General features: G+C 68.2%; 50 protein-coding genes (2 of these 50 only partly in view). 28 read left to right on the top strand and 22 right to left on the bottom strand.

Going from position 1 to position 57,005, the window contains the following annotated elements; translation table 11 throughout:
* The 4 genes from AC07U4_RS09760 to xseA form a co-directional block, all read right to left on the bottom strand.
* Nucleotides 1–2,350 carry the 5' portion of a TonB-dependent receptor plug domain-containing protein gene (locus tag AC07U4_RS09760; RefSeq protein WP_495195306.1) on the bottom strand. It extends 557 nt beyond the left edge of the window, so 2,350 of the gene's 2,907 nt are visible here — the first part of the coding sequence; its start codon is at nt 2,348–2,350; the stop codon falls past the left edge of the window.
* Nucleotides 2,351–2,597: 247 nt separating this feature from the next.
* Nucleotides 2,598–3,437: a M23 family metallopeptidase gene (locus AC07U4_RS09755; protein WP_495195305.1), complete on the bottom strand. Its 840-nt coding sequence runs from the start codon at nt 3,435–3,437 to the stop codon at nt 2,598–2,600.
* Entirely contained in the window at nt 3,434–3,634 is a 201-nt protein-coding gene (locus AC07U4_RS09750; RefSeq protein WP_038664415.1) for a DUF2093 domain-containing protein, read from the bottom strand. The genes AC07U4_RS09755 and AC07U4_RS09750 overlap by 4 nt, the downstream gene beginning before the upstream one ends.
* Before the next feature lie 14 nt (nt 3,635–3,648).
* On the bottom strand, nt 3,649–5,076 hold the full coding sequence (xseA, locus tag AC07U4_RS09745) for an exodeoxyribonuclease VII large subunit (protein ID WP_495195304.1): 1,428 nt from the start codon (nt 5,074–5,076) through the stop codon (nt 3,649–3,651).
* Here xseA and purD point away from each other — a divergent pair.
* Nucleotides 5,075–6,334 carry a phosphoribosylamine--glycine ligase gene (gene purD / locus AC07U4_RS09740; RefSeq protein ID WP_495195303.1) on the top strand — a complete coding sequence of 420 codons (1,260 nt, stop codon included), beginning with the start codon at nt 5,075–5,077 and terminating at the stop codon, nt 6,332–6,334. The two genes, xseA and purD, sit on opposite strands and share 2 nt — an antisense overlap.
* Nucleotides 6,335–6,406: 72 nt before the next feature.
* Here the strand turns inward: purD and AC07U4_RS09735 are convergent, their stop codons facing one another.
* From AC07U4_RS09735 to tsaD, 3 genes are all read right to left on the bottom strand, one after another.
* Entirely contained in the window at nt 6,407–9,457 is a 3,051-nt protein-coding gene (locus tag AC07U4_RS09735; protein ID WP_495195302.1) for a TonB-dependent receptor domain-containing protein, read from the bottom strand.
* A gap of 158 nt (nt 9,458–9,615) precedes the next feature.
* Nucleotides 9,616–10,593: an NAD(P)H-dependent glycerol-3-phosphate dehydrogenase gene (locus AC07U4_RS09730; RefSeq protein ID WP_495195848.1), complete on the bottom strand. Its 978-nt coding sequence runs from the start codon at nt 10,591–10,593 to the stop codon at nt 9,616–9,618.
* A 29-nt stretch (nt 10,594–10,622) separates the two neighbouring features.
* Nucleotides 10,623–11,651 carry a tRNA (adenosine(37)-N6)-threonylcarbamoyltransferase complex transferase subunit TsaD gene (gene tsaD, locus AC07U4_RS09725; protein ID WP_495195301.1) on the bottom strand — a complete coding sequence of 343 codons (1,029 nt, stop codon included), beginning with the start codon at nt 11,649–11,651 and terminating at the stop codon, nt 10,623–10,625.
* A gap of 142 nt (nt 11,652–11,793) precedes the next feature.
* Between tsaD and hemC the strand changes: the two genes are divergently transcribed.
* Genes hemC through AC07U4_RS09710 form a run of 3 tightly spaced genes read left to right on the top strand, consistent with a single transcriptional unit; the run spans nt 11,794 to nt 14,353 of the window.
* Nucleotides 11,794–12,708 carry a hydroxymethylbilane synthase gene (gene hemC, locus AC07U4_RS09720; RefSeq protein ID WP_495195300.1) on the top strand — a complete coding sequence of 305 codons (915 nt, stop codon included), beginning with the start codon at nt 11,794–11,796 and terminating at the stop codon, nt 12,706–12,708.
* The gene (locus AC07U4_RS09715) at nt 12,705–13,394 is read left to right on the top strand and encodes a uroporphyrinogen-III synthase (protein ID WP_495195299.1); all 690 of its coding nucleotides are present in this window, start codon (nt 12,705–12,707) and stop codon (nt 13,392–13,394) included. The genes hemC and AC07U4_RS09715 overlap by 4 nt, the downstream gene beginning before the upstream one ends.
* Nucleotides 13,391–14,353: a hypothetical protein gene (locus tag AC07U4_RS09710; protein ID WP_038664431.1), complete on the top strand. Its 963-nt coding sequence runs from the start codon at nt 13,391–13,393 to the stop codon at nt 14,351–14,353. Before AC07U4_RS09715 ends, AC07U4_RS09710 begins: the two co-directional genes overlap by 4 nt.
* Before the next feature lie 12 nt (nt 14,354–14,365).
* Here AC07U4_RS09710 and AC07U4_RS09705 read toward each other — a convergent pair whose 3' ends face one another.
* The 4 genes from AC07U4_RS09705 to AC07U4_RS09690 form a co-directional block, all read right to left on the bottom strand.
* Nucleotides 14,366–15,373, bottom strand: coding sequence for an alpha/beta hydrolase (locus AC07U4_RS09705; protein ID WP_495195298.1), 1,008 nt, complete (start codon nt 15,371–15,373; stop codon nt 14,366–14,368).
* A gap of 114 nt (nt 15,374–15,487) precedes the next feature.
* Nucleotides 15,488–16,279: a DUF72 domain-containing protein gene (locus tag AC07U4_RS09700; protein WP_495195297.1), complete on the bottom strand. Its 792-nt coding sequence runs from the start codon at nt 16,277–16,279 to the stop codon at nt 15,488–15,490.
* A complete protein-coding gene (locus tag AC07U4_RS09695; RefSeq protein WP_495195296.1) occupies nt 16,276–17,511 on the bottom strand; it encodes an NAD(P)/FAD-dependent oxidoreductase in 1,236 nt (411 codons plus the stop codon). Before AC07U4_RS09695 ends, AC07U4_RS09700 begins: the two co-directional genes overlap by 4 nt.
* 166 nt (nt 17,512–17,677) lie before the next feature.
* Entirely contained in the window at nt 17,678–19,084 is a 1,407-nt protein-coding gene (locus AC07U4_RS09690) for a helix-turn-helix domain-containing protein (RefSeq protein WP_495195295.1), read from the bottom strand.
* A gap of 95 nt (nt 19,085–19,179) precedes the next feature.
* On the opposite strand from AC07U4_RS09690, the gene AC07U4_RS09685 reads away from it, so the two are divergent.
* From AC07U4_RS09685 to AC07U4_RS09655, 7 genes are all read left to right on the top strand, one after another.
* Complete coding sequence (locus AC07U4_RS09685; protein ID WP_038664446.1) at nt 19,180–20,706, top strand: acyl-CoA carboxylase subunit beta; 1,527 nt, start codon at nt 19,180–19,182, stop codon at nt 20,704–20,706.
* A gap of 44 nt (nt 20,707–20,750) precedes the next feature.
* Nucleotides 20,751–21,041 carry a hypothetical protein gene (locus AC07U4_RS09680; RefSeq protein ID WP_212742907.1) on the top strand — a complete coding sequence of 97 codons (291 nt, stop codon included), beginning with the start codon at nt 20,751–20,753 and terminating at the stop codon, nt 21,039–21,041.
* Nucleotides 21,038–21,250, top strand: coding sequence for a hypothetical protein (locus tag AC07U4_RS09675; RefSeq protein ID WP_137897629.1), 213 nt, complete (start codon nt 21,038–21,040; stop codon nt 21,248–21,250). Before AC07U4_RS09680 ends, AC07U4_RS09675 begins: the two co-directional genes overlap by 4 nt.
* Nucleotides 21,247–21,678, top strand: a complete 432-nt coding sequence (mce, locus tag AC07U4_RS09670) for a methylmalonyl-CoA epimerase (RefSeq protein WP_495195294.1) — start codon at nt 21,247–21,249, stop codon at nt 21,676–21,678. Before AC07U4_RS09675 ends, mce begins: the two co-directional genes overlap by 4 nt.
* Before the next feature lie 37 nt (nt 21,679–21,715).
* Nucleotides 21,716–23,947 (top strand): methylmalonyl-CoA mutase, encoded by a 2,232-nt coding sequence (scpA, locus tag AC07U4_RS09665; protein WP_495195847.1) that lies wholly within the window; start codon nt 21,716–21,718, stop codon nt 23,945–23,947.
* Nucleotides 23,944–24,933: a biotin synthase BioB gene (gene bioB / locus AC07U4_RS09660; RefSeq protein WP_495195293.1), complete on the top strand. Its 990-nt coding sequence runs from the start codon at nt 23,944–23,946 to the stop codon at nt 24,931–24,933. Before scpA ends, bioB begins: the two co-directional genes overlap by 4 nt.
* Before the next feature lie 93 nt (nt 24,934–25,026).
* The gene (locus tag AC07U4_RS09655) at nt 25,027–27,024 is read left to right on the top strand and encodes an ATP-binding protein (protein WP_495195292.1); all 1,998 of its coding nucleotides are present in this window, start codon (nt 25,027–25,029) and stop codon (nt 27,022–27,024) included.
* 107 nt (nt 27,025–27,131) lie between these two features.
* On the opposite strand, the gene AC07U4_RS09650 is transcribed toward AC07U4_RS09655, so the two are convergent.
* The 3 genes from AC07U4_RS09650 to AC07U4_RS09640 are packed head-to-tail and all read right to left on the bottom strand — an operon-like array spanning nt 27,132 to nt 28,818.
* Entirely contained in the window at nt 27,132–27,305 is a 174-nt protein-coding gene (locus tag AC07U4_RS09650) for a Trm112 family protein (protein WP_081974448.1), read from the bottom strand.
* Nucleotides 27,302–27,928, bottom strand: a complete 627-nt coding sequence (locus AC07U4_RS09645; RefSeq protein ID WP_495195291.1) for an LON peptidase substrate-binding domain-containing protein — start codon at nt 27,926–27,928, stop codon at nt 27,302–27,304. Before AC07U4_RS09645 ends, AC07U4_RS09650 begins: the two co-directional genes overlap by 4 nt.
* Complete coding sequence (locus AC07U4_RS09640; protein WP_038664466.1) at nt 27,925–28,818, bottom strand: tetratricopeptide repeat protein; 894 nt, start codon at nt 28,816–28,818, stop codon at nt 27,925–27,927. The genes AC07U4_RS09645 and AC07U4_RS09640 overlap by 4 nt, the downstream gene beginning before the upstream one ends.
* 381 nt (nt 28,819–29,199) lie before the next feature.
* Between AC07U4_RS09640 and AC07U4_RS09635 the strand changes: the two genes are divergently transcribed.
* Both AC07U4_RS09635 and AC07U4_RS09630 read left to right on the top strand, forming a co-directional pair.
* A complete protein-coding gene (locus AC07U4_RS09635) occupies nt 29,200–30,489 on the top strand; it encodes a pentapeptide repeat-containing protein (RefSeq protein ID WP_495195290.1) in 1,290 nt (429 codons plus the stop codon).
* 23 nt (nt 30,490–30,512) lie between these two features.
* Nucleotides 30,513–31,049, top strand: coding sequence for a hypothetical protein (locus AC07U4_RS09630; RefSeq protein ID WP_495195289.1), 537 nt, complete (start codon nt 30,513–30,515; stop codon nt 31,047–31,049).
* Between the two features lie 34 nt (nt 31,050–31,083).
* Here AC07U4_RS09630 and AC07U4_RS09625 read toward each other — a convergent pair whose 3' ends face one another.
* The gene (locus AC07U4_RS09625) at nt 31,084–33,186 is read right to left on the bottom strand and encodes a RelA/SpoT family protein (RefSeq protein WP_495195288.1); all 2,103 of its coding nucleotides are present in this window, start codon (nt 33,184–33,186) and stop codon (nt 31,084–31,086) included.
* Between the two features lie 184 nt (nt 33,187–33,370).
* On the opposite strand from AC07U4_RS09625, the gene AC07U4_RS09620 reads away from it, so the two are divergent.
* The 3 genes from AC07U4_RS09620 to AC07U4_RS09610 are packed head-to-tail and all read left to right on the top strand — an operon-like array spanning nt 33,371 to nt 35,421.
* Nucleotides 33,371–33,856: a winged helix-turn-helix transcriptional regulator gene (locus AC07U4_RS09620; protein ID WP_495195287.1), complete on the top strand. Its 486-nt coding sequence runs from the start codon at nt 33,371–33,373 to the stop codon at nt 33,854–33,856.
* A gap of 43 nt (nt 33,857–33,899) precedes the next feature.
* Nucleotides 33,900–34,481: an LOG family protein gene (locus AC07U4_RS09615; protein ID WP_495195286.1), complete on the top strand. Its 582-nt coding sequence runs from the start codon at nt 33,900–33,902 to the stop codon at nt 34,479–34,481.
* Nucleotides 34,471–35,421 carry a phytoene/squalene synthase family protein gene (locus AC07U4_RS09610; protein WP_495195846.1) on the top strand — a complete coding sequence of 317 codons (951 nt, stop codon included), beginning with the start codon at nt 34,471–34,473 and terminating at the stop codon, nt 35,419–35,421. Before AC07U4_RS09615 ends, AC07U4_RS09610 begins: the two co-directional genes overlap by 11 nt.
* A gap of 144 nt (nt 35,422–35,565) precedes the next feature.
* On the opposite strand, the gene AC07U4_RS09605 is transcribed toward AC07U4_RS09610, so the two are convergent.
* Entirely contained in the window at nt 35,566–35,796 is a 231-nt protein-coding gene (locus AC07U4_RS09605; RefSeq protein ID WP_495195285.1) for a hypothetical protein, read from the bottom strand.
* Between the two features lie 96 nt (nt 35,797–35,892).
* Here AC07U4_RS09605 and AC07U4_RS09600 point away from each other — a divergent pair, with 96 nt between their 5' ends.
* From AC07U4_RS09600 to AC07U4_RS09585, 4 genes are all read left to right on the top strand, one after another.
* A complete protein-coding gene (locus AC07U4_RS09600; protein WP_495195284.1) occupies nt 35,893–37,737 on the top strand; it encodes an ABCB family ABC transporter ATP-binding protein/permease in 1,845 nt (614 codons plus the stop codon).
* 49 nt (nt 37,738–37,786) lie between these two features.
* Nucleotides 37,787–39,559, top strand: a complete 1,773-nt coding sequence (recQ, locus tag AC07U4_RS09595; protein ID WP_495195283.1) for a DNA helicase RecQ — start codon at nt 37,787–37,789, stop codon at nt 39,557–39,559.
* Between the two features lie 90 nt (nt 39,560–39,649).
* Complete coding sequence (locus AC07U4_RS09590; protein WP_038664491.1) at nt 39,650–40,084, top strand: protein tyrosine phosphatase family protein; 435 nt, start codon at nt 39,650–39,652, stop codon at nt 40,082–40,084.
* 5 nt (nt 40,085–40,089) lie between these two features.
* Nucleotides 40,090–40,515, top strand: a complete 426-nt coding sequence (locus AC07U4_RS09585; RefSeq protein WP_038667484.1) for a hypothetical protein — start codon at nt 40,090–40,092, stop codon at nt 40,513–40,515.
* Nucleotides 40,516–40,669: 154 nt separating this feature from the next.
* Here the strand turns inward: AC07U4_RS09585 and AC07U4_RS09580 are convergent, their stop codons facing one another.
* On the bottom strand, nt 40,670–41,743 hold the full coding sequence (locus AC07U4_RS09580) for an alkene reductase (protein WP_495195282.1): 1,074 nt from the start codon (nt 41,741–41,743) through the stop codon (nt 40,670–40,672).
* A 51-nt stretch (nt 41,744–41,794) separates the two neighbouring features.
* On the opposite strand from AC07U4_RS09580, the gene AC07U4_RS09575 reads away from it, so the two are divergent.
* The 6 genes from AC07U4_RS09575 (at nt 41,795) to AC07U4_RS09550 (ending at nt 47,937) form a co-directional block, all read left to right on the top strand.
* Complete coding sequence (locus AC07U4_RS09575; RefSeq protein WP_495195281.1) at nt 41,795–42,745, top strand: DMT family transporter; 951 nt, start codon at nt 41,795–41,797, stop codon at nt 42,743–42,745.
* A complete protein-coding gene (locus AC07U4_RS09570) occupies nt 42,742–43,395 on the top strand; it encodes a COQ9 family protein (RefSeq protein ID WP_495195280.1) in 654 nt (217 codons plus the stop codon). The genes AC07U4_RS09575 and AC07U4_RS09570 overlap by 4 nt, the downstream gene beginning before the upstream one ends.
* A gap of 209 nt (nt 43,396–43,604) precedes the next feature.
* Nucleotides 43,605–43,880, top strand: a complete 276-nt coding sequence (locus AC07U4_RS09565) for a FeoA family protein (protein ID WP_038664500.1) — start codon at nt 43,605–43,607, stop codon at nt 43,878–43,880.
* A 2-nt stretch (nt 43,881–43,882) separates the two neighbouring features.
* Nucleotides 43,883–45,745, top strand: coding sequence for a ferrous iron transporter B (gene feoB / locus AC07U4_RS09560; protein WP_137897615.1), 1,863 nt, complete (start codon nt 43,883–43,885; stop codon nt 45,743–45,745).
* An 18-nt stretch (nt 45,746–45,763) separates the two neighbouring features.
* Nucleotides 45,764–46,348 (top strand): single-stranded DNA-binding protein, encoded by a 585-nt coding sequence (gene ssb / locus AC07U4_RS09555; RefSeq protein ID WP_495195279.1) that lies wholly within the window; start codon nt 45,764–45,766, stop codon nt 46,346–46,348.
* A 116-nt stretch (nt 46,349–46,464) separates the two neighbouring features.
* Nucleotides 46,465–47,937, top strand: coding sequence for a sensor histidine kinase (locus tag AC07U4_RS09550; protein WP_495195845.1), 1,473 nt, complete (start codon nt 46,465–46,467; stop codon nt 47,935–47,937).
* Here the strand turns inward: AC07U4_RS09550 and AC07U4_RS09545 are convergent, their stop codons facing one another.
* From AC07U4_RS09545 to metX, 3 genes are all read right to left on the bottom strand, one after another.
* On the bottom strand, nt 47,938–48,339 hold the full coding sequence (locus AC07U4_RS09545; RefSeq protein ID WP_052075827.1) for a response regulator: 402 nt from the start codon (nt 48,337–48,339) through the stop codon (nt 47,938–47,940).
* Nucleotides 48,340–48,426: 87 nt separating this feature from the next.
* Nucleotides 48,427–49,014 carry a methionine biosynthesis protein MetW gene (gene metW, locus AC07U4_RS09540; RefSeq protein ID WP_038664513.1) on the bottom strand — a complete coding sequence of 196 codons (588 nt, stop codon included), beginning with the start codon at nt 49,012–49,014 and terminating at the stop codon, nt 48,427–48,429.
* Nucleotides 49,011–50,126, bottom strand: a complete 1,116-nt coding sequence (gene metX / locus AC07U4_RS09535) for a homoserine O-acetyltransferase MetX (protein ID WP_495195278.1) — start codon at nt 50,124–50,126, stop codon at nt 49,011–49,013. Before metX ends, metW begins: the two co-directional genes overlap by 4 nt.
* Nucleotides 50,127–50,186: 60 nt before the next feature.
* On the opposite strand from metX, the gene hisC reads away from it, so the two are divergent.
* Together hisC and AC07U4_RS09525 are read left to right on the top strand one after the other, a co-directional pair.
* The gene (gene hisC, locus AC07U4_RS09530; protein ID WP_495195277.1) at nt 50,187–51,281 is read left to right on the top strand and encodes a histidinol-phosphate transaminase; all 1,095 of its coding nucleotides are present in this window, start codon (nt 50,187–50,189) and stop codon (nt 51,279–51,281) included.
* Nucleotides 51,281–52,186: a prephenate/arogenate dehydrogenase family protein gene (locus AC07U4_RS09525; RefSeq protein ID WP_495195276.1), complete on the top strand. Its 906-nt coding sequence runs from the start codon at nt 51,281–51,283 to the stop codon at nt 52,184–52,186. The genes hisC and AC07U4_RS09525 overlap by 1 nt, the downstream gene beginning before the upstream one ends.
* A gap of 111 nt (nt 52,187–52,297) precedes the next feature.
* Here AC07U4_RS09525 and AC07U4_RS09520 read toward each other — a convergent pair whose 3' ends face one another.
* Nucleotides 52,298–55,627 (bottom strand): error-prone DNA polymerase, encoded by a 3,330-nt coding sequence (locus AC07U4_RS09520; protein ID WP_495195275.1) that lies wholly within the window; start codon nt 55,625–55,627, stop codon nt 52,298–52,300.
* A 22-nt stretch (nt 55,628–55,649) separates the two neighbouring features.
* Nucleotides 55,650–57,005, bottom strand: the 3' portion of a protein-coding gene (locus tag AC07U4_RS09515) for a Y-family DNA polymerase (protein WP_495195274.1). It continues 198 nt past the right edge of the window; only the last 1,356 of its 1,554 coding nucleotides appear in the window; its start codon lies beyond the right edge, outside the window; its stop codon occupies nt 55,650–55,652.

The following is a 57,005-nucleotide window of genomic DNA, read 5'->3' as shown; positions in this document are numbered from 1 at the left end:
CCTGCAGCTGCGCGTCGATACCCGAGGTATTGAGAACGTTGCCGTTCGAATACAGGAAGTTGACCGAGTAAGGCGTGGGGCGCAGGCCCGGATTGGCAGGGTCGACGGGGTTCGGCGTGATCGTGACCCCGGCCGGGATGGTACCCGTGCGCAGATATTCGTCGGCAATCGACGCCGGATTGCCCGCCGCCGACAGGATCAGGTTACGCTTGCGGATATTGTAGTAATCGACCGTCAGGCTCAGCCACGACTGCGGCTGGAACACCACGCCGCCGGTGAACGAGCGCGACTTTTCCGGCTTGAGGTTGGGGTTGCCGGTCGAGTTGTTGCCGAGGCTGTACTGGCTCGTGATGTACGAGTTGTTCCCATACGCACCCGCGACGTCGTTGGTCGGCGTATAGTTGGTGAAGCCGATCACCGCACCCGAGGTCTCCGGGATCGAAGGCGCACGGAAGCCCTGCGAATAGGTGCCGCGGATCGCCAACTCGCGGATCGGGGTGAACTTGGCGCCGATCTTGGGCGAGAAGCGGCCGAAGCCGGTCGAGTAATGATCGTAACGACCCGATGCGTTCACCTCGAGCTGGTCGAGGATCGGCGCGTTCAGCTCGAAGAAGGCAGCCTGCACGTTGCGGTTGCCGATCGCCTGGAACGGGTTGATCCCCAGCGTCGCATTGTTCGTGTCGGGATTGGGATCGTACACCGCCTCATAGCGGATCTGGCCGCCGACACCCAATTGCAGCGGACCACCCGGCAGATCGAACAGATCCTTGGTGACCGTCGCCTGCACCTGCCACAATTCGGAATCGGCGCGGCTCTGCTGCAGCGGCGAGATGCTGTCGCGAACGGTCTGGCTGTTCGCCGACGGATTGACGAAATTGTAGGTGCCGTTGTTGATCGCGGTCGTCAGCCCCGCCAGGTTCAGGAACCCGCGGCGGGTCTGCTCGAGATCGGTGCGCATATAGGTCGCCGCGACCGAATAGCCGAAGCCGTCACCGAACTTGCCGTCGATGCCTGCCGCGACGCGATAGCTGCGCGCCAGATTCTCGGTGCTGGTCGCGATGTCGCCGAACCGATAATAGATCAGCGCGCTCTGGCCGAGGGCAGAATAGGGATTCTGCAAGTTGCGGCTGCCGTCAGCGAGCAACGCCGGCAGCACGATGCCACGCGTCTCGAGCGGATTGGTCGAACGGATCGACTGGGGCGTCCCCGCGATCGTCACCTTGCTCTGATAGAAGGTAGCGACGAAATAGGCCTGCGCGTTGCTGCCGATATTGGCGGTCAGATGCGCGGTGCCACCGAAACGCGTCTGTTCCGGCTGGAGCAAGCCATATTGATTGACCAGATCCTGCTCGCAATAGGTGCCCGCCGTGGTCGTATGCGGCGTCAGACCGTTGCCGCATCCGCCGCTGTTGAGGATCTGCAACAGGCCACCGGTGACCGGAACGCCGGACAGAATGTCGCCCGGTCGCGACTGGGTGGCCGGCCGCACCACTGCCGCGGTGGCGCCGCTCGAACTTGCGGTCGAGGGGGCGACGAAACCAAAATTGCCGTTGGCGCCGCCGACCGAACGCAGATCCTTGGTGTTGAACGGGAAGCCCCGATCCTTCGTCGCCAGCGAGTCGAGATGCTGATACTCGCCGCTGATATAGAAGTTGTAGCCGTCTTCCGACAGCTTGCCGTGGCCGGCGGTCAGCTGCACCCGCTGACCGGCGGAATCGCCACGCTGCGAAATACCGCCTTCGACGCGGCCCTCGACGCCCGTGATCTCCTTCTTGAGGATGACGTTCACGACGCCGGCGATCGCGTCCGCGCCATAGGTCGCCGAGGCGCCGTCACGAAGAACCTCGATCCGATCGACGATCGCCGACGGGATGGTGTTCAGATCGACGATGCTGCGCTGGCCGTCGTCGGCGAGCGGATAGTAAGACGGCCGCAGGCCGTCGAACAGCGTCAGCGTGGAGTTGGTCGTCAGACCGCGCAGCGAGATGCTCGATGCGCCGGCCGCAAAGGCGTTGGTGAAGTTCTGCGGCAGACCACCGCCGTTGCCAGCCGAGATCGACTGAACCGCATCCGCGATCGTGACGAGGCCGCGCTGGTTGAGGTTGGCCGAGGTCAGCGTCGTGACCGGGGACGGCGTCTCCGTGTCCGTCCGACGGAAGAGCGAACCGGTGACGACGATGTCCTCCGGAGCGCTTTCGGCAGCGGCTGCGGTTTCCGGCGTTTGCGCCTGCGGTGCGGCCGCGGTTCCGGCTGAATCCTGCGCGAACGCAGGCGACGCCAGCAACAGGGCAAAGGGTGCCGCGGTCGCCAGCAAACCCGTCTTGCGCTTGAAGATCGACGATTGCGTCATTGAATATTCCATCCCTCGCATGATCCGAACGGCGTTGGGCCTTGGTTCGGAACTGGCCAGCCCCCCTCGATCGCCAACGACGATCCCAGGGCATATCCACTGGATGCGAGGATCAGGGGGCTAGTGTAAAGAAGGCTGTCCTGTTTGGACGACACATTTGTAATCTTATGTAGCAGAAAGGTCACATCCCGATTAACAAGGAGCAACATTCAGAAAGAATACGGCCGTTCCTTGAAAGATGTGCCCCTCACGCCCCCGGCATAGCCCCCGCCACCAGCAACGGGTCGAGCCGCGCGTCGCGCCAGCGCAGGCTCCAGTGGAGATGCGGTCCGGTCGCCCGGCCGGTCGCGCCGACCGCACCGATCGGATCGCCCTGGCGGACGTGGTCGCCGACGCGCACGTCGATGCGCGACAGATGGAGGAAGGCGCTATTGAGACCGTGGCCGTGGTCGATCATCAGCAAATTGCCTTCCAGGGTGAAAGGATGGTCCGCGGCGAGGATGACGACGCCGTCTGCGGGCGCGACGACGGGGGTGCCGGTGGGGCGGGCGATGTCGATGCCCGAATGGTAGCTGCCGGGTTCGCCGCGATAGATGCGTTGCGCACCGAACAGCCCCGAGATGCGGCCGATCGCAGGCCAGCGGAACGCCTGGCGCCAGCCGGTCGCGTCGGTGACCTCAGCACGCGCCGCGGCGATCCGGGCCAGCTCGGCGGGGCGCAGCTGCGCCATGACCGGATCGGGGGCGGGGAATTTGGGCAGCGTGTCGAGCCGCTCGATCCGCCATGCCCGCGGCGCCACGGCGAGTGGCTGGGTAATCCGGCGGCCGTCGTCGAGCGTCGCGACGAGCACGGCCTGCGATCCGGCGTCGCGATCGAAGCCGGCGATGAAGCGGCCCGCCTCGACCGCGATCGGCTGGCCGTCGAGGGTCACCGTCACGCTTCCCGTGGGGACGGTGCCGGCGATCAGCCCGCCCTGCGTCGGCGTTCCGGTCCAGCGAAACGCCGGGGCAGCGACCGGGGCGGGCGCCTGGGGCGACGCCGCCGCGGCCAGGCAGACGAGCGGTGCCAGCGCGGCCGGCAGCCTCATCGCGGGCTGAGTGCCTCGCTGGCGAGATGCGCGCTGGCGAAGGCTTCCTGCCGCGCGACGCTCCAATAGCGCAGCAGCTCGATCGGGATGCGGGCGCCGCTCACCGCACAGACGACATGATCGCCGGGAGTCAGCACCCGGAAGCCGTTGGCCATATAGTGAAGCCGCGCCGGGCGATCCGAGTTGGAAACGAGCATGTCTTGAGATCCTGTCAGAGCAACGTCGGCTGGTCGGGCTTGGGATAGGCCCTGGCGGGTTTGCGCTCAACCTTGCGCTCGGCGGCGGGCTGGACCGTGCCGTCGTCGACGACGGCATCGATGCTGCCGTCGCGGAAGCGCAGCGTCACCGCCCCTGCCTCGCGCACCGCCGCGGCGGACGCCAGCGTCTCGCCGCCCCCGCTCCCGCCCTCGCGGCGTGCGGTGACCCGCGCATAGCCGCGGTCGAGCACCGCATCGGGGTTGAGCGACTGGACCAGCCGCCACGTCGCCGCCAGCCGGTCGCGGTTGCGGTCGACCTGTTGCTGCAGCACCGCCGGACGCAGCGCGCCGCTCGACCGGTCGAGCTGGCCGCGCGCCAGCGTCACCCGCCGTTCGAGCCCGCGGTCGAGCCGCTGGCCGGCATCGTCGGCACGCTGGCGCTGCGGCCCGAGCAGCGCGTCGCGCTTGGGCAGCAGCCGGGCGAGCCCGGTCAGCCGCTCGCGGCCGCGCTCGACATAGCGGTTGGCGCAACGCTGCGTGCGCAGGCCATGGCTCTGGATCGTGTGGCGCAGGTCGGCGAGCACGGGCACCGCCAGCTCCGCCGCCGCGGTGGGCGTCGGCGCGCGCAGGTCGGCGGCGAAGTCGCACAGCGTCGTATCGGTCTCGTGGCCGACCGCGGAGATGATCGGGATGGTACAGCCGGCGACGGCGCGGACCACGACCTCCTCGTTGAACGCCCACAGATCCTCGATCGAACCGCCGCCGCGCGCGACGATGACGAGGTCGGGGCGAGGCACCGGGCCGTCCGCGGGCATCGCGTCGAAGCCGCGCACCGCGGCGGCGACCTCCTCGGCCGCCCCCTGCCCCTGCACCTTGACCGGCCAGACGAGCACGTGGGTCGGACAGCGATCCTCGAGCCGATGCAGGATGTCGCGGATCACCGCGCCGGTCGGCGAGGTGACGACGCCGATCGTCCGCGGCAGATAGGGCAGCCGCACCTTGCGCGCGCCGTCGAACAATCCCTCGCCCGCCAGCTTCGCCTTGAGCTTCTCGAACAAGGCCATCAGCGCGCCGGCGCCGGCAAGTTCCATCCGCTCGATGACGATCTGATATTTGGAGCGGCCGGGATAGGTGGTGAGCTTGCCGGTGGCGATCACCTCGATGCCGTCCTGCGCGGCGAAGGCGAGCGCATTGGCCTGCCCCTTCCACATCACGCCGTCGATCACCGCGGCATCGTCCTTGAGCGCGAGATAGACGTGGCCCGAGGTCGCGCGCTTATAGCCCGAGATCTCGCCGCGGATGCGGACGTGGCCGAACTCCCCTTCGACCATCCGCTTGAGCTTGAAGCTGAGTTCGCCGACCGACATGGCGAGCGCGTTGTCGCCGGGCCGCTCCTCGGCTAGCAGCCGGGCGTCGTCGGTATCGGATAGGAACTCTGGCATGAACGTCCTGCTGTTGGGCTCAGGTGGCCGCGAGCACGCACTCGCATGGAAACTGGCGCAATCGGCCCTCCTCGATACGCTCTATGCCGCGCCTGGCAACCCCGGCGTCGCCGCCCATGCGACGTGCGTCGCGCTGGATGCGACCGATCATGCCGCGGTGGTGGATTTCGTGGCCGGCCATGACGTTGGCCTCGTCGTCATCGGGCCGGAAGCGCCGCTGGTCGACGGTCTCGCCGACACGCTGCGCGCGGCGGGCGTGCCGGTGTTCGGGCCGGGCAAGGCGGCGGCGCAGCTCGAGGGATCGAAGGGCTTCACCAAGGATCTGTGCCGGCGCGCCGACATTCCGACCGCGGGTTATGTCCGGGTCGGCACGCGCACCGAGGCGGAAGCGGCGCTGGCGAGCACCTTCTCCTATCCGGTCGTGATCAAGGCGGACGGGCTCGCCGCGGGCAAGGGCGTGGTGATCGCGACCAGCGAGGCCGAGGCAGCCGCAGCGTTCGACGCGATGTTCGCGGACGGCGATGCGCCGGTGGTGCTCGAGGAATTCCTCGACGGGGAGGAGGCGAGTCTGTTCGTGCTCACCGACGGCGTCGCGCTGCTGCCGTTCGGCAGCGCGCAGGACCACAAGCGCGTCGGCGAGGGCGATACCGGTCCCAACACCGGCGGCATGGGCGCGTACAGCCCGGCGCCGGTGCTCACCCCTGAGCTGGAACGGCGTGCGCTCGACGAGATCATCGCGCCGACGGTGAAGGCGCTCGCCGAGGAGGGGACGCCGTTCAGCGGGGTGCTCTACGCCGGGCTGATGCTGACCGCGACCGGCCCCAAGCTGATCGAATATAATGCGCGGTTCGGCGACCCCGAATGCCAGGTGCTGATGCCAAGGTTCGAGGGCGATCTGGTCGCGACGATGCTGGCGGTGGCGGAAGGGCGGCTCGGCGACCTGCCCGCGGCGCGCTTCGCCGACGCGGCGGCGATGACCGTGGTGCTGGCGGCGGCGGGCTATCCGGGGACGCCCAAGGCAGGCGGCGCGATCCGCGGGATCGACGCGGCGGAGGCGACCGGCGCGATCGTCTTCCAGGCGGGGACGCTATTGGAGGGCGACACATTGGTGGCGTCCGGCGGCCGGGTGCTCGCCGTAACCGCGATGGGGGCGGACATCCGCGCAGCACGCGATGCGGCCTATCGCGGGGTCGATGCGATCGACTTTTCGGACGGCTTCTGCCGTCGCGACATCGGCTGGCGCGAACTGGCGCGCTGATCGCTCGGTGCGGAGAGCCGGAAAGGCCCGCCGGATCGCTCCGGCGGGCCTTTTTTCGTTCGCGACAGACGATCAGAAGGTGATCGTGGTGCCGATCGCGATCTGGCGGCCGAGCGCGTCATAACGCTGCGGGATCGTGTTGTTGCGCGCCAGACTGATATTGTACGAATTCGCCAGGATCGGCGGGTTCTTGTCGAGCAGGTTGTTCGCGATTACGCGGAAGGCGAACTGCCGTGCGATGTTGAAGGTCAGCGCGAGGTCGAAATAGCTCGCCGGGGCGATGCGGTAGAAGGTCGTCTGCGCCCGATCGGGCGTGCCACCGATCGCCGCATCGCCCGAGTTGTTCGCGCTGGTCAGCGAGCCGATGTAGCGCCAGTTGAACGAAGCGTTGAAGATGCCGTCCGAGGTCGAATAGGTCGTCCGCAGGCCATGCGTCCACTTCGGCAGCAACTGGCTGCACCCGTTGGCGAAATAGCCGGTGCAATTGCGCTGCGGCTGGACCGGCGAATCCTGGCCGCCGGCGAAGGTGGTCAGCGAGCCGTTGAAGTCGAAGTCCAGCCGGCCGACGCTGCCGAGACCGAGCGCGTAGCTGCCCTGGAAATCCCAGCCCCGGGCAATCGAATAATAATAATTGGTCGTACCCGCACGGATGAAGCCGCTGGTCGGGTTGCCCGATGCCGCAGCATAGAGCGTGCCGTTGGCGGCACGGACGATCCCCGAGCAGAAGAACGGATCGCCGTTCGAGCGCTGGCAGCCATCGGTATAATAGCTGTCGTCGTTATAGCCGAGCGAGTTGTTGATCTTGATCCGGTAGCGATCGACCGAGAAGACCAGCCCCTTGATGAAGCGCGGCTTGATCACGAGGCCGTAGGTCTGGGTGTAGGCGGTTTCAGGATCGGCGGTGAAGCCGCCCGAGCGCACGGTGCACTGGTCGTTGGGGCACAGCAGCGTCGTGCTGCCGTAAAGCGCATCCGACAGGCCGGTGGCGCGGCAGACCTCGCGCGAGGCGATCGGCGTGCCATAAGTGATCGTGCCGTTGGTGTTGGTCACCGTCGGTGCGCAGAAGTCGTTCTGCGAACCGCCCTGACGCGAGAAGCTGATGTTCGACGCCTGATAGGCTTCGACCACGGTCGGCGCGCGCTGCGCCTTGTTGAACGAGGCGCGAAGGGTCAGGTCGGCGACCGGTGCGTACAGACCCTCGATCTTCCAGGTGGTGAACTTGTTGGGATTGCTGCTGTACTTGGACAGGCGATACCCACCGTTGGCCTGCAGCAGATGCGCGAACGGGCGATCCTGGATCAGCGGCGCCTGCACCTCGATGTTCGATTCCCAGACGTGCTGGCTGAGGTCGGACGGCGCGCCGCCGTAATCCTCGATGAAGCCCGGCGTCAGCTCGGAGAACTGGCGATCCTTGCGGAATTCGGTGCCGAGCGCGAAGGCGACGCCGTCGGTGGCGAGCGGCGAGGTGATGCCGTAGTTGCCAAGATCGCCGGTCATGTTCGCCTGCACGTCGTAGAGCAGGCCGACGGTCTTCTGCCGGGCCGGGTCGAGGTCGCCGTACAGATAGTTGATCAGCGCCTGATTGCCGTTGCCGGCGCTGAATGCGTCGAACGGTACGCAGGCGCCACCGGACACGCAGGTCGGCGTGCCGTTGACGTTGACGACGTTGAGCGAATTGTTGACCCGGTCGAAGTTAGGCAGGCGCGACGAGTCCCAGATCTGCTGGTTGCGCGAGAAGACGCCGCCGATGTCATAGGTCCAGGCATCACCGACCTTGCCGCGCACGCCGCCGGTCGCGCGGATACCGGTGTTGGTATAGGTGTCGGTCATGAACGGCGCGTTGAACCGATAGCGGATGTCGACCGGCACGGTGGTGGCCGTCCCGGCGGCGGCACCGCAGAGGATACCGGCCTGCTGCGTCGACAGGAACGGGTTGTTGCAATTGACCCGGAAGAGATCGGAGCCGTAATTCGCCGCCGCGAAGACGCGGGTCGGATAGCGGTTGATCGACTTGTCGCGGAACCACAAGGCCGAGCCATAGACTTCGAATTCCGGCGACAGCTTCAGCGTGACGAAGCCGCCGGCGTTCACGCGATTGTCCTGCCGCTGGTAGGAATAGCCGTCATACGGATTGGCGGCATTGCCCACCCCGGTGCCATAAGGCACGAAGGTGCGCGTACCGTTGGGATCGTTGACGAACTGCCGCCCGGCATTGGTGCCGCTGCCCGGCGAGACGAAGCCGCTGACCGAATAGGTCGACAGCGAGCAGCTCAGCGGGCCGTCCTTGCCGGTCTGGATGAGCTGGCACGCCGAGGTCGAGCGCGCGTCATAGGGCACCAGATCGGCGTGGCGGTAATTGACGAAGCCCGACATGTTGAGCTTGCCGTCGAACAGCGAGGTCCCTGCGGTAAGCGCCAGATCGGCACGGCCGCCGTCGTTGACCTGGCCGAGCCGCGGCGAGAAGCCGGAGTTCTGCGCGGTCTGCGTCACCAGATTGGACTTGTTGACGTGATTGTAGAAATTGTAGTTGGCGTCGATCCGCACGCCGGTGAAATTCTGCTTCATCACGAAGTTGACGACGCCGGCGACCGCATCCGAACCATAGACCGACGAGGCACCGCCGGTGAGCACGTCGACGCGCTCGATCAGCGCCACCGGGATGATGTTGGTATCCTGGGCGTTCTGCGTGCCGAGCCGCTTGCCGTCGACCAGCACCAGCGTCCGTTCGAACCCGAGGCTGCGCAGCTTGATCCGCTGGCGACCGTCGGAATCCTGATAGTTCTGCTGGCTGTCGGGCGAGATCTGCGGGAGCCGGTTGAGCACCTCTTCGACGTTGATCGGCGCCTGCGCCCGGATGTCGGCGGCGGTGACCGAGGTGATCGGCGCGGCGGCGGTGCTGTTGGGGCGGACGATGCGCGTGCCGGTGACGACGATCTCGCCATCGCCGCTGCTGTCGGGCGCCTGCCCGCTGATCGTCGCGGCCTTGACGCTGCTGCTGTCGGCGGCGGTGTCGGTCTGCGGTTGGATGCTATTGGTATCATTGGCAATCTGCGCCGTCGCCGGCGCGGCGAGCAGCAGCCCGCCCGCGAGGGCGAGCAGCGACACATGGGTATTCAGGTTCATGACAGCAGCCCCTTTGACGAGCCGCGATTATTCGCTGGCCCGATACGGCGAAGCTTCGTCAGACGCCCCGGTCAGTCAATACCGAAACATGACCTTTACAATACTTTGTTGCGGGAATGTGACCCGGTTGCATCACTTCTGTCGTTGCGAGGCAGCGGTCAGCTCGCTTCCTGCCGCAACGGCCGCGCGAGCAGCGCGCCGATGACGTCGTCCACCGGCGCGCCCTCCAGCAGGCGGCAGACCGCGGCGGTGACCGGCATGTCGACGCCCGCCGCCGCCGCCGCCTCGCGCAGCACCGGGGCGGTGAAGGCGCCCTCGGCGACGGTGCGGCGGTCGGCGAGCAGGTCGGCGGCCGCCCTGCCCTGACCCAGGCCGACGCCGAGCGAGAAATTGCGACTGCTGGTCGAGGAACAGGTGAGGACGAGGTCGCCGAGCCCCGACAGGCCGGCGAGCGTCTCGGCGCGCGCGCCACGGGCGAGACCGAAGCGCGTCATCTCGGCGAAGCCGCGTGCGATCAGCGCGGCACGCGCGTTCTGGCCAAGGCCGGCGCCGTCGACCACGCCGCAGGCGATGGCGAGCACGTTCTTGACCGCGCCGCCGATCTCCGCACCGACGACGTCGCGGCTGGCATAGGGGCGGAACTGCGGCGCGGCGAGGCGTTCGGACAGTGCCCGCCCGAGCGCCTCGTCCGCCGCCGCCAGCGTCACCGCGGTGGGCAGGCCGGCGGCCACCTCGTGCGCGAAGGTCGGGCCGGACAGGACGGCGACGGGCGCCTGCGGATGGACCTGCCGCGCGACCTCGCCGACGAGCATCCGGGTGCCCGCCTCGATCCCCTTCGCGCACAGCACCAGCGGGCGCGTGCCGACCGCGATCTGCGACAGCACGCCGCGGACGTGCTGCGCCGGCGCGACGACGAGCAAGGCGTCACAGGCGGCGAGATCGCCGACATCGGCGGTGGCGCGGATCGACGGCGACAGCGGCACGCCGGCAAGGAACAGACGGTTCTCGTGGCCTGCGTTGATCCCCTCGACCACCTCGGGCTCGCGCGCCCACAGCGTGACGGGCTCGCCGCGATGCGCTGCGACCTGCGCGAGCGCCGTCCCCCAGGCGCCGCCGCCGATGACGCCGATCTTCATGGCCTCGACCTCCCCCTGATGGATCCGGTTCATGCCTTCACCCCGGCGCCGCGCACCGCCTCCGCATCCGGATCAAGCGGCCAGCGCGCGCGCGCCGGCGTGTCGAGCGGATCGGTGAGCCCGGAGGCGAACCGCTCGGCACCCGCCCAGGCGATCATCGCGGCATTGTCGGTGCACAGCCACAACGGCGGCGCGACGAAGCGCAGGCCGTTGGCGGTGGCGAGCGCCTGCAGCGCGCCGCGCACCGCCGTGTTCGCGGCGACGCCGCCGGCGACGACCAGCGCGGTGGCGTCGATCCCGGCGATGCCGCGGCGGGTGCGATCGATCAGGCAATCGACCACCGCCGCCTGGAACGACGCGGCGATATCCTCGGGCGCATGCTGGCCGACCGCACGCGCGACCGCGCTCTTGAGCCCGGCGAAGGAGAAATGCGGCTCGGCCGAGCCTTTCAGCGGGCGCGGCAGCGGCACGACCGGGCGGCCGAGCGCCGCCGCCTTCTCGACCATCGGCCCGCCGGGGAAGCCGAGGCCGAGCAATTTGGCGGTCTTGTCGAACGCCTCGCCCGCGGCATCGTCGATCGTCGTGGCGAGGCGGCGATAGCGCGCGACGCCCTCGACCAGCAGCAACTGGCAATGGCCGCCCGAGACGAGCAGCAGCAGATAGGGAAAAGCGAGATCGGGATCGGACAGCCGCGGGCTGAGCGCATGGCCTTCGAGATGGTTGACCGCGATCAGCGGCTTGCCCGCGGCATGCGCGAGCGCCTTGCCGGTGACGAGCCCGACCATGACGCCGCCGATCAGCCCGGGGCCGGCGGTGGCGGCGATCGCGTCGACCTGGTCGAGCCGCAGTCCGGCGTCGGCGAGCGCGGCGCGGACGAGCGGTTCGAGCGCCTCGACATGCGCGCGCGCGGCGATCTCGGGGACGACGCCGCCGAACGGCGCATGCGCCGCTTCCTGGCCGAGCAGGCGGTGGCTGAGCACCTGCCGGTCGCTGGTGACGAGCGCGGCAGCGGTCTCGTCGCAGGAGGATTCGAGGCCGAGGATGATCCGGAGAGACATGGCCAAGTCTTTACGCGCGTTGCCGGAGGTTGTCGAAGGGTGGGGATTTCGGCCATGGCGGCGGGAGATTGCCGTCCTCACCCTTCCCAACGGGAGACGCCCACGGCGGCGATGGGTGAGGCCGGATAACGGGAGCAGACGGGTGGCGATCAAATTCAGGCTGGGAACGCGGGGATCGCCGCTCGCGCTGACGCAGGCCGGGATGGTGCGCGACGCCTTGTGCGCCGCGCATGGCTGGACCGCGGACGAGGTCGCGCTGGTCGTCATCCGCACCACCGGCGACCGCGTGCAGGACCGACCCCTCGCCGAGATCGGCGGCAAGGCCCTGTGGACCAAGGAGCTCGACCGCGCCTTGCTCGACGACGAGATCGACGCGGCGGTCCATTCGATGAAGGACGTCGAGACGATCCGCCCGCCGGCGATCGCCATCGCCGCGATGCTGCCGCGCGCCGACGTGCGCGACCGGTTGATCGGTGCGGACAGCGTCGCCGATCTGGCCGCGGGCGCGGTGGTCGGCACCAGCTCGCCGCGGCGGCGCGCGCAATTGCTGCGACTCCGCCCGGACCTGACGGTCGTGATGTTCCGCGGCAACGTCGACACGCGACTCGCCAAGCTGGCGGCCGGCGAGGCGGACGCGACGCTGCTCGCCGCGGCGGGGCTCGACCGGCTCGGGCGCGACGGCGTCGGCCGCGCGATCCCGACCGACACGATGCTGCCCGCCCCGGCACAGGGCGCGGTCGGAATCGAGGTGCGCAGCGCCGACGCCGGCGCGGCGCGGATCGTCGCGGCGATCGACGACGCCGCGACCAGCGCCTGCGTGCTGGCGGAGCGGGCCCTGCTCGCCGGGCTCGGCGCCGACTGCCATTCGCCGGTCGCCGCGCTCGCCGCTTTGTCGGGCGAGATGCTGACGCTGCGCGCCGAGCTGATCGCCGAGGACGGCAGCGCCTTCGTCGAGGGCAGCGGCGAGGGCACCAACGGCAGCCTCGTCGCCGCGGAACTCGCCGCCGACCTGCTCGCGCGGGCGCCCGAGGTGGTGCGGCGGCTGTTCCAGCCGTGAGCTTTTCCGGCCTGCTGGTGGTGCGGCCCGAGCCCGGCAATGCGCGGACCATGGCGCGGCTGCGTGCCGGCGGCGGCCCGGTGCTTGGCCGGCCGCTGTTCGCCGCCGCGCCGATCGCATGGACGCCGCCCGACCCGGCGGCGTTCGACGCCTTGCTGGTGACCAGCGCCAATGCGGTGCGCCTCGCGGGCGCCGGACTGGCGCGGCTCGCCGGGTTGCCGGTGATCGCGGTCGGAGCGGAAAGCGCGGCGGTGGCACGCGACGCCGGCTTGCGCGTCGCGGTCGTCGGCGACGGCGGCGTCGCCGACGCGCTGACGGCGGCGGCGGCGGCGGGACTGGCGCGGCCGCTGCATCTGGCGGGGCGCGAGCATGTCGACAGCGGCCACCCGACCGCGATCGTCTATGCCAGCGCCGAGCTGGACGTCGACGCGGCGGCGTTCGCCGCGGCGGCGACGGGGCGGATCGTGCTGCTCCATTCGGTCCGCGCCGCGCACCGCGTCGCGGCGCTGATCGCCGACCGGCACGCGACGGGCGTCGCAGCGTTGAGCCCCGCCGTCCTCGCCGCGGCGGGTGACGGCTGGGCGTTCGCCCGCGCCGCTGCGATGCCGACCGACGCCGCCTTGTGTGCGCTCGCGCTCGCACGGACGATTGACCGTGCGGCGGGGGGCGGGGATAAGAGGTCATGACCGACTATACGCCGATCGATCCCAGGCCCGCGGCAACGCCCGTGCGCGGGCCGCGGACGGGGGTGTTCCTGGCGATCATCGCCCTCGCCTTCGTCGCCGGGGCGCTGCTCACCGGCTATCTCATGAAACAGGTCGGCTGGCTGAGCACGACCTCCGCCGCCGAGCGTGCGCTTGCGGCGAAACGCACGCAGCCCGATCCGGCCAATTTCAACCCGGCGCAACCGCTCAACGCCAACGGCCAGACGACCAACGCGGCGCTCGAGCCGGCCGCGCTCGCCTCGCGCGAGGCGACGCTGGCGGGGCAATTGACCGCGCTGGAGGCGCGCACCGCAGCGGTGGCGAGCGATGCCGTGGTCGCGGGCGCGCAGGCGGGTCGCGCCGAGGGGCTGCTGGTCGCCTTCGCCGCCCGCCGCGCGCTCGATCGCGGCGTCGGCCTCGGCTATCTGGAGGAGCAGTTGCGCACCCGCTTCGGCACCGTCCAGCCGCGCGCGGTGGCGGCGGTGATTGAGGCGTCGCATCAACCGGTGACGCTGGAGGATCTGCGCCAGGGCCTCGACGCGATCGCGCCCGAGATCGCCACGGTGAGCAGCGACGGCTGGTGGGCAAGCTTGCGCCGCGAGCTCGGCGGGCTGGTAGTGCTGCGCAAGGCGGGCACGCCGTCGCCGCGCCCCGCCGACCGGCTGGCGCGGGCCCGCCGGCTGCTCGAGGGCGGACAGGTCGAGGCGGCGCGCGCCGAAGTCGCGCGGCTGCCCGGCGCGCGCGACGCGGGCAATTGGATGCAGGCGGCCGACCGCTACGTCACCGCGCGCCACGCGCTCGACCAGATTGAAGGCGCGGCGATCATGGGCCAGGCGAGCAAGCCCACCGTCGCCGCCGCCGCCCCGGCCCCCGCGGCGGAACTGCCCGCGATGCCCGACACGCTGTCGAACGAGGAAGCGACGACCTCGGTCGGGATGTGAGCGGCGGGCGCGTTACAGCACGCAGATATCGCGCAACCATTGCCTGACCTGTCCGGGCCATTCGGTGCTGACCGGATGAGCGGTCGGACGCATGCCGAAGGCGTGACCACCCTTCGCATAGACCCGCAGATCGACGGGAACCCCGGCATCGTTCAGGGCCAGTGCGTAAGCCAGCGGCTGCCGGATGTTGTCCATCGGATCGTCCATGGCGTGCAGGATCAGCGTCGGCGGGGCCTTCGCGCTGATCTTTACCCAAGGTTGCAGGTCGAGCGCGTTACGTCCCTTGCTGTTGTCCAGCATCCGCGCCGTATAGGCGATGATCGCAAAATCCGGTCGCGCCGATTGCCGATCGGCCGCGTCGGTCGGCGGATACGTCCGCTCGTCCGTGTTGCTCATGTTGGCGGCCAGATAGGCCCCTGCCGAAAACCCGATCGCGCCGATCCGATGGGGATCGATCCCGTATCCGGCAGCCCCTTGGCGTAGCAATCCCATGGCACGCTGCGAATCTTCCAGAGCGAGCAACACCGTCGGCCGCTGCTGCTTGCCGTTCACGCGGGGCCAGACTTGCGGCGTACGATATTTGAGCATCGCACAGGTCATGCCCTGCCGGATTACCCAGTCGCAGATTTCGGTGCCTTCCAGATCGGTCGCGACGACTTCGAATCCGCCACCCGGCAGCACCAGCATGGCCGCACCGGTGTTCCGCCCTTTCGGTCGAAAGACGGTCATCGTCGGACGCGTGACATAGCTCGCCCAATGCCATCTGCGCCCACCGACAAGACCCGTGCCGTTCCCGGTGCCTTCGGGGCGGTCGCCCGTGTCGGGTTTCGCCAGCGAGATGCTCGCAGGCCATAACGACACTTGCGTGCCGCCGGCGGGGGGCTGCCATAAGCCCTGCCGCTCATCCTTGGGAATCTCGACCCGGATCGGGGCATCGTTCGAGCCGTGTGCCTGACCACCGACGATGCCGGCACCGCACAGGGCGAGAAGCGACCACGCTACGAACCGCAGCTGCGACACATCGTGTCTCCTGTTTCGATCAGGCAACGCATGCGTCAGGGTCAACCGCGTCGCCGAGGGGAAGTTTAGCGTCGGTCGCGGATCACGCCAATCGCCAAGTCTTTGATTGTCCGGTTACGCCGAAACCCGCTCGATCAGCGCCATTGCACCCTGCGGCGCGCGAATCTTGGCGCCGTTAATGAAGAACACGAACGTGTCGCGCTGCGCCTTGGCCGGGGCGTCGGGGACCACATAGGGCAGCCCCTCCGGCCGGCCACCCGCCTGCCACGTCCGCGCCGCCCGTGCCCAATCGTCGAGCGCGGCATCGGTATAGCCCGCCGGGTTCTGCTCCTCGGCCGCTTCCAGCCGTGCATAGACGAAGTCGGCGGTGACGTCGGCGATCGCCGGATAGTCCGCTGAATCGGCATAGACGATCGCGACGTTCGCCGCTCGCGCCATCGCGACGAAGGCCGGGTCGGCGAAGCTCTCGTGCCGCACCTGTACCGCATGGCGCAGCGGCACCCCGGCGTGGCTGCCGGGCAGCATTTTGAGGAAGGCACCCATGTCGTCGGAGTCGAACCTTTTGGTCGCCATGAACTGCCACAGGATCGGTCCGAGCTTGTCGCCGAGCTCGACGATCCCCTGCCCGACGAAGCGCTCGACCGATTCGCCCGCCTCGGCGAGCACCTTGCGGTTGGTGCAATAGCGCGACGCCTTCACCGCGAAGACGAAGCCGTCGGGCGCGGCGGCAGCCCAATTTGCGAAACTCGCCGGCTTGAAGCTCGAATAATAGGTGCCGTTGATCTCGATCGCGGTGACCTGCGAGGCGGCATAGTCCAGCTCGCGCTTCTGCGGCCATTTGGCGGGATAGAAGGTCCCGCGCCACGGCTCGTAGGTCCAGCCGCCGATACCGATTCGGATTGTCATGCGATCATCTCCTTGAGCGGTACGGCCGTATCCGCCAGCCGCGCGGGGTCGATGACCGCGCCGGCGAGAACCAGCGCGCGGCCCTGAACGTAATCGCGCGTCGCGTTGACGCAGTCGAGCGCGATCACCCGGCCCTCGCGCAGGTAGATCAGCGAGACGCTGCGGCTGGCCATGTCGCCACGCACGACGATACCGTCATAACCCGTCGACAATCCCACCGTCTGCAGCCGCAGGTCGTATTGGTTCGACCAGAACCAGGGCACCGCATGATAGTCGACCGGCGTGCTGGCGATCGTTTTGGCGACCACCGTCGCCTGGTCGTTGGCATTCTGCACCGATTCGAGCCGGATGCGCGCGCCGTCGGCGAAGGCGTTGGCGTGCGTCGCGCAATCGCCGATCGCGAACACGTCCGCCAGGCTGGTGCGGCACTGTGCATCGACGTCGACGCCGTTGCCGCCCGCCGCCCCCGCGTCGAGCAACGGCTCGACGGCGGGGACAATGCCGATGCCGACGATCACCATCTCTGTCGGCACCGTCTCGCCGTCGGCGAGCGTGACGCCGCACGCCCGGCCATCCGCCTCCGCGATACAGGCGACGGTGACGCCGAGCCGCACGTCGACGCCATGCGCGCGATGCTCCGCCTCGTAGAAGCGCGACAAAGGCTCGCCGGCGACGCGCGCGAGGACGCGCGGCAAGGCTTCGAGCACGGTGACCTGCTTGCCGAATTTGGCGAGCACCGCCGCCGCTTCCAGCCCGATATAGCCGCCGCCGATCACCGCGACGCGGGTGACGCCGGGCAGTTCGGCGATCATCCGGTCGACGTCGGCGCGGGTGCGCACGCCGTGGACGCCGGCGAGGTCGTGGCCCGAGCAGCTCAGCCGCCGCGGGCTGCCGCCGGTCGCCCAGATGAGCTGGCCGTAACCGATCGTCGCGCCGTCCCCGGTGGCGACGGTGTGCGCCTGCGGGTCGACGCGCACGACGCGGCGGCCGAGCCGCATCACGACGTCGCGCTCCCCCCAGAAGGCGGGGGGGCGGATCAGGATGCGCTCGAACGGCTTGTCGCCGGACAGATAGTCCTTCGACAGCGGCGGGCGTTCATAGGGCGGTTCGGGCTCGTCGCCGATCATCGCGATGCTGCCGGCGAATTTGGCGGTGCGCAGCGCGATCGCCGCCTGCGCGCCGCCATGGCCGGCACCGACGATGACGACGTCGTAATGGGACTGCACGCTCATATCCTCCCGCATTGCCCTCTCCTGCCTTAGTCCCGGTGGCGGCGAAAGCCCCGCTTGCCCTCCGTTCGGGTTGGACCCGTCGAAGCCCGCCGCTCCCCCAACGCCACGCTTGCGGCAAGCAGCCCTTCGACAGGCTCGGGGCGAACGGTGTGAGTGGGTGCGCCGCTCAGTCGAAGCCATATGGCACGATCGAGCGCCGGTCGGGATCGACGAGCAACTCGCGTCCCGCCGGCGGGAAGGCGCGCTGGTCGCAGTCGCGGCGTGGGCAGATGCGGCAGGACGGGCCGATCGGCGTCGCGCTGTCCGCGCCGGCGAGGTCGAGGCCGTCGCCATAGATGAACGCGCCGGCATGTTCGACCTCGCAGCCGAGCACCACCGCATAGCGGCGGGCGACGCGGCGATAGCTCGACGTCGCCTTGACCAGCCCCTTGGCCATCGACACGTAGCGCGCGCCGTCGGGCATTTCGGCGACCTGGACGAGGATGCGGTCGGAGATCGCCACCGCCTCATGCGCCACCCACAGCGGGCAGGCGCCGCCATATTGCGCGAATTGCAGCCGCGTCGCCGAATGGCGCTTGGTGATGTTGCCCGCCATGTCGATGCGGCAGAAGAAGAACGGCACGCCGGGCAGCCCGGGCCGCTGCAGGGTCGACAGGCGGTGGCAGACCTGTTCGAAGCTCACCCCGAAACGCTGGCGCAGTGCATCGACGTCGTGGCGTCGCGCCCGCGCCTCGGCGCGGAAGCGCGCATAGGGCATCAGCAGCGCGCCCGCGCCGTAATTGGCGAGGCCGACGCGCAGCAGGTCGCGCGCCGCCTCCGAGCGCAGCGGCGCGTCGGCGACGATCCCCTCGATCAGCGCCGTCGCCTCGAGCCGGATGAGCTGGTGCGCGAGCTGGAAATGCCGCGTCTCGATCGGCTGCGCGCCGTCGATCGTCAGCGTCCCCGCCGCGGCGTCATAGGCGCGCATCGGCGCGGCGATGCCGTCGTCGATCACCCGCACGTCGTGTGCTGCCTGCAACCGGTCGACCAGCGCCCGCCCCGGCGGCAGATCGTCCGCCAGCCCCTCGGCGAAGCGATCGAGCGGGTCGATGTAATTGCCCATCCCCTGGAACCAGTCGCGCACCTCCTCCCACGGCAGCAGGTGCGGCTGGCTCCCCTGTGCGTCGACGCGGTCGTCGAGCACGCGCAACTGCTCCTGCGAGCGCCGCAGCGCGGCGTGCAGCGCGATCATCCGCCGCGCCACCAGCGGCTGCTGCTTGAGGCCGCGCAGCACGTCCGCCTCGTCGAGCAAGGCCGCCGGCACCGACGGATCGGTCCCGGCCTCGAGCGCGCCGACCAGCGCCGCGCTGTCGTCCTCGGGCGCGATCTCGACCCAGTCGAGCGGAAAGGCCCGCGCCAGTGCGCCGAGCACGCCGCCGGTGATCGGCCGGTCGCCGCTTTCGATCTGCGACAGATAGCTGGTCGAGATGCCGATCCGCCGACTGAGCGCGATCTGGCTGAGCGACAGCCGCGCCCGCAACGCGCGCACCTGGTCGCCGGCGAAGATGCGTGCACGGGGCGGTTGCTGGACCATGTGCCCCCATAGTTTGCAAACAGGTCCGTTGCAATTTTGCAAAACCACAGTTGCGGCGGCAGGCTAGGATCGGGGAAGAAGAGGCAGGAGAGAGTATGTCATCGACGCAGACCGAACTCGACCGCCGCCGATCCGCCGCCAGAGCGGGCGGCGGCGAAAAACGGGTCGCCGCGCAACATGCCAAGGGCAAGCTCACCGCCCGCGAACGGCTCGAGATCCTGCTCGACGAAGGATCGTTCGAAGAGATCGACATGTACGTCGAGCACAATTGCGTCGACTTCGGCATGGCCGATCAGGTGATCCCCGGCGACGGCGTCGTTACCGGATCGGGGACGATCAACGGCCGTCTGGTCTACGTCTTCAGTCAGGATTTCACCGTCTTCGGCGGCTCGCTGTCCGAGCGCCACGCGCAGAAGATCTGCAAGGTGATGGACACCGCGCTCAAGGTCGGCGCGCCGGTGATCGGCCTCAATGATTCGGGCGGCGCGCGCATCCAGGAGGGCGTCGCCAGCCTCGGCGGCTATGCCGAGGTGTTCCAGCGCAACGTGCTCGCCAGCGGCGTGGTGCCGCAACTGAGCCTCATCATGGGTCCGTGCGCGGGCGGCGCGGTCTATTCGCCGGCGATGACCGACTTCATCTTCATGGTGAAGGATTCGAGCTATATGTTCGTCACCGGCCCCGACGTGGTCAAGACGGTGACCAACGAGGTGGTGACGCAGGAGGCGTTGGGCGGCGCGGTGACGCACACCACCAAGACCTCGGTCGCCGACAATGCCTTCGAGAACGATATCGAGGCGCTGCTCGCGGCGCGCGACTTCATCGACTTCCTGCCCGCGTCGAACCGCGAGAGCGTTCCCGAACGCCCGACCGCCGATGCCTGGGACCGACTGGAGCCGAGCCTAGACACTTTGGTGCCGGCCTCGGCCAACCAGCCCTACGACATGCACGAGCTGATCCGCAAAGTCGTCGACGAGGGCGATTTCTTCGAGACGCAACCGGCGCATGCCGCCAATATCATCACCGGTTTCGGCCGGATCGAGGGACGCACGGTCGGCTTCGTCGCCAACCAGCCGATGGTGCTCGCCGGCGTGCTCGACATCAACAGCTCGAAGAAGGCGGCGCGCTTCGTCCGCTTCTGCGACGCGTTCGATATCCCGATCGTCACCTTCGTCGACGTACCCGGCTTCCTGCCGGGCACCGCGCAGGAGCATAACGGCATCATCAAGCACGGCGCCAAATTGCTGTTCGCCTATGCCGAGGCGACCGTGCCGAAGATCACCGTCATCACGCGTAAAGCCTATGGCGGCGCATACGACGTGATGGCGTCGAAGCATCTGCGCGGCGATCTCAATTACGCCTGGCCGACCGCCGAGATCGCGGTGATGGGCGCGAAGGGCGCGGTCGAGATCATCTTCCGCGGCCGCACCCCCGAGGAGATCGCCGAGCGCACCGCCGAGTACGAGGCGCGCTTCGCCAACCCCTTCGTCGCCGCGAGCAAGGGCTTCATCGACGAGGTGATCCAGCCGCATTCCACCCGCCGCCGCATCGCGCTGGGCCTGCGCAAGCTCAAGGGCAAGGCGCTGGAGAACCCGTGGAAGAAGCACGACAACATCCCGTTGTGAGCCCATCTCCTGAACATTATAAGCATATGTGAAGGAGACGACTCATGCAGACCGAACGCGTGACCTTTCTCACCACCCCCGATCACAAGGCGGCGCTTGATGCGTTCGCGGCCAGCAACGGCAAGTCCGTCGGCCATGTCGTGCGCGAGGCGTCGGCGATATATATCGCGCAGGCGGCAGCGGATGAAGACGAAGAGCAACTGGCGGCGCTGGTCCGCGAGGTGAACGAGGCCGTTCCCCGTATGCGCGAGGACATCAAGAGCGCGATTGCCAGCATCAATCGTGCGAATGCGGCGGTCGATGCGGTGCTCGCTGGTGAAGGACCGCGGCGATGAGTTTCATCGGCGATACGATAAAGGCGCTTCGCAACGTCCTCCTGCTGCAAGAGGACGTACGCCAGCTCAAGGATATGGTCACCAGCCAGAGCGGGCGACTCGCGGCGCTGGCAGAAGCGCATGCCACGTTGCGCGAGCGCGTCAGCCGACTGGAAGGCGTGATCGAGGGCGCCGCGATGGCGACGCGGCAGCGGCGGATCGAGGAATGACCGACCACGCGCCGTTGGGCCGCCTCAACCATATCGGCGTCGCGACGCCATCGATCGCGCGGTCAGTCGAGACGTATCGCACCCTGCTCGGCGCGACCGCGATCGGCGAGCCGTTCGATCTGGCCGCGCAGGGGGTGAAAGTGTGCTTCATCGACACGCCCAATACGCAGATCGAGCTGATCGAGCCCTATGACGAGAGTTCGCCGATCGCCGGCTTCCTGCGCAGCAATCCTGCCGGCGGCCAGCATCACCTGTGTTTCGAGGTCGCCGACATCCACGCCGCGATCGCCGACCTCACCGCCAAGGGCGCGCGCGTGCTCGGCGAACCGCGGATCGGCGCGCACGGCACGCCGATCGTCTTCGTCCATCCGAAGGACATGGGCGGCGTGCTGGTCGAACTGATGGAGACGCCGCTTGCCGGACATTGAGGTCAACACCGGCGAGGACAGCGGCGCCGCGCCCGCCCTGCCGCCGGCCCCCGAACCGACGCCGCAGCCGAGCCTTGCCGACTGGCAGGCCGCCGCCGCGAAGGAGGTGAAGGGCAAGGACCTCGTCTGGCAGACGCCCGAGGGCATCGCCGTCAAGCCGCTCTACACCGCCGCCGATGCGCCGGTCGATCCGGGCCTGCCCGGCTTCGCGCCCTTCACCCGCGGCGTGCGCGCGTCGATGTACGCCGGCCGGCCGTGGACGATCCGCCAATATGCCGGCTTCTCGACCGCCGAGGAATCGAACGCTTTCTACCGCCGCAATCTCGCCGCCGGGCAGAAGGGGCTGTCGGTCGCCTTCGATCTCGCGACGCATCGCGGCTATGACAGCGACCATCCGCGCGTCACCGGCGACGTCGGCAAGGCGGGCGTCGCGATCGACACCGTCGAGGATATGAAGATCCTGTTCGACGGCATCCCGCTCGACCAGATGAGCGTCAGCATGACGATGAACGGCGCGGTGATCCCGATCCTCGCCTTCTTCATCGTCGCGGGAGAAGAACAGGGCGTCGACCGCAAATTGCTCGACGGGACCATCCAGAACGACATCCTCAAGGAGTTCATGGTCCGCAACACCTATATCTACCCGCCCGAACCGAGCATGCGGATCATCAGCGACATCTTCGGCTATACCAGCCGCGAGATGCCCAAGTTCAACAGCATCTCGATCAGCGGCTATCACATGCAGGAAGCGGGGGCGACGCAGCTCCACGAGCTTGCCTTCACCGTCGCCGACGGCATGGAATATGTGAAATACGGCGTGGCATCGGGCCTCGACATCGACAAGTTCGCCGGGCGATTGAGCTTCTTCTTCGCGATCGGCATGAATTTCTTCATGGAGATCGCCAAGCTGCGCGCCGCGCGCGTGCTGTGGCATCGCGCGATGACGCAGCTCGGCGCGCAGGACGAGCGCAGCAAGATGCTGCGCACGCATTGCCAGACGAGCGGCGTGTCGCTGACCGAGCAGGACCCGTACAACAACGTCATGCGCACGACGATCGAGGCGATGGCGGCGATGCTCGGCGGCACCCAGTCGCTGCACACCAACGCGCTCGACGAGGCGATCGCGCTGCCCACCGATTTCTCCGCGCGGATCGCGCGCAACACGCAGATCGTCATCCAGGAAGAAACGGGGATGACCAAGGTCGTCGATCCGCTCGGCGGCAGCTATTACGTGGAAAGCCTGACGCAGAGCCTGGTCGACGGCGCGTGGGAGATCATCGAACGGGTGCAGGCCGAGGGCGGCATGGCCAAGGCGGTCGCCGCCGGCTGGCCCAAGGCGATGATCGAGGAAGCCTCCGCCGCGCGGGCCGCGCGCGTCGACCGCGGCGAGGACGTGATCGTCGGCGTCAACAAATACCGCAAGGATGGCGAGGACCCGATCGACATCCTTGATGTCGACAATGTCGCGGTGCGCGAAGCACAGATCCGCCGTATCGAACGCGTCAAGGCGAGCCGCGACGAGGCGGCATGCCGCGCGGCGCTCGACGCACTGCGCGAGGCGGCACGTATGGCACCGGCCGTTCGCCCTGAGCCTGTCGAAGGGCAGGCACAGGGGCTTCGACAGGCTCAGCCTGAACGGGACTGGGAACATAGCAATCTGCTCGCGCGAGCGGTGGATTGCGCCCGCGCCCGGGCGACGCTCGGCGAGATCAGCAGCGCGATGGAGGACGTGTTCGGCCGCTTCGGCACGCAGCCGACCCCGGTCAAGGGCATATACGGCGGTGCCTATGCCGACGATGCACGCTGGCTGCGGCTCGAGGACGGCGTCGCCGACACCGAACGGCGGCTGGGGCGCAAACCGCGGATGCTCGTCGCCAAGATGGGGCAGGACGGCCACGACCGCGGCGCCAATCTGGTCAGCAGCATGTTCGGCGATCTCGGCTTCGACATCGTACCCGGGCCGCTGTTCCAGACGCCCAAGGAAGCCGCGATGCTCGCGGTCGAGAAGGCCGTCGACATCGTAGGCGCCTCCAGCCTCGCCGCAGGTCACAAGACGCTGATCCCCGAGCTGATCGGCCATCTGCGCGATGCCGGCCGCGCCGATATCAAGGTGATCGCCGGCGGCGTCATCCCGGCGCAGGATTATCAGGCGCTGCGCGATGCCGGCGTGCAGGCGATCTTCGGTCCCGGCACCAATCTCATCACCGCCGCCGAGGATGTGCTACGGCTGCTCGGTCACAATATGCCGCCACAGGATTCCGCAGAATGACCCGTACCGACTGGACCCGCGCCGAGATCGCCGCGCTGTTCGACCTGCCGTTCGACGAACTGATGTATCAGGCGCAGACCGTCCACCGCACGCATCACGCGCCGTCGGAAGTGCAGCTTTGCACGCTCCTGTCGATCAAGACCGGCGGCTGCCCGGAGGATTGCGGCTATTGCTCGCAATCCGCCTCGTCGGACAGCGGGCTGAAGGCGGCGAAGCTGATGCAGGTCGACGCGGTGCTCGCCGATGCGGCGGCCGCCAAGGCGGCCGGGTCGCAGCGCTTCTGCATGGGCGCGGCGTGGCGCAATCCCAAGCCGCGTGACATGCCGGCGATCGTCGCGATGGTCGAAGGCGTGCGCGCTATGGGGATGGAGACGTGCATGACGCTCGGCATGCTCGAGCCGGAACAGGCGCAGCAGCTCGCCGCCGCCGGGCTCGACTATTACAACCACAATATCGACACCTCGCCCGAGAATTACGGCAACGTTATCACGACGCGTACCTTCCAGGACCGGCTCGATACGCTGGAGAACGTGCGGCAGGCGGGGATCAACGTCTGCTGCGGCGGCATCGTCGGCATGGGCGAAACGCGGGGTGATCGCATCGGCTTCGTGCACGCGCTCGCCACCCTGCCGCGTCATCCCGAAAGCGTGCCGGTCAACGCATTGGTGCCGGTGAAGGGCACGCCGCTCGGCGACATGCTGGCGGACACGCCGATGGCCCGGATCGACGAGATCGAGTTCGTCCGCACCGTCGCGGTGGCGCGGATCACCATGCCGCTGTCGATGGTGCGCCTGTCCGGCGGTCGCGAATCGATGTCGGAGGCGACGCAGGCGCTGTGCTTCATGGCCGGCGCCAATTCGATCTTCACCGGCGACAAATTGCTCACCACCGGCAACGCCGGCGACAGCGCCGACGCGGCATTGTTCGCCAAGCTCGGCCTGACGCCGATGGAAAGCGCCGAGCCGATGCGGGTGGCGGCCGAATAGCCTGCCGGGGAGGGTCTGCCCTCCCCCCGAAAACCATCAAACCCGCAGGCGGACCGGCCCCCGGCCGGCTGCCAAGCGGGAGGAGAGTTGAGGATGTTCAAGAAAATCCTGGTCGCCAATCGCGGCGAGATCGCCTGCCGCGTCATGCGCACCGCCAAGCGGATGGGGATCGCCACCGTCGCGGTCTATTCGGATGCCGATGCGCGCAGCCCCCATGTGCTGATGGCGGACGAGGCGGTGCGGCTGGGGCCGGCACCCGCCGCCGAAAGCTATCTCAAGGCCGAGCTGATCCTGCTCGCCGCGCGCGAGACCGGCGCCGATTGCATCCATCCCGGCTACGGCTTCCTCTCCGAACGAGAGAGCTTCGCGCGTGCCTGTGCCGAGGCGGGGATCGCCTTTGTCGGGCCGCCGCCCAATGCGATCGCGGCGATGGGCGACAAGATCGAATCGAAGAAGCTCGCCAAGGCGGCGGGGGTCAACGTCGTCCCCGGCTTCCTCGGCGAGATCGCCGATACCGACGAGGCGGTGCGCATCGCCTCCGACATCGGCTATCCGGTGATGATGAAGGCCTCGGCCGGCGGCGGCGGCAAGGGCATGCGGCTGGCGTATAGCGAGCAGGACGTGCGCGAAGGCTTCGAGGCGACCAAGCGCGAAGGGCTGGCGAGCTTCGGCGACGATCGCGTCTTCATCGAGAAGTTCATCGAATCGCCGCGCCATATCGAGATCCAGGTGCTCGGCGACCAGCACGGCACTATCCTCTACCTCAACGAGCGCGAATGCTCGATCCAGCGCCGCCACCAGAAGGTGGTCGAGGAGGCGCCCTCGCCCTTCGTCACGCCGGCGATGCGCAAGGCGATGGGCGAACAGGCGGTCGCGCTCGCCCGCGCGGTCGGCTATTACAGCGCCGGCACGGTCGAGCTGATCGTCTCGGGCGCGGACACCACCGGCCAGGGCTTCTACTTCCTCGAGATGAACACGCGGCTGCAGGTCGAGCATCCGGTGACCGAGGAGATCACCGGGCTCGATCTGGTCGAGCAGATGATCCGCGTCGCCGCCGGCGAGCCGCTGACGATCACGCAGGATGAGGTCGGCATCACCGGCTGGTCGATCGAGAATCGCGTCTATGCCGAGGACCCGTATCGCGGCTTCCTGCCGAGCATCGGGCGGCTGGTACGCTACAATCCGCCCCAGCCCGGCGAGGAGCAGGACGCACGCATCCGCGTCGACGATGGCGTCGTCGAGGGCGGCGAGGTCAGCATGTTCTACGATCCGATGATCGCCAAGCTGATCACCTGGGCGCCGACGCGCGAGGCGGCGATCGATGCGCAGATCGCCGCGCTCGACGCGTTCGAGATCGAGGGGCCGGGGACCAACATCGATTTCCTCTCGGCGCTGATGCAGCATCCGCGCTTCCGCTCGGGCGCGATCACCACCGGCTTCATCGCCGAGGAATATCCCGACGGCTTCCACGGCGCCCCCGCCGACGGCGACCTTACCTGCACGCTCGCCGCGGTCGCCGCCTTCGCCGCGACCGCGCAGGCGGATCGCGCGCGGCGGATCGACGGCCAGCTCGGCCGCCGCCTGCCGCCGCCCGCGGCCTGGACGGTGCGGATCGACGGCACGGATTATGACGTCACGGTGTCGACCGACGGCATCGGCGTCGACGGCGAACCGCTCGACATCGCGCTCGAATATACGCCGGGCGACCGGATGGTCGAGGCGGAGATCGGCGAGGACGTGCATCTCACCGTCCGCATCGCGCCGGTGCGCAGCGGCTTCCGCCTGACGACGCGCGGCGCCAGCCACGTCGCGCGGGTGCTGCCCGCGCATGCCGCGCCTTATGCCAAGCATTTGATCGAGAAGGTGCCGCCCGACCTGTCGCGCTTCCTGATCGCGCCGATGCCGGGGCTGCTCGTCCGGCTCGACGTTGGCGCCGGCGACGCGGTCGAGGCGGGGCAACCGCTGGCGGTGGTCGAGGCGATGAAGATGGAGAACATCCTGCGCGCCGAGAAATCGGGCCGGGTGAAGAGCGTGTCCGCCGCGACCGGCGACAGCCTCGCGGTCGATCAGGTGATCCTGGAGATGGAGTGAGCCCGGCATAGCGTTCGTGCCGAGCCTGTCGAAGCACGGGGTGCCGGTTCGCGCAGGCCCTGCGACAGGCTCGGGACGAACGGGGAGGGATTTGGACCGTCCCCGGATCAGATCCGCCGCGCTTCCTCTTCCAGCATCACCGGCACGCCGTCGCGGATCGGATAGGCGAGCCCCGCCGCCTCCGACACCAGTTCCTGCGCGGCCGCGTCGTAGCGCAGCGGCTGGCGGGTCACCGGGCAGACCAAACGTTCGAGCAGCCAGGGATCGATCGACGCGGTCACTGCAGCGTCACCCGATCCTCGCCGTCGTGGCGGCCGAAGAATTGCATCAGCTGGATGATCAGCTCGGCGCGCGTCTCGATGTCGGGCGCTTCGAGCAGCGCCTGTTTGGCGGCGGTATCGAATGGCGCGATCTGCGCGATGCCGTTGACCAGGCTCTCGTCGTCGAGCCGGCCAACCGCCTCCCAATCGACGCTATAGCCCTGCGCGTCGGCGAAGCGGCGCGATTCCAGTTCGAGCGATGACCGCCGTCCCAGCGAGAGCGTGTCGTCCTCGACCGCGGGCAGCAGCTCCGCCTCGACCTGACGGAACGGCGTCGTCACATCGAGTTCGCGCAGCACGCGGAACAGCGCGACGCCCTCCAGCACCAGATTGTAGCGGCCGTCGTCGAGCGCCTCGACCTCGGCGATCTTGCCGACGCAGCCGATGTCGTACAGCGCGTCGTGGCCGCCGGTGCCGTGTATCGGCTGGATCATGCCGATCCGCTGGTCGCGCACCATCGCATCGCCGATCATCGCGCGATAGCGCGGTTCGAAGATGTGCAGCGGCAAATGCATCCCGGGGAACAGCAACGCCCCCGGCAGCGGGAAGATCGACAGGCGCCCGAGGACGGTCGGCGAGGTCATCCGAACAGGATCGCGGACAGGCGGCGGCGCTGCGCCGAGACCCAGGGGTCCTCCAGCCCGACGACCTCGAACAGCTTGAGCAATTGCTGGCGGGCTGCACCTTCGTTCCAGCCGCGGTCGGCGGCGACGATATGGAGCAGATTGTCCGCGGCGGCATCGCGGTCGCCCGCCGCCATCTGGGCATTGGCGAGCGCGAAGCGGCGTTCGTGATCGTCGGGGTTGGCCGCGACCTCAGCGGCGAGGCCGGCGAAATCCTCGACCGGCGGCGCGCTCTGCGCCAGCGCGAGCGCCGCCTTGGCGCGGTCGATGCCGGCATCCCTGACGTCGGCGGGCAGCGCGTCGATCGCCGCCTGCGCCTCGTCGGTCAGCCCCGCCGCGACCAGCGCGCGGATGCGGCCCGACAGCACGGCGGGATTGTCCGGCGCCATCTCGACCAGCTGATCGAAGATCGACACGGCACGCTCGGCATCGCCGCTCGCCAGCACCTCCTCGCCCATCGCGATCAGCGGTTCGATCTCGGCGGCGGCCTCGTCGCCCGGTGCGGCGATCGGCAATTGCTTGAGCAACTGGTCGAGGATGACGCGCAATGCCGATTCGGTGCGCGCGCTGGTCAGATCGGCGACGAGCTGGCCCTGGAACATCGCATAGACAGTCGGGATCGACTTGATCTGGAATTGCGCGGCGATGAACTGGTTCTTGTCGGTATCGATCTTGGCGAGCACCACGCCCTTGTCGGCATAGGCGGCGGCGACCTTCTCCAGCGTCGGCCCCAGCGCCTTGCACGGCCCGCACCATTCCGCCCAGAAATCGATGATGACGAGGGAGGTCATCGACGGTTCGACGACGTCGCGGCGGAAATCCTCGATCGCCTGCTTTTCCGCGGGCGCCATTCCTAGCGTGGCCAAGTCATGCTCCTTCGTATTCGGTAGCCGCCCATGTGGGGCAGCGGCGCGCCCGCGCCAAGGTGTTAAGCGACCTCTACCCGAACGCGCCCGCGGTTACACCCGTGCGACCGCCGCGCCGCCGGACGCCATCGGCTGGACCGGTTTGCTTGCGATCGCGCAGATGATAGCCCGCTTCCATTTGTTACATTCACGAAAACCTGATTTCATCACAGAATCCGGTGGAGGCCGACACTATTGTCCGTGCCGTCAATAGAAAAAGAATCCCAGTCTTCGGGTCGTTTGCAATGGAGTCCTCCTCCGGTCGCGGTCGGCATCTTATCCGTCGTCTATAATGATACGTGATGCGATGCGCGAGGGGATCAGACGATGATCATCAGCAACAGTGCAACGACGCCGCCGGTGCAATCCGGCGTGGCTTCGAAGCCGAACAGCACTTCCCCCACCGATACGACCAGGACCCCGGTGGCCGATGCCAAACCCGGTACGCCGGGGATCAAGCGCCTCTCAGGCGACGCCGCAACCGTGGTGCTGACCGAACAGGGTAAGGACAAAACCAGTCCGGCTCCCGCGAAGGCGGCGCCGCCCCCGCCGAAGCTCGATCTGCACGGGCAGGATTTGCGCACGGCCGATCTGAGCAAGCTCGATCTGCGCGGCGCCGATCTCACCGGGGCAGATTTCACCGGCAAGAACCTGTCGGGCATCGATCTCAGTGGCGCGACGCTGACCGGCGCGAAATTCGACGGCGCCACGTTCAGCCACACCAATCTCCACGGCGTTACCGCCACCGGCGCCAGCTTCACCAAGGCGAGCTTCGACGAGACCGATCTCGATAACGGCAATTTCACCGAAGCGAAGTTCACCGGCGCGACGTTCGGTGCGAACTTCCAGCTCCCGCCGACTGACGTTCAAACCTTCGAGAAATGCTACATTATCAAGGGCGTCAATCTGACGAAGGCGGACTTTTCCGGGACGAACTTCACCCATGAGATGTTCATCGATCAGTTCACCGCGGACGACGCGTCCTTTGCCCAAGCCAGCAGCAGTGCCAGGGTTGGATTGATCACATTTACGAAAGATAGTCTTAAGCGCGCGAACTTCGAAGGGATAAAAGCCGGCTTGGACATCGGCGGTGTAGACGCATCAAACGCCGACTTCAGTCATATTAACGGCGGAGGTGCTCGCTTTGGCGTTTGCAACGTGGATGGCGCAACATTCCACGATAGTGACACTAAGCTCTGGTTCGACCGTATGGACATCCGGAATGCGGATCTATCGACGAAAGATAAAAGCCTCAGGAAATCGTCGTTCGTAGATTGCAATATGAGCGGCATGGATTTCTCCGGATACGATTTTTCCGGTGCAAATTTCCTCAGTTATGGCCCCACTAGCGAAGGACTGTATGGAAAAGCATCGTCGATCGATACTGGAGAGTTGGTTACTGGTACCAACTTCCGCGGCGCAAAATTCACCGATGCCTATTTTTCCAACATGCAGATGACAAAATCTCTGATAGATTCCGGAGGCTTTCAGGGCGCGACCGTAACGAACAATATCGGTTATGTCATCCATATCGAAAACGAAAAGTACGACGTAGCGATGCTATTTCGCAATATCTGGCCACAATACAAGAGAAGACTTGCGGAAATGGGGAGGTAAGTTCGTCAACGAGGAGAAATTATATGAAGCTGTCAAGAAAGATGACATTATGGGCTTCCGTTGCGCTGGCCGCGACATGCACGCCAACGATGGCCAGCAGCAAGGGTCGCTATGTGAACGGCATCTGGCAACTCTCCGATACGACAATCTCAAGAACGTTTTATAATCATACTCCTTTCGATGTAACTTTCTCTAACGTCCACTGGACCGGCCGTTATGGCACTGCGAACAGCAACGGGACAATTACCGATCGGATTGGAGGAACTGTAGCATCAGGTAATACGAAGCCTAGCTTCCATCGGATGGGTGATCTGGATATCGGAGAACGATATACAGAATTATCGTTTGATGCTACTTTCACAAGGCCAGACGGTTCAACCGGCGCTTGCTATTTTTGGTATGCTTTCAAGACGGATACCGAGCAACTTTCGGGCTCGGCTCAATCTCCAGGAGGAAGCGATAAAAATCGCCTTCCCCAATGCAAAATCAGCATCAACGACTTCGATAGTGCGGCTTTCAAGGTAACGTTCGATATGACCGAGGATGTCCGTTCGCATTAGCCTCATCCGGGTGGCACGCCGACCACGTGCCACCCTACACCCGCTCGACCGAATTGACCGCATCCGCCGCACGGAGCGCCGCGATCAGCCGCATCAACTGATGGATGTCGTGGACCTCGACGTCGATGACATTGGTGTGGAACATCGAATCGCGCGTATCGAGCCGCAGCGCGATGATGTTCGCCCGGTGCGCGCCGATGATCGTCGAGACGATGCCGAGCGCGCCGGGCTCGTTCTTCACCTGCACCGCGATCCGCGCCACCGCGCCGTCGCTCTTGTCGCCCCAGTCGACGTCGACCCAGTCGGTCTCGTCCGTCCCGCGCTCGGCGAGTTCGGCGAGCACCGGACAGTCGATCGCATGCACTTCGATCCCCGCATCGGGGCGGCGCAGCCCGACGATCCGGTCGCCCGGCACCGGATGGCAGCATTCGGCAAGGTCGAAGGCGACCCCCGGGGTCAGGCCCTTGATCGAGATGGCGGTCGATTGCGGCGCCAGCAATCCGACGTCGGCGCCCGCCGAGCCCGGCATCAGCGCCTCCATCACCGCATGGTCGGAGATCGTCCGCCGCGCGATCGCGGTCATCAGCGCCGCCTCGTCGCCGAGGTTGAGCCGCGAAAGCGCATGGTCGAGCGCGTCGCCGCCGAGCTGCGCGGGCAGGCGACGGACGATATCGTCGTACAGCTTGCGCCCCAATGCGATCAGCTCGTCGCGCTCGCGGTTGCGCAGATGGCGGCGGATGCCGGCGAGCGCCTTGCCGGTGATCGCGAAATTGAGCCAGCCCGGCTGCGGCACCTGCCCCCTGGAGCGCAGCACCTGCACCTGGTCGCCATTCTCGATCACCGTCGACAGCGGCACGACGCGGCCGTTGATCTTGGCGCCGACCGCCTGATCGCCGAGGTCGGTATGGACCGCATAAGCGAAATCGATCGGCGTCGCGCCCTTGGGCAACTGGATCAGCTCGCCCTTCGGGGTGAAGGCGAAAATGCGATCCTGATACATCGCCATGCGGGTATGTTCGAGCAGTTCCTCGGGGCTGCCCGCGGTGTCGAGGATCTCGACGAGGTCGGCGATCCAGCTATGCTGGCTGTCGGCGCGGACCTTCTTTTCCTTATACGCCCAATGCGCGGCGAGGCCGAATTCGGCCTCGGCATGCATGTCGGCGGTGCGGATCTGGATCTCGATACGCGCATTGTCGGCATGGATCACGCTGGTGTGCAGCGAGCGATAGCCGTTGCGCTTGGGCGTCGAGATATAATCCTTGAACCGCCCCGGCACCATCGGCCAGCGGCGATGGATGATGCCAAGCGTGCGGTAGCAATCCTCGACCGTCGGCACGATCGCGCGGAACGCCATCACGTCGGACAATTGCTCGAAGCTGATGTGGCGCTCGCTCATCTTGCGCCAGATCGAATAGGGGTGTTTCTCACGCCCGGTCACCTCGGCCTCGACGCCGGCGCGGCCGAGCAGCAGTTTCAGGCCCGAGGCGATCTTGGCGATCCGGTCGCCGCCGCCGGTCTTGAGCTGCTCGAGCCGCTTGCTGATCGACTCATAGGCTTCCGGCTCGAGCTGTTCGAAGGCGAGCGTCTGCATCTCCTTCATGAACTCGTACATCCCGATCCGCTCGGCGAGCGGCGCGTAGATGTCCATCGTCTCCTTCGCGATCCGCCGCCGCTTCTCGGGCTTGGCGATGTGATGGAGCGTGCGCATGTTGTGCAGCCGGTCGGCGAGCTTGACCAGCAGCACGCGAATGTCGTCCGACATGGCGAGCAGGAACTTGCGCAGATTCTCCGCGGCGCGCTCGTTCTCGGTCTGCGCCTCGATCTTGCTCAGCTTGGTGACGCCGTCGACCAGCCGCGCGACGTTGCCGCCGAACAGCCGGGTGATCTCCTCGGGCGTCGCGACGGTATCCTCGATCGTGTCGTGGAGGATCGCGGTGGCGATCGTCTCGTCGTCGAGCCTCAGGTCGGTGAGGATGCCCGCCACCTCGATCGGATGGCTGAAATAGGGATCGCCGCTCGCCCGCTTCTGCGAGCCATGCGCCTGCATCGAAAAGACATAGGCGCGATTGAGCAGCGCCTCGTCCGCCTCCGGGTCATAGTCGAGCACGCGGTCGACCAGTTCATATTGCCGTAGCACGCGCACCACATGGGGTAGGGTCGTACCGCTTTGCAACATATTGTTGCGACCTGGTGGCCGAATTCGACGGGGTGACGGCATGCGCGGACGACGCATGACGGGGTGACGGCATGCGCGGACGACGCACACACCGGCGTCGCGATCCGCGCCGATATCGGCTAGATAGCCGGTCTGGGAGAGGATCATGATGGCGACACCGGCTCAGCCGCCCAAATTGCGCGAGACGCTGCGCGGATGCAGCCTGCCCGCGGCGCTGGAGGCGATGGGGGAACGCTGGTCGTTCCTGATCCTGCGCGCCGCGTTCAACGGCCTGCACCATTTCGAGGCGTTCCAGGCGGAGCTCGGCATCGCGCGCAACATCCTGTCGAACCGGCTCGCGCGGCTGGTCGATCACGGCATCCTGCAGCGCGAGCCGCTGCCCAAGGACCGCCGCAAGATCCGCTATACGCTCACCGAAAAGGGCCATGCGCTGCTGCCGACGATGGTCGCGCTGCGGCAATGGGGCGAGCGGTGGGAGCTCGGCGAGCCCGCCTTTCCGGTGCTCGTCGACACGCGCGACCGGCGGCCGATCGCGCCGGTGGCGGTCCATGCGGAGGACGGCCGGGTGCTCGGCCAGGGCGATCTGATCTGGGCGTTGCCCGAAATGGTGCGGGCGGCGGCGGCGGAATGACGACGGCTTGTTCCCGCCCGCGCGCTGGCGTAGCGGCAGGCGTATGAAACGCCTCGCTATCTATTGCGGCTCGGCCACGCCGGCCGACCCCGTCTACATCGACTCCGCGCGCGCGATCGGCCGGACGCTCGCCGAGCGCGGCATCGGCGTCGTCTATGGCGGCGGCCGGCTCGGGCTGATGGGCGCGGTCGCCGATGGCGCGCTGGCGGCGGGCGGCGAGGTGATCGGCGTGATCCCGCAGGCGCTGGTCGATGCCGAGGTCGCGCATCGCGGCCTCACCGAGCTGCACGTCGTCGCCGGCATGCATGCGCGCAAGGCGGCGTTCACCGATCTCGCCGAAGGCTTCGTCACCATCCCCGGCGGCACCGGCACGATGGACGAATTGTGGGAGGCGCTGAGCTGGGCGCAGCTCGGTTATCACGCCGATCCGGTCGGGCTGCTCAACGTCGCGGGCTATTACGATCACCTGATCGCTTTCTGGGAGAAATCGGCGGACGTCGGCTTCCTGCGGCCGCAGCATCGCGACCTGCTGATCGTCGACGACACGCTCGACGGCCTGCTCACCAAGATGGCCGCGCACGTGCCGACGCAGCCGATCGTGCGGATGAAGACGTCTGACCTCTAGCGCCGGCCCGACGCGCGACGCGATCGTCGCCACCGCGCACGAATCGATCGCGCGCGGTTCGAAGAGCTTCGCAGCGGCGAGCCTGTTGTTCGACCGCGCGACGCGCGAGCGCGCTTGGCTGCTCTACGCCTGGTGCCGCGCCTGCGACGATATCGCCGACGGGCAGGATCACGGCCACACCATGTCGGTGGTCGAGGACGCACCCGAGCGCGTCGCGGCGATGGCGGCGCTGACCGACGCGGCGCTGGCCGGGCAGGTGATCGGCGTGCCGGCGTTCGACGCGCTGCGCATCGTCGCCGCCGAGACGCGGCTGCCGGCGCGGTTCGCGCACGACCTGATCGAGGGATTCCGGCTCGACGGTGCGGGGTGGCGGCCGAAGACCGAGGACGACCTGCTGACCTATTGCTATCATGTCGCCGGTGTCGTCGGCTGCATGATGGCGGTCATCATGGGGGTGGCACCCGACGACGAGCCGGTGCTCGACCGCGCCTGCGACCTCGGCCTCGCCTTCCAGCTCGCCAATATCGCGCGCGATCTCGACGAGGATGCGCAGGCGGGGCGCTGCTATCTGCCGACCGACTGGCTCGACGAGATGGGGATCGCGCCGAATGCGGTGATGGCGACGCAGCATCGGCCGGCGCTGGCGATCCTCGCGCGGCGGCTGACCGACCGCGCCGCGCAGTTCGAGGCGAGCGCGCGGATGGGGACGCGGGCGCTGTCGTTCCGTTCGGCCTGGGCGGTGCTGGCGGCGGCGCAGATCTACGGCGCGATCGGTCGCAAGGTCGCGGTGCGTGGCGAGCGCGCGTGGGATGCGCGGGTGACGACGTCCAAGGGGGAGAAACTGCGCTTCATCGCACGTGCGGCGGTGGAAGCGCGGGGGCGGACGACGCTGGTCAACATGCCGCGCGATCCGGGATTGTGGCGTAGACCACGACACTGATTCCTCCCCCGCCAGGGGGAGGTGGCAGGCCGAAGGCCTGACGGAGGGGGAGGATACGGCGAACTTGCCATATGCGGAGACGCCCCCTCCACCACGCCCTGCGGGCGCGGTCCCCCTCCCCCGCTGAAGCGAGGGAGGAATTGATTACGACCGCTTCGTCCTGCTTTCGGCCTTCGCCACCTGCGCGCCTTGTGTCCGGCACGCCGCGCCGATCATCGGATAGGGCACGTCGGTGTTGCGTGCGAGCTGGTCGGGCAGCGCCGCACGGCATTGCGCCATTGAGCTATAATGCGTCGGCACGATCCGCGCCTCGGTGCACTGGACGTTGCCGTCCGCGCAGCCCATGATCGCCATGACGTAGAACAACGGTTCCATGATCGCCTCGCTTCCACGGGGTAAAATCCGTGGCGGGCGCATTATGTTCCGCCCGGTCGCTTTCGCGTGGAGGGCCGAGCACTTACATCAGGCGCAATGCCTCCCGTCGATCCGACCAGCCACACCCGCGCCGACCAGCCCCTGTTGCCGACGCTGCGCCGCTTCCTGCCCTATCTTTGGCCCGCGGGTCAGGCGGGGCTGAAGGCGCGGATCGTCGGGGCGATGACGCTCGTCGTGATGAGTAAGATCGTCCAGGTGTTCGGTGCCGCCTATACGCTCAAATATGCGGTCGACCGGATGGCGATCGGCGACCGCGGCGTCGCGACGATCGTGATCCTGCTGGTGGTCGGCTATGCCGCCTCGCGTTTCGCGACGACGCTGTTCGACAACCTCCGCAATGCGGTGTTCGAGCGCGTCGGGCAGGATGCGACGCGGCGGCTGGCGGCGAACGTCTTCCGCCACCTGCACGGCCTGTCGCTGCGCTTCCACCTCGAACGGCGCACCGGCGCGGTCACCAAGGTGGTCGAGCGCGGCACCAAGAGCATCGACACGATGCTCTATTTCCTGCTGTTCAACATCGCGCCGACGGTGCTCGAACTGGCGATGGTGCTCGGCATCTTCTGGCACAGCTTCGGCTGGCCGCTGGTGGCCGCGACGGTGGCGATGGTGGTCATCTACATCCTGTTCACGCAGAAGGTGACCGATTGGCGCAACGCGCTGCGTGCGCAAATGAACGACCTCGATACCGGCGCGGTCGCGCATGCGGTCGATTCGCTGCTCAACTTCGAGACGGTCAAATATTTCGGCGCCGAGGAGCGCGAGGCACGGCGCTACGATTCGGCGATCTCGGCCTATGCCGCGGCGGCGACAAAGTCTGAGAACAGCCTCGCCTGGCTCAACGTCGGGCAGGCGCTGATCACCAATCTGATGCTCGGCGCCGGCATGGCCTATGTCGCCTGGGGCTGGAGCCGCGGCAGCTTCTCGGCGGGCGACGTCGTATTCGTCTCGACCTTGCTGTCGCAGCTGTTCCGGCCGCTCGACCTGCTCGGTATGGTGTATCGCACGATCCGACAGGGGGTGATCGACATGGCGAGCATGTTCGCGCTGATCGACACGCCCGCCGAGGTGGTCGACGCCCCCGGTGCGAAACCGCTGGCCATCGCCAAGGGCCATGTCCGCTTCGAGGGCGTGCGCTTCGGCTACGACCCCGGTCGCGAGATCCTGAAAGGGCTCGACCTCGACGTGCCGGCAGGCAGCACGCTGGCGGTGGTCGGGCCGTCGGGCGCGGGCAAGTCGACGCTGGCGCGGCTGATGTACCGTTTCTACGACGTCGCCGAGGGCCGGATCACGATCGACGGCCAGGATATCCGCGATGTCCAGCAGGCGAGCCTGCGCGCCGCGATCGGCATCGTGCCGCAGGACACCGTGCTGTTCAACGACACGATCGGCTACAACATCGCCTACGGCCGCGAGGGCGCGGGCCGCGCCGAGGTCGAGGCGGCGGCGGCGGGCGCGGCGATCGCCGGCTTCATCGAGCGCCAGCCCGAAGGCTATGACGCGCGTGTCGGCGAGCGCGGGCTCAAATTGTCGGGCGGCGAGAAGCAGCGCGTCGCGATCGCGCGCACCTTGCTCAAGAACCCGCCGATCCTGATCCTCGACGAGGCGACGAGCGCGCTCGACAGCCGCACCGAGGCGGAGATCCTCGACACGCTGGAAGCGATCGAGCGCGGCCGCACGACGATCGTCATCGCACACCGCCTGTCGACGGTGATCCACGCCGACCAGATCGTCGTGCTCGACGGCGGCCATGTCGCCGAGCGCGGCACGCATGCCGAGCTGCTGCGGCTGGGCGGCGTCTATGCCGAAATGTGGGCGCGTCAGGCGCAGGAGCAGGACGAGGACATGCCGGGCGCCAGCGAGGGCGCGCTCGCGGCCGAATGAGCCGGGCGCGGGTCGACGCTGGCGGCCCCCGCGCCTACATGGCGCGGTGATGATCCCCGATCCCCTGCCCACCCTGTCGCGCGTCTTCGGCTTTCCTGCGTTCCGTGGCGTGCAGGAGGATGTCGTCACCCGCGTGCTGGCGGGGCAGCGGACGCTCGGCGTGATGCCGACTGGTGCGGGCAAGTCGCTCTGCTACCAATTGCCGTCGGTGATGATGGAGGGGACGTGCGTCGTCGTCTCGCCGCTGATCGCGCTGATGCACGATCAGCTCCGCGCCGCCGAGGCGGTGGGGATCCGCGCCGCGACGCTGACCAGCGCCGACCAGAATCGCGCCGAGTCGATCGCGCGCTTCCGCGCCGGCGAGCTCGACCTCCTCTATATCGCGCCCGAGCGCGCCTCGACCGGCCATTTCCGCGAGCTGCTGGCGAGCGCGAAGCTCAGCCTGTTCGCGATCGACGAGGCGCATTGCGTCAGCGAATGGGGCCACGACTTCCGCCCCGATTACCGGCTGCTCGCGCCGCTGATGGATGCGTTTCCGGAGGTGCCGCGGCTGGCGCTGACCGCCACCGCCGACGCGCATACCCGCAGCGACATCCTGCAACAGCTCGGCATTCCGACGGACGGGCTGATCGTCTCGGGCTTCGACCGGCCCAATATCCGCTATGCGATCACCCCCAAGGCGAACACCACCAAGCAGATCGCCGACGTCATCGCCGCCACCCCCGGCCCCGGCATCGTCTATGCGCAGACCCGCGCCGCGACCGAGAAGCTCGCCGAGGCCTTGGGCCGCACCGGGCGGCCGACGCGCGCCTATCATGCCGGGCTCGACGCGCATATCCGCCAGAAGAATCAGGCGGATTTTGTCGCGTCGGAGGACATGGTGATCTGCGCGACGGTCGCCTTCGGCATGGGGATCGACAAGCCCGACGTTCGCTTCGTCGCGCATGCCGGCCTGCCCAAGTCGATCGAGGCTTATTATCAGGAGACCGGTCGCGCCGGCCGCGACGGCGATCCGGCGGTGGCGCATCTGTTCTGGGGCGCCGAGGATTTCGCCCGCGCCCGCCAGCGGATCGGCGAGGTCGAGCCCGAACGGCAGGCGGGCGAGCGCACGCGGCTGGCGGCGCTCGGCGCGCTGGTCGAGACCGCGGGTTGCCGCCGCCGCATCCTGCTCAAGCATTTCGGCGAGGACCGGCAGGAGGATTGCGGCAATTGCGACAATTGCCTCGGATCGCCCGATGCGGTCGACGCGACGCAGACCGCGATGAAGTTCCTGTCCGCGGTGTTCCGCACCGGGCAGATGTTCGGCGTCGGCTATGTCGAGCAGGTGCTGCTCGGCCAGTCGACCGAGCGCAGCGTCGATCGCGGGCATGAATCGCTGTCGGTCTGGGGCATCGTCGACGGCGAGGAGGCGGCGCTGATCAAGCCGGTGGCGCGCGCGCTGCTGCTGCGCGACGCGCTGCGCACCAATGCGCATGGCGGGCTGGAATTCGGTCCCGGCGCGCGACCGATCCTCAAGGAAGGGCAGCAGGTGATGCTGGTCGTGCCGCCCAAGCGCGCGCGCGGCGGCCGCAAGCGCGATGCCGGCGTCGCGGCCAATCCGGCGGACAATCCGCTGTTCGAGGCGCTGCGTACCTGCCGCCGCGATCTCGCCAAGGAGGCGGGGGTGCCGCCCTATGTGATCTTCCACGATTCGGTGCTGCGCGAAATGGCGGCGCAGCGGCCGGGCAGCCGCGCCGAGCTGATGCATCTGTCGGGGATCGGCGCGCGCAAGCTGGAGGCCTATGGCGACGCCTTCCTCGACGTGATCCGGTCGCACGGCTGATCTGCCGTCGGTTAAGAAACCCCGTACAAAAGCCGTGGAAACGCGACCAAAATAGCTGACGTATCTCGACCGATCGCGTAATGGGACCGGATGGCCGACATTCGCAGCATCAACGACCGGATCAGCGTCGCTCCGCAGATCGCTCCCGAGGATATCGCGGCGATCAAGGCGGCGGGTTTCGTCGCGATCGTCAACAACCGTCCGGATGACGAGGACAGCGGCCAGCCGAGCGGCGACACGATCCGCGCCGCGGCGGAGGCGGCGGGCCTCGCCTATAGCGCGATCCCCGTGACGCATGCCGGCTTCTCGCACCCGCAGATCGACGCGATGGCGGCGGCGCTGACCGCAGCGGACGGGCCGGTGCTCGCTTATTGCCGGTCGGGGACGCGGAGTTGCAACCTGTGGGCGCTCGCCGCGGCCAAGGCGGGGCGCGATCCCGAGTTGCTCGTCGCGCAGGCGCGCGGCGCGGGCTACGACCTTGCCGGTATGAAGCCGACGCTGGACGCGCTCGCCGGCGGCGCGTGACGGACGTGACCGATCGGGAGATCTGGATCGCGGTCGGCGCGGCCTTGGTCGCGATAGCGGTGACGCTCGGCGTCGTGCTGGCCTTGCGCGGTCGCCGCAAGCCGCGGATCGCCAGCCCCGAGGAAGCGGCGGAGGCGGCCGAGCGCGCGCTGTCGGGCTTCGACACGCAGGGTGCGGTGGTCGGGGCCGATGGCGGCGGCGCGCTGGCGGTCGATCGCGGCGGGCGCGTCGCGGTTATGACGCGCGACGGCGCCCGGATCGCGGTGCGCGAGGTGCCATGGGGGGCGCTGCGCTCGACCGCGGAGGGCATCCTGATCGACACCGGCGAACGGAAACTGGGCGCGGTGCTGGTCGCGGGCGTGGATGCGCTCGACGTGCGGCGACTGGCGCCGGCCGATCTCAAGCGGCTCGTGCCGCATCTGGGGCGGTAGACCTTTCAGGTCCTCCCCCGCCAGGGGGAGGGGAACCAGCGAAGCTGGTGGAGGGGGAGGACAGGGTGGAGCTCTGTCAAGGACTCTCACCCTTTCCTCCCCCTCCGTCACGCCTTCGGCGTGCCACCTCCCCCTTGCGGGGGAGGAATTGGGATCACGCCGCCTCGGTCTCGAGCGCCGGGTAATCGATGTAGCCTTCCGGCCCCTTCGAATACCAGGTCGCCTGATCGTCCTCGGCGAGCGGCGCACCCTGACGCAGGCGCTCGACCAGATCGGGATTGGCGATGAACTTGCGGCCGAAGGCGATGCCGTCCGCCAGACCCGAGTCGAGATCGGCCTGCGCGCCCTCCGGCGTATAATCCTGGTTGAGGATCAGCGGCCGCTTGAACACCTCGCGGATCTGCGGGCTGAGCTTGGGCACGTCGGTGCTGCCGAAGGTGCCGTCGGGCGCCTGTTCGCGCAGTTCGAGGAAGCCGATGCCGAGCGCGTCGAGCGCCGCCGCGGCGGGGACGAAGACGCTGGCGGGATCGCTGTCGTCGGCGCCCTGCGTCTCGCCGTTCGGCGACAGGCGGATCGCGGTGCGGCCGGCGCCGATCGCATCGATCACCCGCTCGACCACCTCGCGCATGAAGCGGATGCGGTTTTCCGGGCTGCCGCCGTATTCGTCGTCGCGCAAATTGGTGTTGTCGCGCAGGAACTGGTCGATCAGATAGCCATTCGCGCCATGGATCTGGACGCCGTCGAAGCCGGCGCGCAGCGCATTGGTCGCGGCATCGGCATATTCGTCCTGCGCGCGACGGATATCGTCGATCGTCGCCGCCTGCGCCTCGGCATAGGGGTTTTCGGGCTTGTGATAGGGCGCGCGCGTCGCCGAGGACGACAGCGGCGTCATGCCGATCACGTCCGGGCGGGCGAGCCGGCCCATATGCCAGATCTGCGCGACGATCTTGCCGCCGGCCTCGTGCACCGCGGCGGTCACCGGCTTCCACGCCTCGATCTGCGCGTCGGTCCACAGGCCCGGCGCGTTCGGCCAGCCCAGCCCCTGACGGCTGACGCCGGTGCCTTCGGTGATGATCAGGCCGGCGCCGGCGCGCTGACGGTAATAATCGACCATGATGTCGGTCGGCACGTGATCGTCGGTCGACCGGCCGCGGGTGAGCGGCGCCATGAGCACGCGGTTGGCGGCGTGGATATCGCCTAATTGGATCGGTTCGAAAAGGCTCGGCATAGAAGCTCCCAAATGGCCTGACGGGCGGGAGATAGGGCGCTACAGGGCGGCATGCATCAGGCGTGGCCCAGAAGAAAAACTGTCGCGGCGGCAACCTGGCAGGCGCCGGGTGCCGCGTTCGCCGCGCTGGTCGTCGCCAATGTCGCGCTCGCCTTCGGGCCGTGGTTCGTCCGGCTCGCCGATGTCGGCCCGGTCGCCGCCGGCTTCTGGCGGATCGCGCTCGCCATCCCCTTCCTTGCCGGGCTCGCGCTGGCGAGCGGCGGCCGGCCGGCTCGGCTGGGCGCCGGCCTGTGGGTCATGCTGGCGATCGGCGGCGTCGCCTTCGCCGCCGACCTCGCCAGCTGGCATCTCGGCATCGTCCGCACGACGATGGCCAATGCGACGCTGTTCGGCAATTCGGCGATCCTGATCTACCCGCTCTACGGCTTCCTCGTTGCCAGGGCGTGGCCGACGCGGACGCAGGGGATCGCGCTGCTGCTCGCCGCGATCGGCGCGGGGCTGCTGATGGGGCGCTCCTACCAGCTCGATTCGCGCAACCTCGCCGGCGACCTGCTCTGCATTCTCGCCGGCATCCTCTATACGTTCTATATCGTGCTGATGGCGCGGGTCCGGCTGGCGATGCGGCCGCTGCCGGCGCTGGCGTTGGCGAGCGCGGCGACCGCGCTGCCGATGCTCGCCTTCGCGCTGCTGCTGCGCGAGACCGTGATGCCGCAGCATTGGTCGCCGCTCGTCGGCCTCGCCTTGGTCAGCCAGGTGATCGGCCAGGGCTGCATGATCTTCGCGCTCGGCCGCCTGTCGCCGCTGGTGATCGGCATCGGGCTGCTGATCCAGCCGGTGGTGGCGGGCGCGATCGGCTGGGTCGAATATGGCGAGCGATTGCGGGGACCGGATTGGGTCGGCGTCGCGTTGGTCGCGCTGGCGTTGGTGCTGGTGCGCCGCGCCGAGGTTGCACCGTCGCGCCGGCGGGCGCAGGAGGCAGCCGTGCAGGAGATGGAAGCATGACGCAGGACCTGACGCTCGACGAGATCCGCGAGACGCTCGCCGAGGGAATCGCCGCCAATGCCGCGTTCGACGGCTGGGGCGACGCCGCGCGCGACATGGCGGCCGATGGCACCGGGATCGACCGCGACGTCGCGCGGCTCGCCTTCTCGGGCGGCGCGATCGAGATGATCGACGCCTGGTTCGCCGCGATCGACCGCCGGATGGCGGCGACGCTGCCGCCCGAGACGCTGGCGACGATGAAGATCCGCGCGCGGATCACCGCACTCGTCGAGGCGCGACTGGCCATCGTCGCACCGGATCGCGAATCGCTGCGCCGCGCGCGCGCGATCCTTGCGCTGCCGCAGAACGTCGCGCGCGCCGCGCGGCTCGGCTGGCGCAGCGTCGACCTGATGTGGCGGATGGCGGGCGACACCGCGACCGACTACAATCACTATACCAAGCGGACGATCCTGCTCGGCGTTTATGCCGCGACGATGACCGTCTTCCTCGACGACGACAGCGAGGGCCATGCCGACACACGCGCCTTCCTGGCGCGGCGGATCGACGGGATCATGCGCTTCGAGAAGACCAAGGCGGCGTTCACCAAACGCTACGAGCATCGGCCGAGCCTGTCGCGGTTCGTCGGCCGGCTGCGCTATCCGGCGGTGTGAATCCGGTCTCCTGCCCATTTTGCGGGTGATACTGTCTATAAAGGCGCCATGAGGTTCGATCGATTTTCGCGCGAGACGGGGCAGATGAGAAACGCGGCGCACTTGCCGGAAGGGCGATCTGGGACCGGCAGGACCGGCCTCCGCCCCGATCGACATTTCCCATTCGCACCGCTTTACTCCCCCGTGGGTAAATGATAATCAGTCGCATCATGGATATGTCGCGTACCGTCGTTCCTGCTCTCGACCTCGTGTCGCTCCCGCGTCGCCAGCGTGCGACCGTGGCGGCGATCGACTGGACCCGCCTCGCGGTGCCCGAGGCGCGGCGGTTGCGCGAACTCGGCTTCGATGAGGGCGTCGCGGTCGAGGTGCTGCATCGCGCGTCGCTCGGCAGCGGTCCGATCGCCTGCCGGATCGGCCGGATGACCGTCGCGCTGCGTCGCGCCGTCGCCGGCGCGGTGCATGTGGCTCCCGCCACCGCCGAATAACCGTGCATGCAGCCCCGCTGGTCGCGCTGGTCGGCAATCCCAATGCCGGCAAAAGCGCGCTGTTCAACGCGCTGACCGGCGCGCGGCAGAAGGTCGGCAATTATCCCGGCGTCACGGTGGAGCGCCATTCGGGCCGGCTGGTGCTCGACGACGGCCGTCCGGTCGAGCTCATCGACCTGCCCGGCGCCTATAGCCTCGAACCGTCCAGCCCCGACGAGCGCGTCACCCGCGACGTCGTCACCGGCGCGAGCAGCCTCGAACGGCTGCCGGACGCGCTGGTCGTGGTGGTCGACGCCGCCAATCTCGACAACCATCTGCGCTTCACGCTCCAGCTCATCGCGCTCGGCCTGCCCGTCGTGGTCGCGCTCAACATGGTCGATCTTGCCGAGCGCGACGGGCTGACGCTCGACGCCGCGGTGCTCGAGCGCGAACTCGGCGTGCCGGTGATCCCGACCGTCGCGGTGCGCCGGCGCGGTATCGATGCACTGCGCGGTGCGGTCGCCGATCTCGTCGGCGGCGGGGCCAAACCGCGTGCGCCCGACGTCTCGGCAGGAACGCAGGACGACATCGTCCAGCTGCAACGCCGCGCCCGCCGCATCGCCACCGCGGCCACCGTCTCGGAAACCGCGGGCCGGCGCTGGGCGCATATGCTCGACACGGTCGCGCTGCATCCGATCGTCGGGCCGCTGCTGCTCGTCACCATCCTGTTCGTGATGTTCCAGGCGGTGTTCACCTGGGCCGCGGTCCCCGCCGATGCGATCGACGCGGGCTTCGCCGCCTTGCAGGACGTGATCAAAAGCGCGATGCCGGAGGGATTCGTCCGCTCGTTGCTCACCGACGGACTGATCGCCGGCGTCGGCGCGGTGATCGTCTTCCTGCCGCAGATCCTGATCCTGTTCCTGTTCATCCTGATCCTCGAATCGTCGGGCTATATGGTGCGCGCGGCGTTCCTGATGGACCGGCTGATGGCCACGGTCGGCCTGTCGGGGCGGGCGTTCATCCCGCTGCTGTCGAGCTTCGCCTGCGCCGTCCCCGGCATCATGGCGACGCGGGTGATCGAGGACGAGAAGGACCGGCTGACCACCATCCTGATCGCGCCGCTGATGACGTGCAGCGCGCGCTGGCCGGTCTATACGCTGATCATCGGCGCGATGATTCCCAATACGCAGCTCGCGCCGTTCATCCGGTTGCAGGGCGTCGTGATGTTCGGCCTGCTCGTGACCGGTATCGCCGGCGCCTATTTCGCTGCGCTGGCGCTGCGCCGGACGGTGACCAAGGGCGCCTCGTCGGGCTTCATGATGGAGATGCCGAAATATCAGGTGCCGCTGCTGCGCGACGTGGTCCTCGGGCTTTGGCAGCGCGCGGTGATCTTCCTCAAGCGCGCCGGCACGATCATCGCCGCGACCACCGTCGTATTGTGGCTGCTGCTCAGTTTCCCCAAGCCGCCCGAGGGTAGCGGCGTCAGCCCGGTCGATTATTCGATCGGTGGCCGGATCGGCCATGGCATCGAATATGTCGTCAAGCCGATCGGCTTCAACCGCGACATCGCGCTGGCGCTGCTGCCGGCGATGGCGGCGCGCGAGGTCGCGGTGTCGGCGATCGGCACCGTCTATGCGATCGACGACAAGGACGGCGGCGGCACCGACCGCATCACCGACCAGATCCGCGGCCGCTGGACGCTGCCGACCGCTCTCGCCTTCCTGATGTGGTTCGTCTTCGCGCCGCAATGCATCTCGACGATCGCGGTGACCCGACGGGAGACCAACGGCTGGAAATGGCCGCTGTTCATGGTTGGCTATTTGTTCGCCGCCGCCTACATCATGGCCGGGATCACATACTGGCTGGCGGTGTTCGCCGGCCTCTAGGCATTTTCGGGGCATTTCATGGCGGGTAGCGTCAACAAGGTCATTCTCGTCGGCAACCTGGGGCGCGACCCCGAAAGCCGCAGCTTCCAGAACGGCGGCAAGGTGGTCAACCTGCGCATCGCCACGTCCGAATCCTGGAAGGACAAGAACAGCGGCGAGCGCAAGGAAAAGACCGAATGGCATTCGGTCGCGATCTTCAACGAAGGCCTCGCCAACGTCGCCGAGCGCTTCCTGCGCAAGGGCTCGAAAGTGTATATCGAGGGCGCGCTGCAGACCCGCAAATGGCAGGATCAGCAGGGTAACGACAAATATTCGACCGAGATCGTGCTGCAGGGCTTCAACAGCGTGCTGACGATGCTCGACGGTCCCGGCGGCGGCGGCGGCCAGGGCGGCGGCGGTGGTGGTCGCGGCGGCGCCGGCGGCGGTGACGACTGGGCCGGCGGCGGCGACGATTTCGGCGGCGGCTCGTCGGGCGGCGGCTATGGCGGCGGCAGCGGTGGTCGCGGCGGCAGTGCGCCTGCGAGCGGCGGCAGTCGCGGTGGCGGCAGCTTCGGCCAGGGTGGAGGCTTCGCCGACGATCTCGACGACGACGTGCCGTTCTGAGCGATCCCGGCGCACCTGCGGGCCTGTCGTTGCATTGCGGCGTGCCGCCGGTCGCACCGGCGCGCGCGCCCGTCGCCCCCGGCTGGCGTGTCGACGAGGCGACGCGCACGGCGGCGATGCAGGCCTATGATCTCGAATCGCTGCGCGACAGCGCATCGCTGAAGAAGATCACCGACTTCGCCGCCGCCTTGTGCGGCACGCCGATCGCACTGGTCAGCCTGGTCGAGGAGACGCAGCAGACCTTCCTGTCGCGAACCGGCCTCGACGTGTCGGAAACGCCTCGCGAAATGTCGTTCTGCCAGCATGCGATGCTGGAGGACCGGATCATGGTGATCCCCGATGCGACGCAGGACCCGCGCTTCATCGACAATGCGCTGGTTACCGGCGATCTGCACCTGCGCTTCTACGCCGGTGCACCGCTGGTGTCCGACGACGGCATCGCGCTCGGCTCGTTGTGCGTCATCGACACCGTTCCCCGTCAGGGGCTGACCAAGCTGCAGATGCAGGGTCTGGCGACGCTCGCCGACAATGTCATGGCGCGGTTGCGCGACAGCCGTGATGCGGCGGCGTGGCGCGCGACCGACCGGGCGACCCGCCGTCAATTGACCGACAGCGAGGACCGGTTCCGCACGCTCGCCGATACGATGCCGCAGATGGTCTGGTCGACGCTCCCCGACGGCTATCACGATTATTATAACGCGCGCTGGTACGAATTCACCGGCACGCCGCTGGGATCGACCGACGGCGAGGGCTGGAACGACGTGTTCCACCCCGAGGATCAGGCGCGCGCCTGGGAGGTCTGGGGCCATTCGCTGGCGACCGGCGAACCCTATCAGATCGAATATCGCCTGCGCCATTTCGACGGCACCTATCGCTGGGTGCTCGGTCGCGCGCTGCCGATCCGTGACGCCGACGGCCGGATCACGCGCTGGTTCGGCACCTGTACGGACATCCACGAACAGAAACTGGCGCTGCACGAGCGTGAGGTGATCAGCCAGGAACTGTCGCACCGGATCAAGAACATCTTCTCGGTCATCTCGGGGCTGATCTCGTTCGCGGCGCGCAGCCAGCCGGGCTTCGCACCGATCGCCGCCGACCTGCGGCAACGGATCACCGCGCTCGGCCGTGCGCACGATTTCGTCCGGCCGCACAGCCCGCAATCGCGCCCGGCGGTACAGCAGGACAGTCTGCACGGCCTGCTCGGCGAATTGTTCGAACCCTATCAGCGCGGCGACCACCCGCCGATCACGGTGACCGGCGACGAGATCGCGATCGACGACCGGTCGGCGACGCCGCTGGCGCTGCTGTTCCACGAGCTTGCCACCAACGCGACCAAATATGGCGCGCTGTCGACCGACTCCGGGACGATCGCCGTCACCGTCGTGCGTGGCGACGATCAGGCGACGCTATATTGGACCGAACGTGGTGGACCGACGGTGATCGCGCCCGACGGACCGCAAGGCTTCGGCAGCCAGTTGATCGAATTATCGGCGGTGCGTCAGCTCGGCGGCACGGTGACGCGCGACTGGCGCCCGGAGGGATTGGCGATGACGATCACCGTTCCGCTGGCCGCCTTCCGGCGGGGCTGATCAGGCGATATTCGAGCCGAGCATGACGATGTCGTCGTTGGCCGGCTTCTCGCCGTCGGTGGCGAACGCGGCGGCGGCGAGGATCGCCGCCTCGCTGAACGGCTTGCGGATATAGCCGAGCGCGCAGTCCATGCCACGGTCGATCTGCGCGGGATTGGCGGTGACGAACACGACCTTGACGCCGTAATCGCGCGCCATCCGCTCGGCGATGCCCGGGCCGGTCGGTCCGTCGCGCAGGTTGACGTCGACGAAGGCGAAGCCGCAACCGGGTGCCGCCTCGATCGCGCTGGCGCTATCCGCGGCGATCGCCGCGACGGTATAGCCGGCGTCCATCAGGATCCGCTCCAGATCGAGGGCCACGAAAATCTCGTCTTCGACAATCAGAGCGGTCTTGGTCATCATATGTCCCGGCTTGACGATGGCGAACCAGCGTTTGGGCAAATAGTTCCGCTCTTTACCACATTCATGTCGGAATCGAACATTATTCGCTCAGCGCCGCAGCAGGAAAACGGCGTGCTGGGCGAGCAGATTGGCCGCCGCCGAACTGCGCTGCCGGTCGCCGGACAGAAACCAGGCGCCCTCGACGACGACCTGTCGCGCCTTCAGGAACGCCCGGAAATCGTCGATCGTGACGTGATGGATATTGGGCGTGTCATACCATTGTTCGGGCAATTGGTGCGTCACGGGCATCCGCCCGCCCCAAAGCAGCGAAAGCCGCACCCGCCATTGCGCGAAATTGGGGAAACTGACGAACGCCCGCCGGCCGATGCGCAGCAGATGGTCGAGCACCACGTCGGGCGCGCGCGCGGTCTGCAACGTCTGGCTGAGGATCGCATAATCGAAGCTCTGGTCGGGATAGCCGGCGAGATCGACGTCGGCATCGCCCTGGATCACCGACAGGCCGCGCGCCACCGCGGCGGCGACGTTGCCCGCGTCGATCTCCAGTCCGCGCGCGTCGCAGCCACGGTCGTCGCGCAACGCCGCCATCAGCGCGCCGTCGCCGCAACCGATGTCGAGCACGCGGCTGCCGGGCGCGACATGATCGGCGATCACCGCGAGGTCGGGTCGGAGCGTCATCGTCCGCCCCGCAGGAAACCGTCGACCACGCGGTTCATCTCGGGCGCGTCGAGCAGGAAGGCGTCGTGGCCATAGGGGCTCGACAGTTCGACGAAGCTGACCGGCGCGCCGGCGGCGTTGAGCGCCTGCACGATGCTGCGCGATTCGCTAGTCGGATAGAGCCAGTCGGTGTCGAAACTGACGAGGCAGAAGCGCGCGCGGCTGGCGCGGAAGGCGTTGGCGAGCAGCCCGCCATGTTCCTCGGCAAGGTCGAAATAGTCCATCGCGCGGGTGATGTAGAGATAGCTGTTGGCGTCGAACCGATCGACGAAGCTCAGGCCCTGGTGGCGCAGATAGCTCTCCACCTGGAAATCGGCGTCGAAGCCGAAGCTCTTGGCCTCACGCGCCTGCAACCGGCGGCCGAATTTCTCGGTCAGCCCCGCCTCGGAGAGATAGGTGATGTGCGCCGCCATCCGCGCCACCGCGAGTCCCGCCGCGGGCGGTTCGCCGCCGTAATAGTCGCCGCTTTGCCAATTGGGATCGGCCATGATCGCCTGCCGCCCGACCTCGTGGAAGGCGATGTTTTGCGCGGTGTGGCGCGCGGTCGAGGCGATGATGACCGCCGCGTCGATCCGCTCCGGGAAGGTCGCAGTCCAGCTCAGCGCCTGCATGCCGCCCATCGAGCCGCCGACGATCGCCTTCAGCCGGCCGACGCCGAGATGGTCGAGCAGCATCGCCTGCGCACGCACCATGTCGCGGATCGTGATGACCGGGAAGGTCATCCCCCACGGCCGCCCCGTCGCCGGATTGACGCTCGCCGGGCCGGACGAGCCCATGCAACTGCCGAGGACATTGGCGCATATGACGAAGTCGCGCGCCGGATCGATCGGCTTGCCCGGCCCGATCATCCGCGTCCACCAGCCCGGCTTGCCGGTCCGCGGATGCGTCGAGGCGACGTGCTGGTCGCCGGTCAGCGCATGGCAGACGAGGATCGCATTGCCGCCATCGGGCGCAAGGCTGCCATAGGTCTCGTAGGCGATCTCGACCGGCGACAGCAGCACGCCGCCGTCGAGGCGGAGCGGCCCCGGCAGCGTGACATGGCGGTTGCATCCGAAACGGTCGTCCCCGGTCATCACCGGGTCGCTACGGCGCTCTTCTTGTCAACGCAAGCACGCGCCCGCTAAGGCCGTCGCATGACCGCACCCGCCCCCAAATCCTGGATCCTGGGCATCGCGCCCTATGTCCCCGGCCGCGCCACCAGCGAGGATGGCCGCAAGGTCGTCAAACTGTCGTCGAACGAGAATCCGTTCGGCACGCCCGAGCCGGCCCGCGCCGCCTATCGCGACGCCGCCGACCATCTCGAACGCTATCCGGACGCCGCCGCGATCGACCTGCGCGCGGCGCTCGCCGCGCATTACGGCGTCGAGGCGGAGCGGCTGATCTACGGCACCGGCTCGGACGAGGTGCTCCACCTCGCCGCCGGCACCTTCGCCGGGCCGGGCGACGAGATCATCCACGTCCGCTACGGCTTCGCGGTCTATGAGATCGCGACGCGGCGGGTCGGCGCGACCCCGGTCGTGGTGCCCGACCGCGACTATGCGACCGACGTCGACGCGATCCTTGCCGCGGTGACCGAGAAGACCAAGATCGTGTTCGTCGCCAATCCCAACAACCCGACCGGCACCTACAGCACGAAGGACGAGATCGCGCGGCTGCACGCCGGCCTGCCGGAATCGGTGCTACTGGTGCTCGATCAGGCCTATACCGAATATCTCGACCCCGAGGACGACGACGGCGGGCTGGAACTGGCACGCACCGCCGCCAACGTGCTGGTGACGCGCACCTTCTCGAAGATCTTCGGTCTCGCCTCGGAGCGGGTCGGCTGGGGCTATGCCTCGCCCGAGATCATCAACGCGATGCACCGCATCCGCGCGCCCTTCGCGTTCAGCATCGGCGCGCAGGCGGCGGCGATCGCGGCGCTGGGCGATGCCGGCTTCGTCGAGCGCAGCCGCAGCCACAATCGCGAATGGCGCGGCTGGTTCAGCGAGCAGGTCGATGCGTTGCCGGGCCTGCGCGCGGTGCCGAGCAAGGCCAATTTCGTGCTGGTGCTGTTCGAGGGGCTGCTGACCGCCGAGGATGCCTACAAGGCGCTGATGACGGCGGGCTATGCGACGCGCTGGCTGCCCGGCCAGGGCCTGCCGCAGGCGTTGCGGATCACGATCGGCACCGAGGCGGAGATGCGCGACGTCGTCGCGGTGCTGCGCGCCGAGACCGGGCGCGCCGGCTGATGCTGCCGTTCGCGCGCGTCACGATCGTCGGGCTCGGGCTGATCGGCTCGTCGGTCGCGCGCGCGGTGCGGCAGGCGATGCCGACGGTGCGGATCACCGGCTATGACGCCGATCCCGAGGTGCGCGCGATCGCGACGCGGATCGAGCTCGCCGACGATATCGCCGACAGCGCGGGTGCGGCGGTGATCGACGCCGATCTCGTCATGCTGTGCGTGCCGGTCGGCGCGATGGGCGCGGTGGCGGCGGAGTTCGCCGACGATCTGCCCGCCGAGGCGATCGTGAGCGACGTCGGCGGGTCGAAGGCGAGCGTGCTCGCGGCGCTGCGCGCGGTGCTGGCCGACGCGACGATCGTCCCCGGCCATCCCGTCGCCGGCACCGAACATAGCGGCCCCGAGGCGGGCTTCGCGACGCTGTTCCGCGGCCGCTGGTGCATCCTGACCCCCGAAGAGGGCACGGCCGAGGCGCCCGTCGCGCGGCTGCGCGCCTTCTGGGAGGCGCTCGGCGCGCAGGTCGAGATCATGACGCCGCGCCACCACGATCTCGTGCTCGCGGTGACCAGCCATGTACCGCATCTCATCGCTTATTCGATCGTCGGCACAGCCAGCGATCTCGAAGAGGTGACGCAGAGCGAGGTGATCAAATTCTCGGCGGGCGGCTTCCGCGACTTCACCCGCATCGCCGCCTCCGATCCGGTGATGTGGCGCGACGTCTTCCTCAACAATCGCGAGGCGGTGCTGGAGATCCTCCAGCGGCTGACCGAGGACGTGACGATGCTCCAGCGCGCGATCCGCTGGGGCGACGGCGACCAGTTGTTCGACCTGTTCACGCGCACCCGCGCGATCCGCCGCTCGATCATCGAACAGGGCCAGGACGACGCCAAGCCGGATTTCGGCCGGAGTCATTAGGATCGTCCACCAATCCCCCGACCGTTCGTGCTTAGCCCGTCGAAGCACAGTTGAGACCCACTGCCCTTCGACAGGCTCAGCGCGAACGAGGGGACCGATGGCCCCGCCCCCTCAATGGAAATCGCGGGACGGCGGCATGATACGCACGTCGCGCGGATGCTGGCCGCGTGGGTCGCGGCTGCTGATGGGCTTGGGACGGATCACCTCGTCGACCGGCAGCAGCGGCGTCTCGGCGTTGTAGTCCGACGACAGCCGCCGCAGCTCCACGCTGCGATCATAGGCCTTGACCGTCATCAGGTGGATCACGCCTTCCTCGCTGCGCTGGATCACGCCTTCCAGCACCAGCAGCCGCGCCGCCATCACCGCGCGCCGGTTCGCCTCGAAATCGCGCGCCCACATCAGCGCGTTGGTGACGCCGGTCTCGTCCTCGATCGTCACGAAGATCGCATTGCCCTTGCCCGGCCGCTGGCGGACCAGCACGACGCCGGCGATCCGCGCGCGCCGCCCGTCCCTGAGCCGCCCCGCCTGCGCGCTCGAGACGATCCCCTCGGCGGCGAACAGCGGCCGCAGGAAGCGCATCGGATGGTCCTTCAGCGACAGCCGCGTCGTCTGGTAATCCGCCGCGACCTCCTCGCTGGCCGGCATCGCGGGGAGTTGCGCATCGACCTCGCGGCCGAGTTCGGGCGCGTCGGCCGCGGCGAACAATGCGAGCTGCCTGGGCGGGGTGCGCCGCACCTCCCACAAGGCATCGCGCCGGCCGAGCGCGATCGAACCGAAGGCATCGGCATCGGCGAGCAGGTCGAGGCCGCGCTTGGGCAGTCCGGCGCGCGCCGCCACCGCCTCGATATCGGCGAACGCCCCCGCCGCGCGCGCCGCGACCAGATCCGTCGCCCACGTCTCGCGAAAGCCGTCGATCTGCCGAAAGCCGAGCCGGATCGCGAGCCCGCCATCGTCGAGCGGTTCGAGCGTATTGTCCCAGCCGCTCGCGTTGACGTCGATCGGCCGCACGACGACGTCATGCGCGCGCGCATCCTGCACCAATTGCGCCGGCGCATAGAAACCCATTGGTTGCGAATTGAGGATCGCGCAGCCGAACACCGCCGGGTGGAAGCATTTGATCCACGACGACACATAGACCAGCCGCGCGAACGACAGCGCATGACTCTCGGGAAAGCCGTAGCTGCCGAAGCCCTCGATCTGCTTGTAGCAGCGCATCGCGAAGTCGCGTTCGTAGCCGCGGCGGACCATGCCCTCGACCAATTTGGCCTGAAAATCCTCCATGCCGCCGACGTTGCGGAACGTCGCCATCGCGCGGCGCAGCTGGTTCGCCTCGCCCGGCGTAAATTCGGCCGCGACGATCGCGAGTTTCATCGCCTGTTCCTGGAACAGCGGCACGCCATAGGTCTCGCGGAGCAGATTGCGCAGCTCGTCGGGATCGTGCGGCGGATGCGGCGCGGGAAACTCGGGGATCTCCTTGCCCGCCCGGCGACGCAGATAGGGATGGACCATATCGCCCTCGATCGGCCCCGGCCGGACGATCGCCACCTGCACCACCAGATCGTAGAGCTTGCGGGGCTTGAGCCGCGGCAGCATGTTGATCTGCGCGCGGCTCTCGACCTGGAACACGCCGATGCTGTCGCCCTTGCACAGCATGTCGTAGACCGGCGGATCGTCCGGCGGGATGCTGTCGAGATCGTGGCTCTCCAGCCCGTTGTCGCGCATCAGGTCGAACGCCTTGCGGATGCAGGTCAGCATGCCGAGCGCGAGGATGTCGACCTTCATGATCTTCAGTTCGTCGATATCGTCCTTGTCCCATTCGATGAAGGTCCGGTCCGCCATCGCGCCGTGATGGATCGGCACCGTCTCGTCCAATCGCCCCTGCGTCAGCACGTAGCCGCCGACGTGCTGCGAGAGATGGCGGGGGAATTTGATCAGCCGATCGACCGTGTCGCGCAGCCGCGCGATCTCGGGATTGTCGACGGTAAATCCGGTCTCGCCGAGGTGTTTGGATTCGAACCGGTCGGCGAAGCTGCCCCAGACGGTGCTGGTCAGCCGCTGCGTCACGTCCTCGCTGAGCCCCAGCACCTTGCCCGCCTCGCGCACCGCGCTGCGCGGGCGGTAATGGATGACGGTCGCGGCGATCGCCGCGCGATGCCGGCCATAGCGGCGGTAGATATATTGCATCACCTCCTCGCGCCGCTCGTGCTCGAAGTCGATGTCGATATCGGGCGGCTCGTCGCGCTCGGCGGAGACGAAGCGCGAGAAGAGCAGGTCGTAGCGCATCGGATCGACCGAAGTGACGCCGAGCAGCCAGCAGACCGCCGAATTCGCCGCCGATCCGCGCCCCTGGCACAGGATCGGCGGATCGCATTCCTCGCGCGCGAAGCGGACGATGTCGTGCACCGTGAGGAAATAGAAAGCATATTGGCGCTCGGCGATCAGCGGCAGTTCCTCGTCGAGCAGCTTTTGCAGACGCGCCGGTATCCCCTCGGGAAAGCGCTTGCGGGCCGCAGCATACGTGATGTGCTCCAGCCACGCCTGTGGCGCCCAGCCCGCCGGCACCGGCTCGTGCGGATATTCATAGGCGAGATCGGTCAGCGTGAAGGCGATGCGGTCGAGGATGCACCCGCTCTCCGCGACCGCCTGCGGCAGATCGGCGAACAGCCGGGCCATTTCCTCGCCCGATTTCAGATGGCGCTCGCCGTTGGCGGCGAGCCGGCGCCCGGCCGCGCGGATCGTCGTGCCGAGGCGGATGCAGGTGAGCACGTCGTGCAGCGGTCGATCGGCCGGTTCGGCGTACAGCGCGTCGCCGGTGGCGAGCAGCGGCACGCCCATCGCCTGCGCGAGCCGGGCATGCTGCGCCAACCGACGACGGTCGCGCCCGGCGCGCGGCATCGTCACGCCCAACCAGACCCGATCCGGCGCGGCGCCGGCGAGGCGTCGGATCGTCTCGCCGAGCCCCGCATCGCTGCGTGGCGGCGGCAGCATCGCCCCGTCGCGCGCCTCGTGCGGACGGGCGCTCGATGCGGGAAGCACGATCAGCAGCAGGTCGTCGAGATGCCGCAGCAGGTCGCCGAAGCCCAGGATGCAATCGCCCTTCACCGCACGCAAATTGCCCATCGTCAGCAGGCGCGTCAGCCGCCCCCAGCCGTGCCGCGTCGTCGGATAGGCGACGATATCGGGCGTACCGTCGGCGAACACCAGCCGCGCGCCGACCACCAGCTTGAAGGCGATATCGGCGAAGCCGCCCTCGATCGCCCTTGCACGGATCAGCCGCAGCGCCTTGTGCGCCCGCACCACCCCGGCGACGGTGTTGCGGTCGGCGATGCCGATGCCGGCATGGCCCAGCGCCACCGCCTGCGCGATCATGTCCTCGCCATGGCTCGCGCCCTCGAGGAACGAGAAATTGGTCGCCGCGACGAGTTCGGCGAATGCGGTCATCGGCGATCGCCGTCCACCACGTTCACGCGAACAGCCCGTGCAGATACCAGCGCGGATGCGCCTGTTCGTCGTGCAGGCCGTGGCGGAAGATCCAGAAGCGGCGGCCGCGGCGATCCTCGACGCGATAGTAATCGCGCGTCGGGATCGCGGCGTCGTGGCGGCGCCACCATTCGCCGGCGATCCGCTCCGGCCCTTCCGACCGCGCCACCTCATGCACCCGCCGCCGCCAGCGGAAGCGATGCGGCGGACCGTCCGGCACCTCGGCCATCACGCTCTCGATGAGCTGCGGCGGGTCGAACAGATAGATCGGACGCAGCGGTGGTTCGCCGTCCTCGGTCGCCGGCCACGCGCTCGCCGGCGCGTCGGCGGTGGCGGGCAGCATCAGCTCGGCCTGTTCGGGGATATGGCTGTCGCGCGATCCGAAGCGCCGCACCCGGCCGCGGCCGAGCCGGGTCGAGAGCTGGTCGACGAGCTGTGCGACCTGCCCCGCCCCGGCACCGGTCTCGCGCGCGCTCGCACCGCCCTCCAGCCGCAATTGCGCCGCGTCGAGCCGCTCGGCGAGCGCGACGTCGAGCCGCACCAGGTCGTAACCGAACCCCGGATCGAGCGGATCGGCGAGACTGTCGATCCGCTCGGCGAACAGCCGCATCAGCAAGGCCACGTCGCGCGTCGGCTGCCCGGTCTCGACGCGCAGCGATTGGATATGACCGTCGGCACGGAACAGCCGCGCCTCCCAGCGCCGGCCGCCCTGCTGCCGCTCCGCCAGCGTCGCGGCGGCGTCCGCCGCCAGATCCTCGAGCACCTCCAGAGCATATTCGGTGCGCGCGATCGGCTCGGCGAAGCGGCGTTCGACCGCGACCGGTGCGACGCGCACCCGCGGCTTGACCGGCGCCTTGTGATCGCCCGCCAGCCGACGCACCGCGGTCGCCGCCTCCTCGCCGAAGCGTGCGGCGATCCCCGCCAGCGGCCGCGCCATCACGTCGCCGACCGTCTTGAGCCCGGCCCGGGTCAACGCCACCGTCGCATCCGCATCCAGCTCCAGCGCCGCCACCGGCAGCCGCTTGACCGCGCGGGTCTCGTCGGGCGCCGGCGCGCCGGCATAACGGGCGAGCGCCCGCGCGATCTCGGGCGTGTCGCCGAAGGCATGGCGGGCGAGGATGCCACGCCGCGCCATCCGCGCCTCGGCATCCGCCGCCAGCGCACGCTCGCCGTCGAAGGCATGCGCGCAGCCGGCGATGTCGATCACCAGCGCGTCGGGCGGCATCAGCGCCACCGTCGGGCTGTAACGCGTACAGCCATCCGCCAGCCGTTCCAGCCAGTCCATATCGGCATGCGGATCGGCGGGGAACACCTCGAGCTCGGGCACCTGCGCCCGCGC

It is taken from the genome of Sphingomonas sp. GW821-FHT02B09 (genome assembly GCF_059421875.1).
The sequence above is the reverse complement of the archived record's forward strand: the minus strand, read 5'-3'. Positions and strand labels throughout refer to the sequence as shown.

Coding starts and splice junctions, on each gene's coding strand:
- AC07U4_RS09590 (WP_038664491.1), top strand. CDS start 39,650: ATGGCCGACATTCGCAGCATCAACGACCGGATCAGCGTCGCTCCGCAG.
- AC07U4_RS09570 (WP_495195280.1), top strand. CDS start 42,742: ATGACGCAGGACCTGACGCTCGACGAGATCCGCGAGACGCTCGCCGAG.
- AC07U4_RS09675 (WP_137897629.1), top strand. CDS start 21,038: ATGAGTTTCATCGGCGATACGATAAAGGCGCTTCGCAACGTCCTCCTG.
- AC07U4_RS09690 (WP_495195295.1), bottom strand. CDS start 19,084: ATGGTCCAGCAACCGCCCCGTGCACGCATCTTCGCCGGCGACCAGGTG.
- AC07U4_RS09525 (WP_495195276.1), top strand. CDS start 51,281: ATGCTGCCGTTCGCGCGCGTCACGATCGTCGGGCTCGGGCTGATCGGC.
- AC07U4_RS09680 (WP_212742907.1), top strand. CDS start 20,751: ATGCAGACCGAACGCGTGACCTTTCTCACCACCCCCGATCACAAGGCG.
- mce (WP_495195294.1), top strand. CDS start 21,247: ATGACCGACCACGCGCCGTTGGGCCGCCTCAACCATATCGGCGTCGCG.
- AC07U4_RS09615 (WP_495195286.1), top strand. CDS start 33,900: ATGAAACGCCTCGCTATCTATTGCGGCTCGGCCACGCCGGCCGACCCC.
- tsaD (WP_495195301.1), bottom strand. CDS start 11,651: ATGTCTCTCCGGATCATCCTCGGCCTCGAATCCTCCTGCGACGAGACC.
- xseA (WP_495195304.1), bottom strand. CDS start 5,076: ATGCCAGAGTTCCTATCCGATACCGACGACGCCCGGCTGCTAGCCGAG.
- hisC (WP_495195277.1), top strand. CDS start 50,187: ATGACCGCACCCGCCCCCAAATCCTGGATCCTGGGCATCGCGCCCTAT.
- AC07U4_RS09695 (WP_495195296.1), bottom strand. CDS start 17,511: ATGAGCGTGCAGTCCCATTACGACGTCGTCATCGTCGGTGCCGGCCAT.
- AC07U4_RS09700 (WP_495195297.1), bottom strand. CDS start 16,279: ATGACAATCCGAATCGGTATCGGCGGCTGGACCTACGAGCCGTGGCGC.
- AC07U4_RS09685 (WP_038664446.1), top strand. CDS start 19,180: ATGTCATCGACGCAGACCGAACTCGACCGCCGCCGATCCGCCGCCAGA.
- recQ (WP_495195283.1), top strand. CDS start 37,787: ATGATCCCCGATCCCCTGCCCACCCTGTCGCGCGTCTTCGGCTTTCCT.
- AC07U4_RS09605 (WP_495195285.1), bottom strand. CDS start 35,796: ATGGAACCGTTGTTCTACGTCATGGCGATCATGGGCTGCGCGGACGGC.
- AC07U4_RS09730 (WP_495195848.1), bottom strand. CDS start 10,593: ATGAAGATCGGCGTCATCGGCGGCGGCGCCTGGGGGACGGCGCTCGCG.
- AC07U4_RS09735 (WP_495195302.1), bottom strand. CDS start 9,457: ATGAACCTGAATACCCATGTGTCGCTGCTCGCCCTCGCGGGCGGGCTG.
- ssb (WP_495195279.1), top strand. CDS start 45,764: ATGGCGGGTAGCGTCAACAAGGTCATTCTCGTCGGCAACCTGGGGCGC.
- AC07U4_RS09755 (WP_495195305.1), bottom strand. CDS start 3,437: ATGAGGCTGCCGGCCGCGCTGGCACCGCTCGTCTGCCTGGCCGCGGCG.
- AC07U4_RS09710 (WP_038664431.1), top strand. CDS start 13,391: ATGACCGACTATACGCCGATCGATCCCAGGCCCGCGGCAACGCCCGTG.
- metX (WP_495195278.1), bottom strand. CDS start 50,126: ATGACCGGGGACGACCGTTTCGGATGCAACCGCCATGTCACGCTGCCG.
- AC07U4_RS09620 (WP_495195287.1), top strand. CDS start 33,371: ATGATGGCGACACCGGCTCAGCCGCCCAAATTGCGCGAGACGCTGCGC.
- AC07U4_RS09580 (WP_495195282.1), bottom strand. CDS start 41,743: ATGCCGAGCCTTTTCGAACCGATCCAATTAGGCGATATCCACGCCGCC.
- AC07U4_RS09520 (WP_495195275.1), bottom strand. CDS start 55,627: ATGACCGCATTCGCCGAACTCGTCGCGGCGACCAATTTCTCGTTCCTC.
- AC07U4_RS09545 (WP_052075827.1), bottom strand. CDS start 48,339: ATGATGACCAAGACCGCTCTGATTGTCGAAGACGAGATTTTCGTGGCC.
- AC07U4_RS09565 (WP_038664500.1), top strand. CDS start 43,605: ATGGATATGTCGCGTACCGTCGTTCCTGCTCTCGACCTCGTGTCGCTC.
- AC07U4_RS09750 (WP_038664415.1), bottom strand. CDS start 3,634: ATGCTCGTTTCCAACTCGGATCGCCCGGCGCGGCTTCACTATATGGCC.
- AC07U4_RS09645 (WP_495195291.1), bottom strand. CDS start 27,928: ATGACCTCGCCGACCGTCCTCGGGCGCCTGTCGATCTTCCCGCTGCCG.
- metW (WP_038664513.1), bottom strand. CDS start 49,014: ATGACGCTCCGACCCGACCTCGCGGTGATCGCCGATCATGTCGCGCCC.
- AC07U4_RS09600 (WP_495195284.1), top strand. CDS start 35,893: ATGCCTCCCGTCGATCCGACCAGCCACACCCGCGCCGACCAGCCCCTG.
- AC07U4_RS09635 (WP_495195290.1), top strand. CDS start 29,200: ATGATCATCAGCAACAGTGCAACGACGCCGCCGGTGCAATCCGGCGTG.
- AC07U4_RS09575 (WP_495195281.1), top strand. CDS start 41,795: ATGCATCAGGCGTGGCCCAGAAGAAAAACTGTCGCGGCGGCAACCTGG.
- AC07U4_RS09630 (WP_495195289.1), top strand. CDS start 30,513: ATGAAGCTGTCAAGAAAGATGACATTATGGGCTTCCGTTGCGCTGGCC.
- purD (WP_495195303.1), top strand. CDS start 5,075: ATGAACGTCCTGCTGTTGGGCTCAGGTGGCCGCGAGCACGCACTCGCA.
- AC07U4_RS09550 (WP_495195845.1), top strand. CDS start 46,465: ATGCAGGCCTATGATCTCGAATCGCTGCGCGACAGCGCATCGCTGAAG.
- AC07U4_RS09655 (WP_495195292.1), top strand. CDS start 25,027: ATGTTCAAGAAAATCCTGGTCGCCAATCGCGGCGAGATCGCCTGCCGC.
- bioB (WP_495195293.1), top strand. CDS start 23,944: ATGACCCGTACCGACTGGACCCGCGCCGAGATCGCCGCGCTGTTCGAC.
- AC07U4_RS09640 (WP_038664466.1), bottom strand. CDS start 28,818: ATGGCGCCCGCGGAAAAGCAGGCGATCGAGGATTTCCGCCGCGACGTC.